Source organism: Aliagarivorans marinus DSM 23064 (genome assembly GCF_000429485.1).
Lineage (GTDB): Bacteria > Pseudomonadota > Gammaproteobacteria > Enterobacterales > Celerinatantimonadaceae > Aliagarivorans > Aliagarivorans marinus.
Genome location: NZ_AUBY01000010.1, coordinates 113,354 through 171,024, shown reverse-complemented (window position 1 = coordinate 171,024; position 57,671 = coordinate 113,354). Strand labels below are relative to the sequence as shown.

The 57,671-nt window shown below is 48.6% G+C and carries 45 protein-coding genes and 1 pseudogene (2 of these 46 running past the window's edge); 28 read left to right on the top strand and 18 right to left on the bottom strand.

Annotated elements, in window-relative coordinates:
* On the top strand, nucleotides 1–1,768 hold the 3' portion of the coding sequence (locus G461_RS0103950; protein WP_026970879.1) for an alkyl/aryl-sulfatase. 251 nt of this gene lie to the left of the window's left edge; 1,768 of the gene's 2,019 nt are visible here — the last part of the coding sequence; its start codon lies beyond the left edge, outside the window; its stop codon occupies nucleotides 1,766–1,768.
* Between the two features lie 105 nt (nucleotides 1,769–1,873).
* Here the strand turns inward: G461_RS0103950 and G461_RS23215 are convergent, their stop codons facing one another.
* From G461_RS23215 to tauA, 4 genes are all read right to left on the bottom strand, one after another.
* Nucleotides 1,874–4,345, bottom strand: coding sequence for a response regulator (locus G461_RS23215; RefSeq protein WP_169727226.1), 2,472 nt, complete (start codon nucleotides 4,343–4,345; stop codon nucleotides 1,874–1,876).
* A 153-nt stretch (nucleotides 4,346–4,498) separates the two neighbouring features.
* The gene (locus tag G461_RS0103940; RefSeq protein ID WP_026970878.1) at nucleotides 4,499–5,476 is read right to left on the bottom strand and encodes an ABC transporter permease subunit; all 978 of its coding nucleotides are present in this window, start codon (nucleotides 5,474–5,476) and stop codon (nucleotides 4,499–4,501) included.
* A gap of 8 nt (nucleotides 5,477–5,484) precedes the next feature.
* The gene (locus tag G461_RS0103935) at nucleotides 5,485–6,321 is read right to left on the bottom strand and encodes a taurine ABC transporter ATP-binding protein (RefSeq protein WP_026958864.1); all 837 of its coding nucleotides are present in this window, start codon (nucleotides 6,319–6,321) and stop codon (nucleotides 5,485–5,487) included.
* Between the two features lie 57 nt (nucleotides 6,322–6,378).
* Nucleotides 6,379–7,386: a taurine ABC transporter substrate-binding protein gene (tauA, locus tag G461_RS0103930; RefSeq protein WP_026970877.1), complete on the bottom strand. Its 1,008-nt coding sequence runs from the start codon at nucleotides 7,384–7,386 to the stop codon at nucleotides 6,379–6,381.
* 214 nt (nucleotides 7,387–7,600) lie between these two features.
* Between tauA and pdxR the strand changes: the two genes are divergently transcribed.
* Complete coding sequence (gene pdxR / locus G461_RS23210) at nucleotides 7,601–9,103, top strand: MocR-like pyridoxine biosynthesis transcription factor PdxR (protein WP_051333337.1); 1,503 nt, start codon at nucleotides 7,601–7,603, stop codon at nucleotides 9,101–9,103.
* Between the two features lie 20 nt (nucleotides 9,104–9,123).
* On the opposite strand, the gene G461_RS0103920 is transcribed toward pdxR, so the two are convergent.
* The gene (locus G461_RS0103920; RefSeq protein WP_026970876.1) at nucleotides 9,124–9,633 is read right to left on the bottom strand and encodes a GNAT family N-acetyltransferase; all 510 of its coding nucleotides are present in this window, start codon (nucleotides 9,631–9,633) and stop codon (nucleotides 9,124–9,126) included.
* Nucleotides 9,634–9,790: 157 nt separating this feature from the next.
* On the opposite strand from G461_RS0103920, the gene G461_RS0103915 reads away from it, so the two are divergent.
* From G461_RS0103915 to ald, 7 genes and pseudogenes are all read left to right on the top strand, one after another.
* Nucleotides 9,791–10,144, top strand: coding sequence for a DUF4345 family protein (locus G461_RS0103915; protein ID WP_026970875.1), 354 nt, complete (start codon nucleotides 9,791–9,793; stop codon nucleotides 10,142–10,144).
* Between the two features lie 301 nt (nucleotides 10,145–10,445).
* Complete coding sequence (locus tag G461_RS0103910) at nucleotides 10,446–12,197, top strand: ABC-F family ATP-binding cassette domain-containing protein (RefSeq protein WP_026970874.1); 1,752 nt, start codon at nucleotides 10,446–10,448, stop codon at nucleotides 12,195–12,197.
* Between the two features lie 316 nt (nucleotides 12,198–12,513).
* Nucleotides 12,514–13,275, top strand: a pseudogene (locus tag G461_RS26600) (PAS domain-containing protein); the annotation flags it as partial.
* A 105-nt stretch (nucleotides 13,276–13,380) separates the two neighbouring features.
* On the top strand, nucleotides 13,381–13,809 hold the full coding sequence (locus tag G461_RS26595) for a methyl-accepting chemotaxis protein (protein ID WP_425393789.1): 429 nt from the start codon (nucleotides 13,381–13,383) through the stop codon (nucleotides 13,807–13,809).
* Between the two features lie 157 nt (nucleotides 13,810–13,966).
* Nucleotides 13,967–14,470, top strand: coding sequence for a GNAT family N-acetyltransferase (locus G461_RS0103900; protein ID WP_211236240.1), 504 nt, complete (start codon nucleotides 13,967–13,969; stop codon nucleotides 14,468–14,470).
* 275 nt (nucleotides 14,471–14,745) lie between these two features.
* On the top strand, nucleotides 14,746–15,507 hold the full coding sequence (locus G461_RS0103895) for an SDR family NAD(P)-dependent oxidoreductase (protein ID WP_026970871.1): 762 nt from the start codon (nucleotides 14,746–14,748) through the stop codon (nucleotides 15,505–15,507).
* 56 nt (nucleotides 15,508–15,563) lie between these two features.
* Complete coding sequence (ald, locus tag G461_RS0103890; protein WP_026970870.1) at nucleotides 15,564–16,685, top strand: alanine dehydrogenase; 1,122 nt, start codon at nucleotides 15,564–15,566, stop codon at nucleotides 16,683–16,685.
* Between the two features lie 58 nt (nucleotides 16,686–16,743).
* Here the strand turns inward: ald and G461_RS0103885 are convergent, their stop codons facing one another.
* The 3 genes from G461_RS0103885 to G461_RS0103875 all read right to left on the bottom strand — a co-directional run bounded on the left by G461_RS0103885 (nucleotide 16,744) and on the right by G461_RS0103875 (nucleotide 19,856).
* Nucleotides 16,744–17,856, bottom strand: a complete 1,113-nt coding sequence (locus G461_RS0103885) for a hypothetical protein (protein ID WP_026970869.1) — start codon at nucleotides 17,854–17,856, stop codon at nucleotides 16,744–16,746.
* 437 nt (nucleotides 17,857–18,293) lie between these two features.
* Nucleotides 18,294–18,950, bottom strand: coding sequence for a hypothetical protein (locus tag G461_RS0103880; RefSeq protein WP_026970868.1), 657 nt, complete (start codon nucleotides 18,948–18,950; stop codon nucleotides 18,294–18,296).
* A gap of 150 nt (nucleotides 18,951–19,100) precedes the next feature.
* Nucleotides 19,101–19,856 carry a sulfite exporter TauE/SafE family protein gene (locus G461_RS0103875; RefSeq protein ID WP_026970867.1) on the bottom strand — a complete coding sequence of 252 codons (756 nt, stop codon included), beginning with the start codon at nucleotides 19,854–19,856 and terminating at the stop codon, nucleotides 19,101–19,103.
* 443 nt (nucleotides 19,857–20,299) lie between these two features.
* On the opposite strand from G461_RS0103875, the gene gcvT reads away from it, so the two are divergent.
* The 3 genes from gcvT (at nucleotide 20,300) to gcvP (ending at nucleotide 24,875) form a co-directional block, all read left to right on the top strand.
* Nucleotides 20,300–21,391 (top strand): glycine cleavage system aminomethyltransferase GcvT, encoded by a 1,092-nt coding sequence (gene gcvT, locus G461_RS0103870; protein WP_026970866.1) that lies wholly within the window; start codon nucleotides 20,300–20,302, stop codon nucleotides 21,389–21,391.
* Between the two features lie 47 nt (nucleotides 21,392–21,438).
* Nucleotides 21,439–21,831 (top strand): glycine cleavage system protein GcvH, encoded by a 393-nt coding sequence (gene gcvH, locus G461_RS0103865; RefSeq protein WP_026970865.1) that lies wholly within the window; start codon nucleotides 21,439–21,441, stop codon nucleotides 21,829–21,831.
* A 152-nt stretch (nucleotides 21,832–21,983) separates the two neighbouring features.
* Entirely contained in the window at nucleotides 21,984–24,875 is a 2,892-nt protein-coding gene (gene gcvP / locus G461_RS0103860; RefSeq protein WP_026970864.1) for an aminomethyl-transferring glycine dehydrogenase, read from the top strand.
* 510 nt (nucleotides 24,876–25,385) lie between these two features.
* On the opposite strand, the gene G461_RS25370 is transcribed toward gcvP, so the two are convergent.
* Nucleotides 25,386–25,625, bottom strand: coding sequence for a hypothetical protein (locus G461_RS25370; RefSeq protein WP_026970863.1), 240 nt, complete (start codon nucleotides 25,623–25,625; stop codon nucleotides 25,386–25,388).
* Between the two features lie 189 nt (nucleotides 25,626–25,814).
* On the opposite strand from G461_RS25370, the gene G461_RS0103850 reads away from it, so the two are divergent.
* Complete coding sequence (locus G461_RS0103850) at nucleotides 25,815–27,365, top strand: hypothetical protein (RefSeq protein ID WP_211236239.1); 1,551 nt, start codon at nucleotides 25,815–25,817, stop codon at nucleotides 27,363–27,365.
* A 15-nt stretch (nucleotides 27,366–27,380) separates the two neighbouring features.
* Here the strand turns inward: G461_RS0103850 and G461_RS0103845 are convergent, their stop codons facing one another.
* From G461_RS0103845 to G461_RS0103835, 3 genes are all read right to left on the bottom strand, one after another.
* Nucleotides 27,381–28,358, bottom strand: a complete 978-nt coding sequence (locus G461_RS0103845) for a DUF4917 family protein (protein WP_026970861.1) — start codon at nucleotides 28,356–28,358, stop codon at nucleotides 27,381–27,383.
* Between the two features lie 431 nt (nucleotides 28,359–28,789).
* A complete protein-coding gene (locus tag G461_RS0103840; protein ID WP_026970860.1) occupies nucleotides 28,790–30,628 on the bottom strand; it encodes a UvrD-helicase domain-containing protein in 1,839 nt (612 codons plus the stop codon).
* Nucleotides 30,628–32,487: an ATP-dependent nuclease gene (locus G461_RS0103835; RefSeq protein WP_026970859.1), complete on the bottom strand. Its 1,860-nt coding sequence runs from the start codon at nucleotides 32,485–32,487 to the stop codon at nucleotides 30,628–30,630. The genes G461_RS0103840 and G461_RS0103835 overlap by 1 nt, the downstream gene beginning before the upstream one ends.
* Nucleotides 32,488–32,905: 418 nt before the next feature.
* Here G461_RS0103835 and G461_RS0103830 point away from each other — a divergent pair, with 418 nt between their 5' ends.
* The 8 genes from G461_RS0103830 to G461_RS0103785 all read left to right on the top strand — a co-directional run bounded on the left by G461_RS0103830 (nucleotide 32,906) and on the right by G461_RS0103785 (nucleotide 42,517).
* On the top strand, nucleotides 32,906–33,730 hold the full coding sequence (locus tag G461_RS0103830; protein ID WP_026970858.1) for a TnsA endonuclease N-terminal domain-containing protein: 825 nt from the start codon (nucleotides 32,906–32,908) through the stop codon (nucleotides 33,728–33,730).
* Nucleotides 33,727–35,928, top strand: coding sequence for a Mu transposase C-terminal domain-containing protein (locus G461_RS0103825; RefSeq protein WP_026970857.1), 2,202 nt, complete (start codon nucleotides 33,727–33,729; stop codon nucleotides 35,926–35,928). The genes G461_RS0103830 and G461_RS0103825 overlap by 4 nt, the downstream gene beginning before the upstream one ends.
* A 12-nt stretch (nucleotides 35,929–35,940) precedes the next feature.
* Nucleotides 35,941–37,380 (top strand): ATP-binding protein, encoded by a 1,440-nt coding sequence (locus tag G461_RS0103820; protein WP_026970856.1) that lies wholly within the window; start codon nucleotides 35,941–35,943, stop codon nucleotides 37,378–37,380.
* On the top strand, nucleotides 37,364–38,329 hold the full coding sequence (locus G461_RS0103815; RefSeq protein ID WP_026970855.1) for a TniQ family protein: 966 nt from the start codon (nucleotides 37,364–37,366) through the stop codon (nucleotides 38,327–38,329). Before G461_RS0103820 ends, G461_RS0103815 begins: the two co-directional genes overlap by 17 nt.
* Before the next feature lie 23 nt (nucleotides 38,330–38,352).
* The gene (locus G461_RS0103810) at nucleotides 38,353–39,810 is read left to right on the top strand and encodes a TnsD family Tn7-like transposition protein (protein ID WP_026970854.1); all 1,458 of its coding nucleotides are present in this window, start codon (nucleotides 38,353–38,355) and stop codon (nucleotides 39,808–39,810) included.
* 31 nt (nucleotides 39,811–39,841) lie between these two features.
* Nucleotides 39,842–40,096, top strand: coding sequence for a hypothetical protein (locus G461_RS0103805; RefSeq protein WP_026970853.1), 255 nt, complete (start codon nucleotides 39,842–39,844; stop codon nucleotides 40,094–40,096).
* A gap of 505 nt (nucleotides 40,097–40,601) precedes the next feature.
* On the top strand, nucleotides 40,602–40,817 hold the full coding sequence (locus G461_RS0103795; RefSeq protein WP_026970851.1) for an MbcA/ParS/Xre antitoxin family protein: 216 nt from the start codon (nucleotides 40,602–40,604) through the stop codon (nucleotides 40,815–40,817).
* Nucleotides 40,818–41,080: 263 nt separating this feature from the next.
* Entirely contained in the window at nucleotides 41,081–42,517 is a 1,437-nt protein-coding gene (locus G461_RS0103785) for a hypothetical protein (protein ID WP_157360227.1), read from the top strand.
* Between the two features lie 266 nt (nucleotides 42,518–42,783).
* On the opposite strand, the gene G461_RS0103780 is transcribed toward G461_RS0103785, so the two are convergent.
* A complete protein-coding gene (locus G461_RS0103780; RefSeq protein WP_026970848.1) occupies nucleotides 42,784–43,152 on the bottom strand; it encodes a hypothetical protein in 369 nt (122 codons plus the stop codon).
* Nucleotides 43,153–43,894: 742 nt separating this feature from the next.
* On the opposite strand from G461_RS0103780, the gene G461_RS0103765 reads away from it, so the two are divergent.
* The 7 genes from G461_RS0103765 to G461_RS0103735 all read left to right on the top strand — a co-directional run bounded on the left by G461_RS0103765 (nucleotide 43,895) and on the right by G461_RS0103735 (nucleotide 52,904).
* The gene (locus G461_RS0103765; RefSeq protein WP_026970847.1) at nucleotides 43,895–44,794 is read left to right on the top strand and encodes a BrxR family helix-turn-helix transcriptional regulator; all 900 of its coding nucleotides are present in this window, start codon (nucleotides 43,895–43,897) and stop codon (nucleotides 44,792–44,794) included.
* A complete protein-coding gene (locus G461_RS0103760; protein ID WP_026970846.1) occupies nucleotides 44,791–45,600 on the top strand; it encodes a hypothetical protein in 810 nt (269 codons plus the stop codon). Before G461_RS0103765 ends, G461_RS0103760 begins: the two co-directional genes overlap by 4 nt.
* A complete protein-coding gene (locus tag G461_RS0103755; protein ID WP_026970845.1) occupies nucleotides 45,590–48,463 on the top strand; it encodes a hypothetical protein in 2,874 nt (957 codons plus the stop codon). Before G461_RS0103760 ends, G461_RS0103755 begins: the two co-directional genes overlap by 11 nt.
* Nucleotides 48,453–49,838 (top strand): hypothetical protein, encoded by a 1,386-nt coding sequence (locus tag G461_RS0103750; protein ID WP_026970844.1) that lies wholly within the window; start codon nucleotides 48,453–48,455, stop codon nucleotides 49,836–49,838. Before G461_RS0103755 ends, G461_RS0103750 begins: the two co-directional genes overlap by 11 nt.
* A complete protein-coding gene (locus G461_RS0103745) occupies nucleotides 49,820–50,365 on the top strand; it encodes a condensin complex protein MksE (protein WP_026970843.1) in 546 nt (181 codons plus the stop codon). The genes G461_RS0103750 and G461_RS0103745 overlap by 19 nt, the downstream gene beginning before the upstream one ends.
* A gap of 26 nt (nucleotides 50,366–50,391) precedes the next feature.
* Nucleotides 50,392–51,885: a DUF2971 domain-containing protein gene (locus G461_RS0103740; protein WP_084428987.1), complete on the top strand. Its 1,494-nt coding sequence runs from the start codon at nucleotides 50,392–50,394 to the stop codon at nucleotides 51,883–51,885.
* A gap of 617 nt (nucleotides 51,886–52,502) precedes the next feature.
* On the top strand, nucleotides 52,503–52,904 hold the full coding sequence (locus G461_RS0103735; protein WP_026970841.1) for a hypothetical protein: 402 nt from the start codon (nucleotides 52,503–52,505) through the stop codon (nucleotides 52,902–52,904).
* 169 nt (nucleotides 52,905–53,073) lie between these two features.
* Here the strand turns inward: G461_RS0103735 and G461_RS23195 are convergent, their stop codons facing one another.
* From G461_RS23195 to G461_RS0103710, 5 genes are all read right to left on the bottom strand, one after another.
* Nucleotides 53,074–54,072 (bottom strand): RES family NAD+ phosphorylase, encoded by a 999-nt coding sequence (locus tag G461_RS23195; protein ID WP_051333335.1) that lies wholly within the window; start codon nucleotides 54,070–54,072, stop codon nucleotides 53,074–53,076.
* Between the two features lie 53 nt (nucleotides 54,073–54,125).
* Nucleotides 54,126–55,037 carry a sce7725 family protein gene (locus G461_RS0103725; RefSeq protein WP_026970840.1) on the bottom strand — a complete coding sequence of 304 codons (912 nt, stop codon included), beginning with the start codon at nucleotides 55,035–55,037 and terminating at the stop codon, nucleotides 54,126–54,128.
* Nucleotides 54,995–55,882, bottom strand: a complete 888-nt coding sequence (locus G461_RS23190) for a sce7726 family protein (protein WP_035479219.1) — start codon at nucleotides 55,880–55,882, stop codon at nucleotides 54,995–54,997. The genes G461_RS0103725 and G461_RS23190 overlap by 43 nt, the downstream gene beginning before the upstream one ends.
* Nucleotides 55,883–56,084: 202 nt before the next feature.
* Complete coding sequence (locus G461_RS0103715) at nucleotides 56,085–56,945, bottom strand: T3SS effector HopA1 family protein (RefSeq protein ID WP_157360226.1); 861 nt, start codon at nucleotides 56,943–56,945, stop codon at nucleotides 56,085–56,087.
* Between the two features lie 309 nt (nucleotides 56,946–57,254).
* On the bottom strand, nucleotides 57,255–57,671 hold the final stretch of the coding sequence (locus G461_RS0103710; RefSeq protein WP_157360225.1) for a family 31 carbohydrate-binding protein. The gene runs 966 nt beyond the window's last position; only the last 417 of its 1,383 coding nucleotides appear in the window; the start codon falls outside the window, past its right edge; its stop codon occupies nucleotides 57,255–57,257.

The window sequence follows — 57,671 nt, the reverse complement described above, 5'->3', positions numbered from 1 at the left end:
GTCGGATATGGACCTACAAGATTTACCTGCCAGCGTGAATCCCTCTATCTGGCGACAGGGCATGCTTAACTACGCCGCTGGTGGCTTGTATCAGGTGACCGATGGGGTCTATCAAATCCGTGGCGCTGACTTGTCGAACATGACCATCTATCGCAGCGATAATGGCTATATCATCCACGACCCGCTGCTATCGAAAGAGGCCGCCAGCGCTTCCTGGGAGTTTGCCAAGCTGCATCTGCCCGCGATTAATGGCGAGCACAAGATCACCGGTATGATCTACTCGCACATGCATGGTGATCACTTCGGTGGCTCGCGCGGCATCGTTGAGTCGGGCGATTTCGCCGAAGGCGCTGAGATCTACGCGCCGAAAGACTTTATCAAAGAGCTGGCCGACGAGAACGTGATTGCCGGTACCGCCATGAGCCGCCGGGCCAACTACCAATATGGCACGACCTTGGGTAACGATCCGAAAGGGATCGTCGACAATGCGCTGGGATTGGGCACCTCGCGAGGCAAGGTAACCTTGGTGGCGCCAACCCATGAAGTGCAGCCGCGCGAGAAGCTGATTACCATCGACGGGCTGGAGTTCCTTGCCATCAATATGCCCGGCGCCGAAGCGCCTGCAGAGATGGTGTTGTATGTGTCTAAGTACCGCTCGCTCAATACTGCCGAGCTGACCTACGACGGAATGCACAATATCTACACCTTCCGCGGCGCCAAGGTGCGTGATGCGCTGGTATGGACCAAGTATCTCACCGAGCTCAAGCTGCGCTTCGTTGATAGCGGCTTGGTCGATAACATCCACGCTGCCCACTCTGCGCCAGTGTGGAACAACCCGGACAGTGAGGTAAATGAGATCAGCGATTACATGACGCTGCAACGGGACAACTATGGCTTTATCCATAACCAAGCGATGCGTCTGGCTAACCATGGGGTCACCATCAACGATGTTGGCCGTGAGATTGAAAAGCTGGTGCCACAATCGCAGCTCGATACCTGGCACACCAATGGCTACCACGGCTCATACAGCCATAATGCGCGGGCGGTGGTGAACCTGTACTTGGGTTATCACGATATGAACCCGGTCAACACCAATCCGCTGCAAACTCAAGATAAGTCTTGCGTATATGTGCAAGCCGCTGGCGCTGAGGTGCTCTACCAAGCGGGCATGCAGCACTTTAACCAAGGCGAGTATCAGCAAGCCTCGCAGCTATTTAACGACTTGGTGCAGTGTCAGCCAGACAACACCCAGTATCGCTTTGCCTTGGCAGATAGCTTCGAGCAGCAGGGCTACCAGTCTGAGACTATGGCTTGGCGTAACTCTTACCTGCAAGGGGCGGTGGAACTGCGCACCGGCGAGATCCAGCCTTCCATCAAGCTGGCATCGCCTGATGTTATCGCCAATACCCCAACCGGTATGTTCCTAGACTTTGTGGCGGTACAGCTTAACGCCGAGAAGGCCGAGCAAGCGGGGCTGAACTTCACCTTTGGCGTCGTTCACCCAGAGCTGGATGAGCAGTTCTACGGCGAGGTGTCCAATGCCAATATGGCCAACATCGAGGTGGATACCCTTCCGCGCACCGATGTGACACTGACCATCAGCAAAGGGGATCTGACCGAGTTGGTGCTGGGGAACAGCGATCTGGATAGCTTGTTAAGCTCGGGCGCCGCTCAGCTCGAGGGCGATGGCGAGTTGCTTGAGAGCCTGATGGCGAGCTTGGACAGCTTCGATGGCCTGTTCGAAATCTTGCCAATGCCGCAGCGTTAAGTTCGGTAGCGTAAAGAAAAGCCCTCCTATCTTGGAGGGCTTTTGGCTTGGGGGAGGGGGCTTGGAGGGCTTTTGGCTTGTGGGCCAGCGCATACTGCTTGCGCCCTAAGGCGATTGCTCAACGGATTGCTTGGCCAGCCACTTATTCAGTGACTCTTCCAAGGTTTTCTTGTTGATGGGCTTGGTTAGGTAGTCGTCCATCCCGGCGTCGAGGCATTTCTCCCGGTCGCCCTGCATGGCATTGGCGGTCATGGCGATGATTGGTACTTGCTGATTGATGTTGGGATCGTTTGAGTTACGGATCCGCTGGGTGGCTTCGTAGCCATCCATCTCCGGCATCAGGCAGTCCATGTACACCAAGTCGTAGTCCGCATCGCCGGCCAAGGCGGCTAAGGCCTCTTGGCCGCTGTCGGCTTTGTCGGCGCGGATGCCGTACTTGCTGAGCATCGATTGCAGCACCAGCTGGTTGGTGGTGACATCGTCGACGATCAACACATGGGCCTTGTACTGGGGCCGCTGGGTGGGGGTATCCGGGGTGACCATGATCTGTTTGGCGCGGGCATCTTCCATCCCCGAGACTTTTTTAAGAATGTTCAGCAGATCCGCCTGCTGCATCGGCTTGGTGAGGTAGCCACTAAAGCCGATATGTTTAAACAAGGAACTATCGCCCATCTGCGCCACCGAGGAGTGCATGATCAGCTTGGTGCTCTTGAGCCTCGGTTCGGCCAAGATCCGCTCGGCCAGTTCTACTCCGCTCATCTCTGGCATCTGGTAGTCGAGTATCGCAATGGTAAAGGGCTTGCCAAGGTCGTCGGCTAGTCGCAGTGCTTCCAGTGCCTGTTCCCCCGAGCTGGCGGCATGATGTTCGATTTGCCAAATCTTGAGTAAACGGTCGAGCAGGTTGCGGTTGGTGGCGACATCGTCCACCACCAAGATCCGTTGCTGTTGCAGGTTGCCGCAAGGCAGGTAGACCACAGCGTTGTCTGGTGCGTGCTGCAAGGGCAGGCTAAACCAGAAGGTCGAGCCTTCGCCGGGGCTACTGATAACCCCTATCTCGCCGCCCATCATCTCGGTGAGGGTTTTACAGATTGCCAAGCCTAAGCCGGTGCCGCCGTACTTGCGGGTGGTGGAGCTGTCGGCTTGGGAGAAACGGGTAAACAGCTTTTCTTGCTGCTCTGGCTTGATACCAATACCGCTGTCGACCACCTCGAAGCGCACCTGATTGGCCGACTCCAACTGCTGCTCAACCGTTACATTCACCGCAATCTCGCCATGCTCGGTAAACTTAATTGCATTGTTTACCAAGTTACTCAGCACCTGACGGATCCGGCCGGGATCGCCGCGATAGCACTGGTCGATAACCGGGGTGGCAGGGCAGATCAGCTGAATGCCTTTGCGCTCGGCAGAGATGTAGAGCATGCCGCCGACATCCTCCACCAACTCACCCAAGTCGAAATCCACCGACTCCAGCTCAATTTTGCCAGCCTCAATCTTTGAGAAATCGAGGATGTCGTTGATAATCGCCAGCAACGACTCGGCACTGTTCTTGGCGGTCTCGGTCATCCTTAGCTGCTGCTCGTCTAAGTCGGTATCCAGCAGTAGATTGGTCATGCCGATAACCCCGTTCATCGGGGTGCGGATCTCATGGCTCATGGTCGACAGAAACTCGCTCTTGGCGCGGGCGGCGGCCTCGGCGTTCTTGCGTTCTTCGCGCAGCTTTTGGTTGTAATCACGCATCTGCAGGTCGCTTTTCACCAAGCTTTGCGCCATCTCATTGAGGCCTACGGTCAGCTCGGCCAACTCGTCTTTCCCTTGTAGATGCTCGCTGGAAGCCAGCAACCGTTGCCCTTGTTTAAGTTTGCCCCGCGACACTTGCTTGGTGGCATCGCGCAATAGGCGAATGCGTTTCTTGACTCGATTAGCGGCCCAAACCGCCACCAATAGTGAGGCGGCGGCAGCGAGAAAGGTGCCGAGAAACAGCACCATGCTGGTTTGGTTGGCGGAGTGCTGCGATTTCTCGATGCGTACCGCAATCAGCTTGTTCTCATACTCAATAAAGCGTGCGATCTCGGTGCGGGTGGCATCAATAATGTTTTTGCCAACCTCTTGTTGCACCAGCTCCACAATGCTCTGCATCGAGGCTTGACCATCACTGACCAGCTCTCGCTGTAGGATCTCCTTGTACGCGGCCTCGAGCAGCCACTGGTCATGCAGCTCGCCAATCGTGGCTAGGCGTGCAACCTGAGCCGGATTATCGCTGACTTGATTGGATAGCGCGGCCAGCTTTTGCTCCCACACACTTAATGACGCGTGAAAGGGCTCGAGAAAGTCTTCGTTGCCGGTGAGCAGATAGCCGCGTTTACCGGTTTCCATATCCACCACCAGGCTCAGCAGCTCTTGGGCGCGGGCAATCGTCTTGTGGGTGTGGGCGACCCAGTGGTTGTCTTCCACCATCGATTGGGTGTTCTGGTAGGCTGAGACTGACACCAACAGCATCAGTAGCACTGGAATGGCAAAGCTACCTAGTAACTTCTTTTGTACAGAGAGGTTTTCAACGCGAAGGATCAGTGGAGGCATATCAAACCAGCGAGTAATGAATGGAATAGTTTTCAGTCTAGAACAAGTGTCTGATTTGTTAGTAATCAAGGTCTTGAAATTTGGCGAGTGCTGAATAAGCAAAAAGGCTGGAAGCATGCACTCCCAGCCTTTGAAATAACCAATAACAACGGGTTAGATCTGCCCTTTCCAAGGCACCAGCTTGGTTTCCATATAGCGCATCAACATATCGAACAGGTAGGCGATCACCCCGATAATCACGATCCCGGCAATCACCACGTCGGTCACCAAGAACTCCGAGGCGTTCAGTACCATAAAGCCGATACCGCGCTCAGCGGCGACCATCTCAGCGGCCACCAAGGTGGTCCAGCCAAAGCCGATGGCGATGCGCATACCGGTCAGAATATCCGGCAGGGCGCCGTGCAGAATCACCTGAGTCACCACTTGCCAGCGACTGGCGCCCATCGAGTAGGCCACCTGGATCTGCTCAATCTTCACCGAGCTGACACCGGCGCGGGCACTGAGCACCACTGGGGCCAACATGGCGAGGAAGATCAGCATAATCTTGCTGCTCTCATCGATACCCATCCAGATAATCACCAATGGCAGGTAAGCCAGCGGCGGCAGTGGACGGTAGAACTCAATCAGCGGATCGAAGATACCGCGCATCACCCGGCTGCAGCCAATCGCCACACCTAAAGGAATGCCAATCAGGCAGGCCAAGGCAAACGAGCCGAAGATCCGCCCCAGACTGGCCGCTAAGTGCTGGCCCAAGGTAGCGCCGGAGAAGCCATCGAGGGTGATATCGACCATCCGCGCCACTACATCCACCGGCGAGGGCAAGAACAGCGGGCGCACCATGCCTGTTTCAGTAACCAAGGCCCACAGGCCGATAAAGAACAGGGTGGAGAACAGCGCGATGATGCGGCTGTCGCCTGCGCCGGGCTGGCCGTAGTACTCGCCACTGGCCACCGGTGAGCCTTTTTGCAGCTTATTTAGCTGGCGGACAATCATTTGCGCGAAGGGGGTGAGCTCGCGGCCATTGCTGCTTGTGGTGACAGCGGGCGCGGGCTTTTTGATGCTGGGTTTGGTTGCCTCGGCGCTCTCAGGCATCTCACTGAGCGCATCCATGGGTAGGCTGTTGCTCGTCATAATCACTCCTAGGCTGCGATTTCGTCGCCGTGAATAATGGCGAGGATTTTCTCGCGCATCGCAATAAACTCAGGGCTGGATTTCACCTGACGGGCATTGCGGGTCTCGAGAAATTGTTGGTTAAAGTTGAGTTCAAACTCGTGGGTAATCCGGCCGGGGCGCGGCGACATCACGATCAGGCGAGTAGCCAGTAGCAGCGCTTCATCCACGTCGTGGGTGATGAAGAACATCATCTTGTGGGTCTCGCGCCACACATCCAGCAGCAGCTCTTGCAGTGATTCGCGGGTCAGCGCATCCAGCGCGCCGAGTGGCTCATCCAGTAGTAGCATCTGTGGGTCGTTGGTCAGGGCGCGGGCAATACCGACACGTTGCTGCATCCCGCCGGAGAGTTGGTAGATCTTGTGCTGGTGGAAGTCTTCTAGGCCCACCAGTTTGAGAAACTTAGCGGCACGTTCGCGGCGCTCTTGCTTGTCGACCCCTTGTAGCTTGAGGCCGAACTCGGTGTTTTCAATCACATTCAGCCAAGGTAGCAAGGCGTGCTTTTGAAACACCACCCCGCGGTCTGCGCCGGGGCCGGTGACTTCGTCGCCGATATCCAGCCCAACGGCAACCCGTGGGTAGCCTTCGATTCGACTATCGCCCAAGGTGAGGTAGCCATCGGTGGGGCGGATAAAGCCGGCAATCAGGTTGAGCAGGGTGGTCTTGCCGCAGCCAGAAGCACCCAACGCAACGACCAGATCGCCTTGCTCGATAGTCAGGTTGACTTCATTAAGGGCGGTGACTGGGTCACCGCCTTGAGCTGCAGGATAGACAACCGAGACGTCGTGGATCTTTAACTTATTCATGGTTGATTCCTGTGCTGATTCAGATAGTTGCTTATTACGTTTATGACCTGCGCGCTGTTACATCTCGGCAGCGGCTTCAGCAAAGCTGGTGTTCACAAATTGGCTGTAGTCAGGCAGCAGCTCGTTAATCTTCTTCTGCTCTTTCAAGAACTCAGAGGTGAACTGCAGCGACTTGGTGGCACCGCCATCTGCGCCACAGCCCAGCCAGGCACAGCTCAATTGGGTGTCGATATCTGGGAAGTCATACAGGGCCAGCACTTCAGGCACGGTTTCCAGTTCACCGCCGCTCACTTTGGCAATCGATTGGGCAATCGGGTGATCGGGCGTGAAGGCCTGTTTGTTGTCGCGATACTCTGCATCCAAGTCGGAGATGATCTTCACCAGCTTGTTCATAAACTCGGTGTTTTCAGCGGCGAACTCGGTGCCCACCACCAGGCCATCGAAGGTCGGCTTGCCCCAAGCGCTGAGGGTGGCTGAGGAGATCAGCACCTTACCGCTTTGCTTGATGGTGCCAAGGGCCGGATCCCAGATAAAGGCACCGTCGATATCGCCGCGCTGCCAAGCCGCCGCAATCGCGTTGGGCTGCATGTTAATCAGCTTCACGTCTTTCTCGGTCAGGCCGAACTGCTCTAGTGCGAACAGGGCGTGGAAGTGGGTGGTTGATACAAAGGGCACCGCAATGCGCTTGCCAACCAAGTCTTTCGGTTCATTGATGCCTGAGTCCTCATGTACCACCAGTGCTTCTGCATCGGCGATGTTCTCCAGAATCCAGAACAGTTGCATATCAACGCCGCGGCTTACCGCACTGGCAATCGGGCTGGAACCGGCCGAGGTGATATCCACCGCGCCTGCGGCCATGGCGGTCATCGCTTTCGCACCAGAGTCGAAGCGGCGCCACTTGATGGTGTAGCCGGTTTCTTTCTCAACCAGTTGTTGGTCGATGGCGTGCTTCCATGGGTTAAACATTCCCTGATACCCAATGGTGACTTCTTTGGCGCTGACGCTGGCAGCCATCACAGCTGCAGTAATGGCGACAAGGCCTCGTTTCAAAATTCGTGTGTTCATAACTCATCCTTTGTTACTTAAACGACCGATGGACCGTGATTGAGGTTCATCTTTAAGTTACTTGCGCGTATTCCCATGGCTTAGGGCCAATTTTTTAAATCGTTGGTCCAGCGTCTGCTGGCTGTATTTTGTTCGTGGCTGGCGGAGAAATTGCAGTGCCTACCTTCACTAATGGGGTGCAATGCAAGATTTCGTCCTGATTCAGGGAGGGTGTATGACCGAGCTATTAATTAATCTGGAACTCAAGCCGGGTAAGAGCTACCAGCAGCAGATCCGAGAGAAACTCGTTGAATTAATTAGCAAAGGCCAGTTTGGCGGGCGCCCGCTGCCGTCCAGCCGCAGGATGGCTAAGCTGCTGGGGGTATCGCGAAACACCGTGGTTCTGGTCTATGAAAGCCTGGTGGATGAGGGCTATTTATTGGCAAAAGAGCGCAGTGGTTTCTTTGTAAACCCGGAAGTTCAGGAGGCAAGCCTCCCCAAGGTAGTGCAAAACCCTACTGATAATAAGGATAATGCGCCAAAGTGGAGCGCACGTATCCAGCACCAGCCCAGTGCCTATAGTCGACTAAATAAAGACAAGGCTTGGCTCAGTTATCCCTATCCCTTTATCTATGGGCAGATCGAAGCCAAAGAGTTCCCCATCTATCAGTGGCGCGAATGCCTGCGCATCGCCCAAAGCCGCAACAGCCTGCACGAGTGGGTGGAAGATTACATCGACGATGATGACCCAGAGCTGGTGGCGCAGATCCGCCAGCAGATCCTCTCAAAGCGCGGCATCGTGGCCGAAGAGGGCGAAGTGCTGGTGACCATGGGCACCCAAAACTCGCTGTTTATGCTGGCCTCTCTACTGGCCGGGCCGCAGGTGAAGGTAGGCATGGAAGACCCCGGCTATGCCGATCTGCGCAACATCTTTAAGTATCAGCAGGCCCAGCTCAAGCCTTTGGACTTGGACGAGCAGGGCCTGGTGCTAGGCGAGCAACTGCGCGATTGCGACTATGTGTGCGTAACCCCGAGCCATCAATATCCCACCACCGTGACCATGCCACTGGAGCGGCGTCAGCGCTTGTTGGCGCAGGCGGAGCGGGACGATTTTCTGGTGATAGAAGATGACTACGAAAGCGAGGTTAACTTTATTGAAGCGCCGCTGCCGGCACTCAAAAGCCTCGATAGCAGCGGCCGGGTGATCTACGTGGGCAGCCTGTCTAAGTCGCTCTCGCCGGGATTGCGGTTGGGCTATATTGTCGCGGATCGCCGCCTCATCGATGAGCTGCGCGCACTGCGCCGGCTTAACTATCGCCATCCTCCCGCCAACAACCAGCGCACCTTGGCGCTGTTTATTGCTCAGGGCTATTACGATAGCCATGTGCGTCGAATGCGCCGCCTCTACGAGCAAAAATGGTGGCAGGTTAAGCAAGGGCTGGATCGCTATCTAAGCCATTGCCAACTGCACTCTACCCCCGGTAGCTTTTGCTTCTGGCTGGGGCTGCCTGATGGCCTTAGCAGCGAATACTTGGTGGCCGAAGCGGCCAAGCTGGGGATCTTGGTTGAGTCGGGCGATAGCCTATTCTTCAACGGCATGCCCGAGCAGCACTATATTCGCATCGGCTTCTCGGCCATTGAGAGTGACAAGATTGAAGCGGGCTTGAGCAAACTGGGTGAGCTGATTAGTCAGCTCACCGGTTTACCCAGACCGGTCAAGGCGAAGAGTGTAGCGTGAGGAGATTGGGCGGCTAAGCCTTAGTAGAATGCGGGGTGGTAGCTTACGTCGCCACTAGGCTTGCGGCTGCTCATCGCAAGCGCCATAAAGTAATCCTGAGGGATACCCGGGAAGACAATGGTGTCATCGTGCTTAAAGCCAAATCGTCCGTAGTAGCTTGGGTCTCCCATCACCACCAAGCCTTCCGCGCCTCGTTGCTGCATCATTTCCAGCGCTTGGCGGATGAGCAGCGATCCCACGCCTTTCCCTTGCTTAGCAGGTAGCACCGATACCGGGCCAAGACCAAACCAGCCTTGCTCGACTTCGGCCTCACCAATCTTCACTGGAGACAGGGCGATATGGCCGACTATCTTGCCATCAACTTCGGCCACTAGTGACAGGCTAAGCGCACCGGCCTCACGCAGTTTGTCTACGATCAGATGCTCGGTGGGCTCGGCGCCGGGTTCATGATGGGGATGGCCCTTAAACGCGGCATAGGTTAATGCGCGGATGGCATCGATGTCGGCTGGGGCTTCATGACGAATTTGCATGCGGAGTCTTCTCAATATTTTGCTAGATATCACCCATCCTAAACTATGGAGTTATAGACAGGTCAACACTCCTTAATCAATAAGCCACTTAGTGGTTGCGGCTCCACGCTGCACACCAGCGGCTATTCTTGAGGGGGTACTTTCATAGGAGTTCAATATGCTGGCCAAAATCATCGGTGTTTTATTAATTGTGGCGGGCGTTGTATTAGCGTGGAATCCCGAGCTTGTCAGCAACAAGCCCATTCCCAGCGATACCTTTCAAGCCACCGAGCGGCGGATTTGGTGGGGCCTACTCATCGGTGTTGGGACGCTGCTGATGTTCCACCATCAGCTGCAGCCTTGGGGCGCAACCATTGCCGCCACTGGCGCGTCGCTGTTGTTTGGCCTGTTGGTGGCAAGGCTGATTGGCATCATGCTCGATGGCCCGGTGGTTAAGCAATGGATTAACGTGGGAATCGAGTTAGTTATTCTGCTGCCGTTGGTATGGTGGTACTTTCGTGCCAGCGCCTAGTTCATATTCAGGGTAATCACCCAACGAACCTATGGTTATTTACTGGGCAACTGCTAAGATTGCCCACCTACATTCATCAAACTAAATAAAGGAGGTACCCCATGTCTTTGTGTGAATTCTATTTCTCACAATTTTTTGGTTACGCGCCTTGCTCAAGTTTTGCCGGTATCGTGCTGCGATAACCTCTGCTTGAGCGAAGAATCCATTAATACAGACTAGAGTCTCTTCCCTCTAGCTTACTAGGTTGTCGTCAGCATTTTTGACGAACGGTGCCCCTGCACCACAAAAACTTGAGTAAGCCATGAGCACTTTACTATCTGCACAATCTATTCACTATCACACCACTTCAACCCCGTTGTTCGAAGCCGTTTCTTTCACCCTTAAAAAAGGTGACCGCATCGGGCTGGTTGGCCACAACGGATGCGGAAAAAGCACCTTATTACACCTGCTATTCGGTTCGCTGGAACCGCAATCTGGAGAAGTCACCCTTGCCAGCCATTGCTTGATGGAGCGGGTGGAGCAGCACCTGCCAAACAGCTTAGAGCCCCTCACCATGCTGCAAGCGGTGCTGGACAAGCTCCCCGAAGATCAGCGCTTGACCGAGCAATGGCGAGCCGAGTGTGTGTTATCGGACATGGGATTCACCCTTGATGACTGGTCTCTCTCGGCGGGCAGTCTGAGCGGTGGACAACATACCCGTTTGCTGTTGGCGCGTGCGCTGATTAGCCAACCGGATCTGCTGTTACTCGATGAGCCCAGCAACCACCTGGACCTGCCTACTTTACTGTGGCTGGAGCGCTTCCTGTTAACCTGGAAGGGCAGCTTTGTGCTGGTCTCCCACGATAAACGGCTGCTCGACAAGGTGACCAACTGTACTTGGGTGGTGCGCAACCACACCCTATGTAGCTTTGGCATGCCTTGCTCTGAGGCACTGCAAGCGTTAGAGCAAATGAATGACGATGAGCTTAAGCGCCACTTGGTGGAGCAAAAAGAGATCGACCGGGTCGAGAAAAGCGCCAAGCGCCTCGCCACCTGGGGGCGGGTCTACGACAACGAAGATCTCTCGCGCAAAGCCAAGAATATGGAAAAACGACTGGAGCGCTTAAAGGATGCGCAAACCGAGTTAGTCGCTGCGACGCCGTGGAAGCTGCGCTTGCACGGTGAAGCGATGAAGGCGAACCGGCTGCTGCAGTTGTCGAGCCTTAGCGTTACCCCTGCGCCTGAAGCGCCCTCTCTGTTTCAGGTTATCGCGCAACAGATAAAAAGCGGTGAGCGGGTTGCCATCATCGGTAGCAACGGCTGCGGTAAGTCGTCCTTGCTGCGGATGCTATGGCATAGCGTCCGCCAGCCCTCAGCGCCGGGCTATGCGATTCAGTGTCACCCGCGCGCTCGCGTAGGCTTTTACGACCAATCGCTGAAACAGCTAAGCGACGATGAAACGCTGATCGACGCCTTAGCAGTGTTCAGTGACTTAAGCCAAGAGCAACGCAAGATGGCGCTTATCAGCGCAGGTTTTGCCTTTGTACGCCACTCCCAGCGGGTACGTGAGCTAAGTGGCGGCGAGCGCTCGCGCCTATTGATGGTCGGCCTGTCATTGGCCAACTATCATCTGTTGCTGCTCGACGAGCCAACCAACCACTTGGACTTGGATGGCAAGGCTGAGCTGGCCGAGGCGCTGAATCAGTTCGCCGGTGGGGTACTGCTGGTTACCCACGACCGCGAGCTTATCGAACAGAGCTGTAATCGTTTTTGGTTGGTCAACCATGGCGAGCTAAGCGAATGGCATGACATCGAACAGCTCTACGCTGAGTTAGACTTTGAGGCCAGCGGGTCAGAGCAAGCTGCACTGCACGCTTCAGGCGAACCGGCTCCAGTAACTGCAACACAGCCTGTACGCAACAGCCCAGAGGAGCTGCTACTACAACGCTTGGTGGAGCTGGAGGCAGCCTTAGAGGCTGAGCTACGTCGTAAACCGAAGCATCAAAAGCCCAAGCTACAGCAGCAATGGCGTACTGAGATTGAACAGCTCTACCTTAAGCTGGAGCTTGTCTAACTCGGCTAGTTAGTGAAGCCACTTCCTAGGGAGTGGCTTTTATTTATTGCGAGCTTGCGGTGGGTGGTGTCTGCATGTTGGAGGATGAGTTTGCTCGATTGCTGCCCACGAGGAACGTACCTGTCGCTGCAGTATTCTACCGTGCTAGTTAGAGCCAAAGCTCAAATTGCGCGCTTTGCCACATATTCCATCATCACTCCCGGAGTGAGGGCGACCTAGCTCCACTCCGTCACTAATCGCGGTGAAAACTCAGGGATTACTGTCTACGCTGACCAGATATTGTTCTTGTCAGAATGTGTGAGTGAGCGACAAAGCCATGTTCATGTTTGGAAAGAAGTCAGCGGAAAACCTGCCTAACACCCACGGCGACAATGTTCTGGTCGCCATGAACCACAGCCTCGCCATGATTGAGTTCAAGCCCGATGGCACCATCGTCGATGCCAGCGACTTGTTCTTGCAGTGCGTGGGCTACCGCAGAGACGAGATTAAGGGTCAGCATCATCGGATCTTCTGCGATAAGCGCTACGCAAACAGCGCTGAGTACAGCCTGTTTTGGCGGGATATTGCAGCAGGAAAACAGCAGGCGGGCACCTTCGAGCGTTTCGGTAAGCAAGGCAACAAGATCATGTTGGACGCGACCTACTTCCCCATCAGAAATGAACAGGGTGAAGTGACCGGTGCCATGAAGATTGCCAACGACGTCACCCAGATCTTCGAGCAAGAACGCACTCAGAAAGCCATTCTCGACGCCTTGGACAAATCCATGGCGGTGATTGAGTTTGATGTGAGCGGCAACATTATTCAGGCCAATCAAAACTTTCTGTCGACGCTGGGTTACTCGGCCAGCGAGGTGGTAGGCAAGCACCATCGCATCTTCTGTTTCGATGACTTCTACCAACAGAATCCAAACTTCTGGCAAGAGCTGGGTAACGGCGAGATCAAATCAGGCCAGTTCCTACGCAAAAGCGCCAGTGGCAGCAATGTCTGGATTGAGGCAACCTACAACCCGGTTTACGACGAGCACGGCAAGGTGCACAAGGTGATCAAGTTTGCCTCGGATATCACCGAGGAGGTCGAAAAGAACCGCGCCATTGCCGAGGCTTCGGAGATTGCCCACAGTACCTCGGTAGAAACTGCGCAAATCGCTAAGCAAGGGGCTAACTTGCTGGCGGACTCGGTTGAGGTGTCGCAAAACATCTCGCGGCAAGTACAAGAGACCGTCACCAAGGTGCAAACCTTAAATGAGCGCTCTAAAAGCATCGAACAGATCGTCTCGACCATTAAAGGCATTGCCGAGCAGACCAACCTGCTGGCCCTGAATGCGGCTATTGAAGCGGCGCGGGCAGGGGATCAGGGGCGCGGCTTTGCAGTGGTGGCCGATGAGGTTAGGCAATTGGCATCGCGCACCGCCGACTCCACCTCGGAGATAACCGATGTGGTGAACGAAAACCAAGCGCTGACGGTATCTGTGACTAACTTAATGGCCGAGGTAGCCGATATCTCTCAGCAAGGCAGCGATAAGATCTCGGAAGTCTCGGTGGTGATGGACGAGATCCACAAAGGTGCTGAAAACGTCTCGGAAACCGTGATGAATCTGACCGACAATCATTAAGTTACTGCCAGTCGCGCCTGACGTTGTCTATCGGGCGCGATTCGTTTGTGTTCCTTCGCTAAAGTAAACTCACCCTGTGGCTATTTTCTCTTGTATTTTAGATGCTTAGAGGGGAAGCTTGCGGGTATAACTATCCCATTATGCGATTGGTAATACTGTGATCATCGAGACCGAGAGGCTGGTGTTACGCCCGGTAGGTGAACACGACTTAGACATTTTCACCGCGTTACTCACCTGCCCAGTTACCACCCGATATCTACCCGGCGGGAAGCCGTTTGGCGCGGAGTACATCAATCGGTATCTCGCCAATCGGATAAAGCATTGGAGCAAGGGCTATGGCACGTTTATCGTTTCTCTTGCCAGTGATCCCAGTGTGAAGATTGGATATGCCGGGGTCGAGGAAATCACCGATACGGCTTTCAGCGATATTCGCTACGGCTTGCTGGAGCATTATCAAGGTGCTGGTTACGCCTTTGAGGCCGCGCAAGCAGTACTCAATTTCACTTTTTCCAGCGAGCTACTCAGCACAATTTACGGCGTGGCAGTCGCCGAGAATCAGGCCTCGCTGAGACTACTAAACAAGCTGGGCATGCACTCATGCGCTACCCGCCTATACGATGCTGAGGGGCTGCTCTCCTTCTCAATCCAAGGACGTTGCTAGCCGGATTCATGAGCGCTTGAATCCAACTGGAATGCAAAGCGTTTCCTACCATCTTCTCTTCGAAATCCCCTTCACACACAGACTGGCCTAACAGCTTCAGCCATCTGGCACTAAACCCAGACAAAGATCATTTCTATTCTAAACACACTAGTTAATAGCGCGATGGATTGGCGCTTAGCCCAAAGGATTATTCGGTAGCACTTCGCTATTGCAGACAAAGCTAAGGCAGTCCACCTCGTAACCATCCATACCCTGTGGGGCGGAGGAGAATAACGATGACTCAGTGTGTATTTATTACCGGTGCCACCTCCGGATTTGGTGAAGCCAGTGCTCGCCGCTTTGCCAAGGCTGGCGCCAAGCTCATTCTTACCGGACGCCGTTTTGAGCGCTTGGCTGCGTTAGCCGACGAGCTTAGCCCGCTGTGTGAGGTGCATATCGCAACCTTGGATGTGCGCGATGCCGATGCGGTGGCCAAGATGGTTGAGGAGCTACCAGAAGCCTTCAGCCAGCCCACCGTGCTGGTCAACAATGCCGGACTGGCCAAGGGTACCGACCCAAGCTATGCCGCCAAGTTAGAAGACTGGCAGGTGATGATCGACACCAACGTCACCGGCCTGGTTAACGTTACTCACGCACTACTGCCTCGTTTGATGCAAAGCCCCGGTGCCAGCGTGGTGAACTTGGCCTCGATTGCCTCCAATTGGCCCTATCCCGGTAGCCATGTCTATGGTGCCTCGAAAGCCTTTGTCGCCCAGTTCTCCCGCAACCTGCGCTGCGATTTGGCCGGAAAGGGCGTGCGCGTGACCAGCTTAGAGCCGGGCCTGTCGGAAAGTGAGTTCTCCTTGGTGCGCTTTGATGGCGACCAAGACAAGTACCAACAGCTCTATGGCGGTGCCAATGCCTTGCAGCCCGAAGACATCGCTGAGCTTATCTTCTGGCTGGCCAATCAGCCGCCGCATATCAATATCAACAGCCTGGAAGTGATGCCCACCTCGCAGGCCTGGAACAACTTCAACGTGGTCAAGCAAGACAGCTAAGCCACAAGCGAATCAAGCAACGATTTAAGCGAATATCTGTATTTAAGGAGTGAAACATGATTATTGGCGTACCTAGCGAGATTAAAGTCCACGAGTATCGGGTTGGTTTGGTACCAGCCTCTGTTCAAGAGTTGGTAAAACATGGCCACAGCGTGCTGATCCAAAGCGGTGCCGGTGTAGGCATTGGCATCAGCGACGACGACTACATCAAAGCCGGTGCCAGCATCGTTGGCTCAGCGGTGGATGTGTTCGCCCAAGCCGAGATGGTAGTGAAAGTGAAAGAGCCACTGGCTGAAGAGCGCGCCCTGCTGCGTGAAGACCAGTTGCTGTTCACTTACCTGCACCTTGCCCCCGATGTGCCGCAAACCGACGACCTATTGGGTAGCGGCGCGGTCTGTGTTGCCTACGAAACCGTAACAGCCGCTAACGGCTCGCTGCCGCTGTTGGCGCCGATGTCAGAGGTTGCAGGTCGTATGGCGATACAGGCTGGCGCCCATTGTTTGGAAAAAGCCAATGGCGGTCTGGGCATGCTGCTGGGCGGCGTAAGTGGCGTAGAGCCGGCCAAGATCACCATTATCGGTGGCGGCGTGGTCGGTAAGAACGCCGCACAAATGGCTGCGGGCCTGCGCGCCGACGTGACTATTTTGGATAACAACATCGACACCCTGCGCGCGCTGGATAGCGAGTTCGGCGGTCAGGTGAAGACGGTATTCTCCAACCAGTACAACCTGGAAGCTTCGGTACTTGAAGCCGACCTGGTGATTGGTGGGGTACTGATCCCCGGCGCTGCCGCGCCGAAGTTGGTTACTGCCGAGATGATCAAAGCGATGAAGGCTGGTTCTGCAGTAGTTGATGTGGCGATTGACCAAGGCGGCTGCTTCGCCACCTCGAAAGCCACCACCCACGCAGAACCGACTTACATCGTCGATGACGTGGTTCACTACTGCGTGGCCAACATGCCGGGCGCAGTTGCTCGCACCTCAACTTTCGCCCTGAACAACGCGACCCTGCCGTATGTATTGCAGCTAGCGAACTTGGGTTACAAGCAAGCGCTACTGGCTAATCCACATCTGTTGGCAGGCCTGAATGTGATGCATGGTCAGCTAACTAACCAAAGCGTGGGCGAGAGCCAAGCTAAGAACTTCTTGGATCCATTGGCGGCGTTGAAAGCGGCGTAATGGTTGCTTGATCACGCCTCAACTCTGAAATGAGTTGAGGCGCAGTGAGCTAACTGCTCTAGCCCGTCAAACCAAAGAAATCTAATAGTTTGGAGGTCTCTTGGCGAACGCTAAAACGGATTGAGTAATCATCACTTTCTCCAGGGCCGAATTCAGCGTGAAAACCTAGTAAGAAAGGACGTCCTTCCACTATTTGATAAAATCCTCTAAGAGATAATACATCCGCATCTTCTCTTGCGCCCCATTCCTCTGCTTTCAGGTACAGAACGCTCAATCGTCCCTTCGGAAGAGCATTTTTTGTTGGGCTATGTCTAGAGAGATCTCGGCCATAATAATTGTACTCAAAGCCAGCCCCCAAATAGTGGGTAAGCTCATTTCCATCGGTTGCTTCCTCTCTACTTCTAAAGCCAACTACCGTAGAAATACCCAAGCTAGAGTCTAGGTTGTCACTAGCCAACCACTTTGACCAGATTCCGCTTGGCACAAATACCGCCTTGAAGCCAAAATCTACTGTGTCGCTTACGTCATTAAAACCAGAAGGCATTTGATTACCTTCACTATCAGATCCCCCTTCCTCAGTTGCACCAGTGGTGGTAGATGCTGAGCCAAATGCAACGCCAACTTCGGTGTTGATACTTCTGAAGATTGTTGCTGGCGTCCAACGGCCATTAATTCGCAGATTAGCCGTCGGAGAGGACTCGGTTAAACCTGTCGATTTTCCGTCTTTATCGTATCCGACACCCAGCTGATAGCCTATTTCAAACGTACTTATCCATTTACTTGTATGTACGGTTTTCCCTTCCGCTAAAGATAGTAGCTCTCGGTATAGCTCTCCTTTTTCACTGGCGATTTCACTTTTTACTTCAGCAAGGTTCACACATTCAGCTAATCGGTGTGCTGCCCTTCGATTTGCAGTATCAATAACACTAATCAGGCTTTGGGCTTCAGATGTATCTAAACTCTGAGTTTGTGTTGTGTCTATCTTACAATCGATAGAAAGCGTGTTGTTTGCCAAACTGTCTAGGTTAGTGCATGCTTTTGTTGCTTCATCCTCGAGAGTTTTGCAATGGCTGGTTAGAATTCCTTTGGTTACTTCGCTGAGCTCAAGAGTGAGGCTAGAAGCTTCCGCTCCAAAGCTGATCATCCCGAACAGAATAATTAGTCTTTTCATTGTTTCAGTCCTTGATATCTACGTGCCAAATACATCCCTGTAGCATTACTGTTATATTTATTTATTGACTGATGGGAAAGTAAAGAAAACTGACGCATGAAATTTATAGTGTTGATTGATAAGGATTTTTAGCAATTTTGAATTGTCGGGAGGATGCAAGAGCTAGAGCGGGTTGAAGAGGGAAGTCGCACGTATAACGCCTAGTTGAGCTTGGCCTGTTGACCCTGTTTGGGGCAGTAAAACAGAAGCTTTAGTGACAAAGAACAATATTAAGGGGAGCTCTTATGAGTATTTCTTCTATCGGCTCTACCTTCCTTCAAGGTGAAATTTCTAAAGCAGGCCAGAATCTAAAAGATGCGCGCTCTCGGAAGGTGGCGTTTCAGACTGCATGAATCAGAAGGCCCGCTCAGCACTAACCGGCTGGGCGGGCTTTGTGCTTATTTATACACGGTGCGGCTGCACATTAGTTTGGTTATCTCGTAGGCGTTTTCACCCTCTGCGAGTTCAGGGTTCCAGCCGTCTAGCGTGATGTTGTTCCAATTTCCACGGTACACACTCAAGTAGGTTTTAGGCACTTGAGGGTCGTAAATCGGAGGGTGATACTTGAACAGGCTCTCTGAAACGAGATAATTTTCGTACCCATTCATTCGGCAGTAGAACAGGCCACTCACCCGAGATACGCCGTACCATTTTACTTGTGGATAGTAGAATGCTTTTTTCTCTACAACCGGTTGGGGTTCAACGGGGAGTCGACATGTTACCGAGGAGAGCCTTGCCATATCGGGTACAATCGCTGTGGGAATACTGGCCATTAACTCCCACAAGCCATCGCGATAGCGCAGCATCACATCCCCATAACCTCTGTTAGTAAAAGACCCGCTATCCAACTTGTAGTTGGGGTTCTTCTCTTTACAGAACTGTTCAGCAGAGGACTTATCGACAGGGTAGAGGTAAGTTAAGTTCGAATCGTACATTACATCGACGGGGCGAAGGGTTGGACTGTCGAAGGTATACAGCTCATCAGCTAGGGTGGATATTGAAACGGTGCTTAGTAGTGCGGCGGTTGCGAGTGTTGCAAGACGTGCGTGGCTCATTTTCAATTCCTTTTGGTTAACGTTACAAGGGGTGTTCGTTAACCAATTTAATTGATTTGTAAATCAATTGTGGTGAGCTCAGTCACGTTTGATGACTAATTATTCATGTTGTCAATAGTGGATTCGGAACCGTTCATAGGAAGTCGTCAGTTATCGACCAAACAAGCCATCCCATCCCAACTTCAAGGCCAACAGCGTTAGCAGCCACTTCAGCCAAAAATGAAAGCGCTGGTCGTTGCTGCGCCGCAGCAGTTGCCTACCACACACGGTTCCGCAGAAGCCGCTAGCCACCATTAGCACAATCAAACCCAGCCACTGCTGATAGGCAAAGCCCAGCAAGCCAAACACCAAGGCCTTAATCACATGCTGGGTGCTGAGCATAGCGGCCATATTGGCCACCAAGCGCATCCTCTCGTGGAGTAGGTGCTTGAGGCCCGACATCAGCACTGGCCCGGTCGCGCCCACCAACATGGTGAGAAAGGCAGTGGCCAAACCAAGCAGACCGACTAGCTTGGGGGAGAGGGCGGGGAGCTTGAGCGGCAGCCACGCACTCAGCAATATGAAGATGGCGAGCAGTAGCTGTATCCAGTAAGCAGGCAGACTCAGCGCTAGCTGCCCGCCAAGCAAGGAGCCGCCAATACAGCCCAGTGCGAACCACCCCAGCATCGACCAGTTCACATACTCGCGAAACAGCCAGGTGCGGCCGCTATTACTCCCCAATTGCACCAAGGCATGCACCGGCACAATGGCGCTGGCGGGGACCAGTTGCGCCATCACCGCAATCAATAGCGAGCCACCGCCAATCCCCATGGCGGCAGTTAGCCCGGAGGTAAAAAAGCTTAGGCCGATTAATAGCAGAGAATCGACAAGGTCGAGAGCGGGCGGGAGCAGGGTGATTGCTGACATTGCGTGTCCAAAGGCTGTGCTGTGCTCTGCCTTGTAGTAGTAGGCAGTACGCGACGCTCAACCCTAATGTTAGTATTTACTATAAATGTTAATATCTAAATCAATAGCTTAGCGTAGATGAAATATTTTTTTCAGTGAGTTTGGGCTAGGGTTAGATTTACTAATCAACGCACAAGTACAGTGATGGCTTAAGATCTCGTGGATGTTTATTGTGATGGTTTTATATGTCGATTATGGGTTCAGGGGTGGGGTTAAATGCTATCAAGTTGGTGTCGAGTAGATTAATCAGTCTTGTGAGCCACTTCGTAAATCTGACGACTGCACCAATTTGGATTAGCAAACTTAGGGCTAGGCTGATGTTACGCAGGTGTAAGCAAGGTTATACTCAAACTCCGTTTTGATGGATAAGCGCGTTGCTATGCAACCAATCGCAGGTAAGGACTATGGCTCAGAAGACTGTACTGCACCAAGCTCACCTAGACGCCGGCGCCAAGCTGGTGGACTTCCACGGCTGGGATATGCCGATCAACTATGGCTCTCAAATCGAAGAGCATCACGCAGTGCGCCAGCGCGCGGGCATGTTCGATGTGTCGCATATGACCATTGTCGATATTCAGGGGCCTCAGGCCAAAACCTTCCTGCGTTACCTACTGGCCAACGACGTGGCCAAGCTCACCGTTCCCGGCAAGGCCATGTACGGCGGCATGCTCAACCATCAAGGTGGCGTGATCGACGACCTGATTACCTACTACCTTACCGAAACCGACTACCGCTTGGTGGTCAACTCCGCCACCCGCGATAAAGATTTAGCGTGGATCCGTGAACAAGCCGCCGATTTTAAGGTCTCTATCACTGAGCGCCCTGAGTTGGCGATGATCGCCGTGCAAGGCCCCGAAGCCAAAGCCCTTACCGCCAAGCTGCTAAATAGCGAGCAGCAACAAGCGGTGGAAGGAATGAAGCCCTTCTTTGGCGTGCAAGCGGGCGATCTGTTTATTGCCACCACCGGCTATACCGGTGAAGCCGGCTACGAGATTGTGGTGCCAGAGTCACAAGCCGTTGCGCTGTGGCAAGGCTTGTTAGAGCAAGGCGTGCAGCCGTGTGGGCTTGGCGCTCGCGATACCCTGCGCCTCGAAGCGGGAATGAACCTCTACGGCCAAGATATGGACGAGAGCATCTCGCCACTGGCTGCCAATATGGGCTGGACCATTGCTTGGGAGCCGAGCGAACGCGACTTTATCGGCCGCGAAGCGCTAGAGAAACAACGCGAGCAAGGCAGCGATAAGCTGGTGGGCTTGCTGATGGAGAGCAAAGGCGTAATGCGCGCCGGGCTCACCGTTTGGGTAGAAGATGAAAATGGCCAGCAACACCAAGGCGTTGTGACCTCGGGCAGCTTTTCGCCCACCCTTGGGCAGAGTATTGCACTGGCCAGAATACCGGCGGTCAAAAGCGAGACCGCGTTGGTGGAAATGCGTAAAAAACAGGTTAAAGTCAATGTGGTGAAACCTGTTTTTGTCAGAAATGGCGCTAAAGCCTAAGTTTTTAAAAGTTAACTAGTTTTTAGTTTTTTGAAGGAAGCACAGCTATGAGTAACAACCCTGCCGACCTACGTTATACCAACAGCCACGAATGGGTACGTTCTGAAGGCGATGGCGTATATACCATCGGGATCACCGCCCACGCCCAAGAGCTACTGGGCGATATGGTATTCGTTGACCTGCCAGACGTTGGCGACGACCTGGATGCCGGTGATGATTGCGCGGTAGCAGAGTCGGTAAAAGCCGCCTCCGACATCTACGCGCCGATCAGCGGCTCTGTGGTTGAGATCAACGAAGAGTTGGAAGACTCTCCCGAGTTGGTAAACAGCGACGCCTTTGGCGACGGCTGGCTATTCAAGCTAAAAGCCTCTGACGAGGGTGAGCTGGACGACCTGCTCAACGCCGAAGACTACGCCGCGTCTATCGAAGAAGACGAGTAACACCAGCATTACCGCAGCCCGCAATGCGGGCTGTCGCCCTCGGTTGGCTTAATGGAGTAAGCCAACACGGCATCGATGCCGTAAGCCTATTGCCTGCCGCATCTCTCTGAAGGAATCAGGCACATCAGCCGACAGATTACAGGAACAACATCATGAGCGCGTTTTTGCCACTAGAAGCATTAGAGCAAAACCAAGATTTCACTCGCCGTCATATTGGACCCGATCAACGGGAAACCCAGCAGATGCTCGATGAGCTGGGGCTAGACACCGTTGAGCAGCTAATCCAACAAACCGTGCCCGAGAGCATTCTCCTTAAAGATGGCCTGTCCATCGGCGAAGGGCTAAGCGAGCAAGCGGCGCTCAAAGAACTCAAAGCCCTGGCGAATCGAAACCAGGTCTATCGCTCCTACATCGGGATGGGCTACCACGACACCCATGTGCCCCATGTTATCCAGCGCAATGTACTGGAAAACCCCGGCTGGTACACCGCCTACACCCCCTATCAACCCGAGATTGCCCAAGGCCGTTTGGAAGCGCTGCTTAACTTCCAGCAGATGACGCTCGATTTAACCGGCATGGAGCTGGCCAGCGCATCGCTGCTGGATGAAGCCACCGCCGCTGCCGAAGCTATGGCGCTGGCCAAGCGCGTGTCTAAGAACAAGAAAGCCAACAGCTTCTTCGTGGCCGACGATGTGCACCCACAAACCCTCGATGTGGTGCGCGAACGTGCCGAATACTTCGGCTTCGAAGTAATCACAGCCCCGGCCGATGAGGCCACCGAGCACAACGTATTTGGCGCACTGCTGCAATACCCCGGCACCACCGGTCAGGTGCGCGACCTAAGCCGCCTTATCGACAAACTGCACGAAGGCAAAGCCATTGTGGCGGTGGCGACCGATCTACTCTCCTTGGTGATGCTGAAATCTCCCGGTGAAATGGATGCCGACGTGGTACTGGGCAGTGCCCAACGCTTTGGCGTACCGCTCGGTTTTGGTGGCCCGCACGCCGCCTTCTTCGCCACCCGCGATGCCTACAAGCGCTCGCTGCCCGGGCGGATTATCGGTGTGTCCAAAGACCGCCGTGGCAAGCCGGCGCTGCGTATGGCGCTGCAAACCCGCGAGCAACATATCCGCCGCGAGAAGGCCAACTCCAACATCTGTACCGCGCAAGTGCTACTGGCCAACATGGCCTCGTTCTACGCGGTATTCCACGGCCCTGATGGCCTGCGCACTATCGCTGAGCGCGTACATCGCCTCACCCGTATTCTGGCCACCGGCCTGACCCAAAAAGGCGTGAAACTCACCCACGATTGCTACTTCGACACCCTGCAGATGGAGGTGGACTTTAAAGCTGCCATCTTGGATGCCGCCGACGACTTGGGCGTAAACTTCCGCAGCGATATCAAGCGTTGTGTGGGGATCAGCCTCAACGAAACCACGACCGCCGACGACATCAACCACCTGTTCACGGTGATCTTCGGTAAAGACCATGGCCTGGATGCCTATGAGCTGGACAAGCAGTTGGAAGGCAAGCAAGCCGTGCTGGGCGACGCGCTGCTGCGCAAAGACCCCATCCTGACCAACGAGGTGTTCAACAAGTACCGCTCCGAGACCGACATCCTGCGTTACATTCGCAAGCTGGAAGGCAAAGACCTGGCGCTGAACCACTCGATGATCTCTCTGGGCTCCTGCACCATGAAGCTCAACGCTACCGCCGAGATGATCCCGGTAAGTTGGCCTGAGTTCTCCAAGCTGCACCCGTTCTGCCCCAGCTACCAAAGCCAGGGCTACAAGATGATGGTGGAGCAGCTAGAAGCCTGGCTGGTGGATATCACCGGCTACGACGCGGTGTGTATGCAGCCTAACTCGGGAGCGCAGGGCGAATACGCCGGCCTACTCACCATCCAAAAATACCACGCCAGCCGCGGCGACTTGCACCGCAATATCTGCTTAATCCCAAGCTCGGCCCACGGCACCAACCCGGCTTCTGCACAAATGGCGGGCCTGAAGGTGGTAGTAGTCGGTTGCGACGAGCAAGGCAATGTGGACCTGAACGAGCTTAAGGCTAAGGCCGAAGAGCTCAGCGACCAACTTAGCTGCATTATGGTTACCTACCCATCGACCCACGGTGTGTACGAAGAGACCATCACCGAGATCTGCGATATCGTCCACGCCAACGGCGGTCAGGTTTACCTTGATGGCGCCAATATGAACGCGCAGGTGGGCATTACCTCACCGGGCTTCATCGGCGCCGATGTCAGCCACCTTAACCTGCACAAAACCTTCGCCATTCCACACGGCGGCGGTGGCCCGGGCATGGGACCGATTGGCGTAAAAGCCCACTTGGCACCGTTTGTTCCCGGCCATAGCGTGGTGAAAATCGGCAAAGAGAGCGATAACAACCCAGCGGTATCGGCCGCGCCTTACGGTAGCGCCTCGATTCTGCCGATTAGCTGGATGTATATCGCCATGCTAGGCAACGAAGGCCTGCGCAAGAGCACCGAAATCGCCATCCTCAACGCCAACTATCTGGCCAAGCGCTTAGGCAGTGCCTACCCAATCCTGTATGCGGGTCGTAACGGCCGCGTGGCCCACGAGTGCATTATCGATATGCGCCCACTCAAAGAAGCCACCGGCATCAGCGAGATGGACGTCGCCAAGCGCCTCAACGACTACGGCTTCCACGCCCCCACCATGAGCTTCCCGGTGGCCGGCACGCTAATGGTTGAGCCCACCGAGTCAGAGTCCTTGGCCGAGCTAGACCGCTTTATCGAAGCCATGCTCGCTATCCGCGCCGAGATCGCCAAGGTAGAAAGCGGCGAATGGAGCCTGCAAGACAACCCTCTGGTCAACGCCCCCCACACCATGGACGACCTATGCGACTCAGAGTGGACCCACAGCTACAGCCGTGAGCTCGCCGTGTTCCCATCCGATGCCGTGCGCGCCAACAAGTTCTGGCCAACGGTGAACCGCATCGATGATGTGTTTGGCGATAGAAACCTGTTCTGTGCTTGTGTGCCGATGGAGGCTTATCAGGAGGAGTAGGGTTTAGTGTCACATCACAATTAAGTTTGTGACTAGATTAATTAAGTCTGTGACTGAAATTAAGTCTGTGACAAAAAGTCTGATTTAAGAAAAAAGCGAACCGATTGGTTCGCTTTTTGACTATAGGGCTAAGCTACTTGGTATTAATCAACTCTGCTGGCAATGATCTCCTTTGGCACGCACCTGGACATTTCCGAGTTAGGTACTTAAGTTGAGGTTTACCATTCGGGTAACATTCTGCACTGAAAAAACTGGATGGCATGGTAGACATATCCATGTAGGACTAGATTAAAAATGCTCCGGAAATCCGGGGCACCGAGCTTTTACAACCTAGAAAATATTTTTAATTCCCGTCTTAATCGTTTCCGTGACCATGGTAGTTAACACTTTGCCCGGTAACTTCTTCAAGTCATCTTTAAAGTGTTTACCGACCTCACTTTTAATTAGGGTGCTTAGTCTTTCTCTCCCTTAAGCAGCCAGCAAAAACATCTTGCAGCAGAGTTCGATGTCTCAAGCATCACCGTAACTGTCAAACATTACGCCGGCTTCATCCATAGTCTTGTAAGGCGTCAGGTCGCAATCGACAATTAATCTTTCTTCAACGAGAAGCTGGACATTCGCATCTAATGATTTTTTTTTGCACAGATCTATTACTTGTTTTTTGATTCTTCTGTCAATGAATCGGCGGAATAATTTAGAAATTCTTTCTGTAGCGATCACTGAGAGTTTTTCGTCGCTGTAGTGCGACATAGCACAGGGGATCTCTCAGAGCTATCTAGTGGGGTGTGAAATAGGGATCTTATAGTGACTGTGACATATCCCACCAATTTGTCTGATCTCATAGCTCGCTAGCTCCCTATCTATAAGGTATTGTTAAGTTAGAGTCTTAAAAGACCCTTGCTCCATAAAATGGAAATATATATAGCGCAGTGTGACATCATGAGTTTGTTAGAAGATATCTTGAAGGAAATAGGTCCCTGTCTAAGTACGGACTTGGTACAAGAACTCGTTGATAGACACCATCTATCTCATGATGCAGCTCGCAAGCGGGTTTCGAGAGCAGGTAAAGATATATATCGTCTAGAAGGGTTACCTTTCCCTCGCAATGTGAAATTTGTTTATCTGAAAAAGGACTATCGCTCTCCTTTCTTCTGGGGAGCACTGTATTCCGCATTTAAAAACACGAATTCTGCTTACTGGTATGCAATTGCTGCCCTCAAAGAGCGTGATGGAGTGATGCCTTATGAGCACTTTTTGATTTCATGCGGTGCGCCTCTACGACAGCAAAAGCATATTCCACCTGAAAAAATCATCGAACGGCTTGAGATGCACGAAATTCTATCGGTTCGTGATTTAGATGGCTTTGGACGATGTGTTGTGCTCACTCAGTACGAGCAGGACTTGGATTTCATTCTTCCAGACATAAGAGCAAGATTGATAGCTGAAAAGCTCCTCATAAGTGCAGTATCCCAATGGGCGAAGAATCTAGGTTTAGTCAGTTACAACCTTTTCAAAGATCGTGATGAGGAAGAGTTACCCACCGTAAGCACAACAGTTTGGGATATGGCTGGACCATCTTATATATCACCTTTGGTTGATATCGGGCTGAACGACAAGATAAAGCCTGGTTTTTTCGCTTGCGACATTCTACTGAACAAGAAAGTCAGCGATGATGGTATTCAGCCATTTTTGAGGAAGTGTAAAACGTTAAGGGGGCTGCCTAACGTTGGTCGTTGTATGCAGATGTTTGTTGCCAACGAGTACAAATCTGATGCTTTCAAGCTAGCGAAAGAAGCCGGAGTTTTGCCTGCTACAGTGGAGAGTCTTTTTGGTCGTGATGTTGCTAAGGGATTGGTCAACTTACTGCGAACACTAGAGAGCGCAGCTCAGGCTGTCACTATTGAGCCACAGAGATTTAATCAACTGTTCGATCAGTTGGGCAAAATAGAAGGTGCTGTAGGAAATCTCAGAGGCGTATTGTTTGAGTATTTCTCTGCAAGCGTTGTTCAGAAGGCTTATAGAACCAGCCATGTCCGGTTAAATGAGGTTTGCAAAACACAGGATGGTAGCCGAGCAGAGTCAGATATCATTGCTGAACTGCATTCAGGGGAGATTCTGTTTATTGAGTGTAAAGGTCATCAACCTAATGGTACGGTTTCATTCGATGAGATAAAGAGGTGGCTTCAAGTGCGGGTGCCAACTCTCAGGAAATACGCCTTAGAGCACCCAGACTGGAAGAGAAAGAATTTATACTTTGCACTTTGGACATCCGGAGGGTTTTCCGAAGAGTCACTAGAGCTTTTATCACGGGCAAAAGAAACCACCAGCAAGTACAAGTTAGATTACTTTGACGCGGAAGATGTTCTAAAAATCGTCCATAGCTGTAACGACAAGGAAATGCTCAAGACTTACTTTAAGTGCTTCCTTGATTACCCGCTGAAGAAACTAGAGGGAGTTTGGTTAAACGCCCTCGATTGTGAGAGCGTTTGAGTATAGTTATCAGCATTACCAAATAGGTGCTGTTGCAGCATCGTAGAACTTAACTTCTAATCCCGGGCGCTCTATAAACGCTTTGGCGTTAGCTCTTGTACGAGTGTTGGCTGGCGAGTTCTTATTACCAAAGATACTTATGAAAACTTTAGACACGTTGCTTGCTTTGATTTGGTCGAAAATATGCTTGTCGTTTTCATCCATTGAATGGCCGTGGATAAATAGCACACCATCAAGCTGCTTTAGAGCTTTATAGCCAGCATTCAAATATGGATTGTGCTCGATTTTATGAAGTTTTTTCTCGTGACTAGGTTCTGAAACGAACAGGGGGAACTTGCCGTTATCGAGGTTGTTTCTTACTTGGTCAACGATACTAGTGTCAGTGGCGGTTCTGAACGTATGTTTCTTGATAGCAGAACCTGAATCGTAGAGGTGTAGTCCACCATGCAAGAAGTAAACATCCTGCTCATCGGTGTTTTCCCATTCGGGACCACGGAAACCATCGTCAGTAATGTACCCGAAGGGTTCGATATCGTTCTTGTTAACAATCCAATAGAGCAAGAGGTCGTAGTTCAAGGAAAAAATGCTGTCGAACTGGTTGATAAAGCTTTTTGCTGATTCAAATTGTGCAGTGGTTACTCGGCTAGAACGTGCTGGGTGAGTTCTAGAGATAACGTCAATTAGTGCATCTTTTAATTGTTCTTGGTCAACTCTTATTTCATCTAACTTTGCTCTATCTACACCGTAAGCATCACCTACAATCTCAGCCGCTTCGAGACTTCGCATTACTTGCTCAAAGTCATAGGTTTCAAAACGATTAAAGATATCTCTTAGCTGCGCATCTCGGACACCGAACTGTGCTTCGGTGAATAAGTTTTGATAGTTGAATATGTCTCTATCCCAAGCTTGTGAAAAGCCATTTGCTAGTAGGATGGACGGTTCTTGTCCTTCATCTAGCGAATCCAACCTTTCTTGAAAAGACTTTAGTGGCATAGCTTTGTTCTCTTTGTGTGTTTCTGAGTTCGACCCATAGAGGCATTCCGACTTTTTGGATTACTTCTGGTATTGTAACCATGCGGCCAGCCTAAAGGTGGTGACTATATTCTCGTATTTACTGCACAATAGTAAATCTAACCGATTCTAGTTGGTGCCTTTCTAGTGGTTTCTGCGTTTTCACAACCCAAATCAGAAGCTCTCTCTGGCTTGATGAGGCTACATAAGCAAGTCTAGCCGCCCCGCTATTAAGGTCTTTAAGTCAGTCGTGTCCCGCTTTAGCAGATGATATAGCGATAGTTACATCATGGTTTTCTCCTGAGTAGATTCCCCCCCCTTTTTACACTAGCGAATCACTAGACAGGGATGCCGGTGAACTATTATTTTCAGGAAAAAAGGCGAGCAAACGAAAACGAGCATTTTCGTTTGAATTAGTTGCTGGTTAAATCTTCAATCTTCCAACCAGCGCATTCTTCTTTGCGCACGTGTTCTACGGGAAACCTTGATTTATCGACTGCAACACAAAGTAAGTGTTTCGGTCTTGTGAAAGCTACGTAAAGCTGTTTCATGAAGGTGGACTTTCTTACGCCTGTTGGAGTAGTGGTATTTTCACCTAAAATGTACTCTATTATTTGTCCTACATCGAACTGATGGTTCTTGGTCTCAAGAATCAATGTTGCAGCATGAGTTTCTCCTTTTACAGAATGGATGGTTGCCACTTCATTTTTTATTAGTCTACCGTTTACCTCAGTGGTTATTACATTTGAGATGACAGGCCTTTCATTGGTTGGTGAGGTGTTATCATAGTTCATGAAATCGTCATCACACAGACCTAGAATCGTTCTTAAATCGTCTACGTTCTGCTTCCAGTGTTCTTGTCCAATATCAGTTTTCATTAGGTTTCTAATGATTATATTGAAGTCCACATGTTTGCCTGAATCCTTTAAGTATCTGCGAACATTAGATGAGTTGTAACGTTCTTCGCTACCATCTGAAAACTTTAGACTTGAGTTCGCTGTTTGGCCGAATTTAACTACCCCTTCCAGTATTAACCCATAAGCCTCATGTAAAGAGCTAAACTTTCTACTTTCATGAATATAATGAATGAACTTACTAGGTTTGAAAGAAGTAGTTGAGTGATTTTTATTGTAAGAGTCAACATAATGGCAAATAGTTAGCCCATCTTCTTTTCGTAAACCAACTGCTCCGACCGTTTTTATAGGATTTGTGCTGTCTGGAGGTACAGCTATCTCACATATCTCTGCAAATTTATCTAAAGCACAAACCCTAGAATCTTCATCTACAAGAAAAATTGTATGCAGTGTTTGTGGGGGAGAGGTTATATCGGAGCGCAAATTTATACGATTGAAGCTCAAGTTTCTGGCTAGAGAAGCGATCGATTTATCGAAGCGATGGCTATTTTCTATTTGATCTAATGCAGCTTTGTTATAAGTCTCGTTTGCCTCTCCCACCCCGCTGTATATGGCTTGGTCTGGATCCCCAAACCTCTGTAGTTTTACGCTGTCATCTAGAAATAATTCGTTAAGCAACTCATCTTGGAATTTTTGTGTATCTTGCATCTCATCAATAAGAACGATGGGGAAACGAGAGCGAACTGAGTTACCTATGTCCGGATTGCATAGAAGATAGTGTTTAGCGAAGGAGTACATTTCACCATAGTAAAAGAGCCCAGCGCTCATTAGTTTTTCCTTTACCGAAACTATATCTTGATAACTGGCAGAAGTAGACTTGCCCGAAAACCCTGGAACAGCCAGGATTAGTTCTCCGTCAATAAGTTGATACTCCATCCCATAAAGGGATGTTATGCGTTTACGTTCTAAGTAGGACTTGGTCCTATAGCTCAAAAGATTCCAACCCCTGACGCTGCATACGTCATCATCTATTGTACTTACTTTAAAACCTGCGGATCTAAGGTAAGGAATAGCTAAATACTTGTTAACGAATTCTTGGATGGTTCCAATGAAGTGCGGATATGAAAGAAGCCTTTCACCAAATGGAGATTTTTGTAGCCTCTCAACTATTTCGTTTTTTGCGACATTAGTATGTGTTAAGACACACACACCTTGATGAGTGTGCTTCCATTTCTTAGCGATGATAAGGAGCTTTGCTGCAACCATTGTCGTCTTGCCGCTTCCTGGGCAAGCCTGGACGTCATCAAAGTTTATTATCGTCTGTCGACGTGTTTCATCAAATTTAACGTCTAGTAGGGATTCAACCTGACTAATATCATCTTCGTTAATTTCAATCATTACTCAGGCTCGATATCTGCTGGAAGTGGTTCAGTCACATACTCAATAGCTTGAATTATGTAGGGGGGTAACTTAGATTTTAATTGCTGTGGATTTCCATCAAACTTTGACAGAATATTTACTAAGGAATAGCTAACCTCACTTTTTCCTTCACCTTTGTTTTCGATGGCACTATACAATTGAACAGATCGAATTTGGTTGTTCGGGTTAAGGTCTCCGTAACCGTCTGTATTTCCGTGTATAGCCTCGTAGAGTTCTTCTCCGAGCCCATGCTTAGCGAGGCAAAACTCGAAGGTCCAATCATCTGATATGAAGGTTTTAACAAATTCGCCATCATACTCTTGCTTTTTTTCTTTCTTTCTCTGTATGTCTGGGAGGGTCAATTCGTTTAGCCAATAACCTAGGTTCCCACCTTTGCCTTGTGCGTTTGGTTGTTTTTTCTCTTTAAAACCATAGTCATTATCGCCTGTGTCTTCTGCTTCATCCGGCCATAAATCTAGGTCAGTTAAACATGCTACTTTGAGAGGTAGGTGTTGAGGGTTCTCCGAATCCGGGTTTGAACGATAAACCTTAGCGTATCTCTTTCTTGATAATCCATTTACGTTAACAAGTGAAACGCCGTAGTCCTCAAAAGGCCTACCCAAAAGTGCTGCGATTTTTGGGAGTAATACGACCTCGGCAATACCTTCAACCAAAATGACGCCCCTAGCAAAGAACATGTTGGCTTTTGTTGAATCCAGAAATTTTTCTAGGAAAACATAGTCATCTTGTTCGAGCTTTGTGAAGCCTTTTCGAAGTGGGTAGGCATTGCCATTTTGCATTAAAATCAAGCTTTCTAGAGGAGCTTTTGACGCGAGGATTGGACTGTGCGTTGAGAGTATACATTGGAGTTGGCTGTTTTCTACACGGAGGTATTCCATGAACTTCAGCTGAAGCTGAGGATGGAGGTGGGCTTCAGGTTCTTCAACCAGCAAGAGCGGAAATTGCCCTTCTTCTTGGTTTATTAGCATTAGCTCAGCTGCCATGAAAAGCAGACTGCTATAACCCAACCCATGCTTTGCACCTGATGCATCTAACTCAAGTGTAAGTTTTTCCAAGATCGACTTCAGAGCCTGAGCCTTTTCGGGATCGCTCATTTCGGCATAACTGTTGCTCCCAAGCAAACTCATGACTGGCGTAAAGCAATCAGTTTTAAATGTGAGCTTATTCAGAAGTGCTGCAATGCTGTTTTGTGCAGTATTTATTGCACCATCAGATTGGATGTTTTGGGAAGCTTCAGTGAGTAGTTCGATGATTCGTTTTGTAGCATCTGCATCACCCGCTAAGCTAGCATTGCTACCCAATATTTGTGACAGCCTGGATGAGCGCCCTGCGGTTAATTCGGCTTCGGCATCTCTAAGTGGTTTTAGGTACGTAGTAGCAAGGTACTCACGAATGTCCCTGTCGATCGTTGGACCATCTCCATCATTGCCTGAGCGTATTTCGGTTTTTATGAATTGTGTTTTTCGAAATGGGTGTCTAGTTATTTTGGCTATTAGCGAAAGATTTAACACCGACTTAACAGTGCCTGGAGACACAACTTCACTAGTCAGGTGTTCAAGAAAAATCCCTGCCTCGTGATCCGTGAGGCCCTCAAATTTCAAGTGAATTTTGAGCTCACTTTCTCCAATAGAGAAATCTGTTTCCCGCAAGCTAACCCACTCAGCAGATGTTGTATCCAAAACAACTCTGATTGCATCTATGACAGAGCTCTTGCCTGCGCTGTTTTCTCCTACCAACAAATTCAAGCCGCTATTCAGAGTTAAGGAAAAATCTTTAAATTGTCTGAAGTTATTAGCTGAGATTTTTGATAGGTACATTTAGTTTTCTCGTTGTTAGGTATTGTGGATTCATTTCTCTTGCACAGGAGGTGCTTTTGATGGTTGCTTCACCTGGCTGGTGTTTTGCCAGTAGAAAGTCTGTCTTCCACCAAAATTTTTCACACGCAGGAATACTCGAGAATATGAGAAAGCTGCAATCGCCTCAATGACATTTTTAGCAATAACTTCAATAGTATGCGGCTAGATCAAAATCGAGAATGTTAGGGGGGTCAAAGGCTTAGAAAAACACGCCCGAAAAAGTGACATAAAGAGAGAGGATTTTCACCTCTAATGACACTAGTTACCTTCCGTATAATTAATTATTTCCTTAATTATAACATATAGTTACGTGTTTTTGCAGACTGCAATTTCCTGAGCTGACTTGGTATAAGGACGTTTTTTGAACAGGGAAGCGTCTATGGTTCGGCAACCGGTAATTACTAACGAAATCGTTAAGTCGATAAATGCATGGAAGAGGGAGATTCAGCTCAAGCAAATATACCTGCCTTTCATCACCGTTAGGAAGGTTAACAAAGTAGGCAGGCGTCATTGGATCTACTGTGTGAGACAAAATCGCGAGGTGCATCTGCTCTCTGACGGTGAAGAACGCAGCTACAAAATTCTGCTTTGGCAACCAAACACAATCAGCGTGGAAGAGCAGTATGTTCTGGATATTGATGAAACCTTGGATATCGCCATTGGCCTGAATGTTATCCATCCTCGTGATTGGAAGACCTTCGTAGCTCACCCCATGACTCTCGATTTCTTGGTCAAGGTACGGTTACCCAATGGTGGATTTAAGCTCATTGCTTATTCCTTCAAGTATTGGAATCAGATTTTCGAAATAACTCCCGAGGGTGAAGTAGTTGAAAAGAACTCACGCACTTGGCAGAAGTTCTGTATTGAGCGGGAGTATTGGGCTCGGCGAGGAGTTGAGTATCGAATAATCACAGAGCGGAATACAACCAAGCAGAGAGCATGGTGCGTCAACTACTTTGAACTGGCTCATGACCTAGTAGCTAGTCGAAATGAACTAGTAGAGTTTGGTGAAGCGTTTATTGAATCGTGGGTATCCGACCCACGAGCAGAGCTACAGGACCATTTAAACTCTGTTGGTTCGAACTTGCGCTTGTCTTTCCAACGATCTCAGTCGCTTTTCCAATACTGCGGGCTTCACCACCTCCTCCCCATTGTGACAACTCGCCATATCCGACTATTTCGTCCAGTAGAGTTGAAGCTGTGATCTATCAGAGTTTACAGATCTCCTCAGCTGACGGGGAGGTAGACCTGCTAGTCTGTCATGTACATTTTGGTCGCAAACTTGCGGCTGTGGTGGACCTTAAAGTTATTGAAGGCCGCAGTAACTTACCGAAACCAAAGATTTGGAAGTTTAATGAGTTAACCGAGCTGGTTAAGCAAAAAGGCTATACAACACAGCAATTCTCTTATCCAGCAGAGATGTCTTTCAGTGACCGAGAGCTTAAAGAACAAAAACGGCAGACGTGGATTGCAAAGCGGGATGAAAAGCATCGACGTCTGGCTCCGCTAACGAGTGACGCACTTATAGAACAGTACCTCTATGGAGACGGCATCGCTGATGAGGTGATGTCTCTTGTTGCTGAAAACATCCATTCTGATGATGAGGCTGCATGGAAGACTAAGGGGGCTTACTACAGCGCCCTCAATCGTTACATTACATTTGGCTGCACAATTAACGCTCTCCTACCTGTCAGGCTCAAAGCTTGTGGTTCGAATTATCTCCACATCGACAAGCCTGGCCCTAACAACGTGAAACGAGGGCGTGGTGGTAAAGACAACCGAAACAGCCGATCGAAGTCGATGGGCGTAACAGAGCTTCATAAAAAAGCGCTGCGACAAGTTGTCGCTTTTGTGAAGAAGACCTTTAGAAAATTTACTTACTCTAAAGCGATTGAAGTTTATCAGCTGAACTTTGAAAACCATGTTGTTGAGCGAGAAATTGAAGGGGAGCTTCATCGTACTTACATTCCTTTTGAAGAGCATGAGTGTTTGTCTGATGAGCAAGTCCGCTACCACCTAAAACAGATTTTTACTAAAGCTGAATATCTCAAGATCAAGTATGGAAACTTAGCCTATGAAAAGGATTATGCCGATCGTCAGGGCTCCTCTCACGACGGCGTTATAGGTGCAAGTTATCGCTATGAAATTGATGCAACCATCCTTGATGTTTACGTCAGATATCCTTATGACACGACTGGGCAGTTCACTATGGGAAGGCCTGTCTTGTACTTGGTTATTGATGTCGCAAGCACAATGTATGTGGGGTTTTATCTCGGCTTTGACGGCCCGAATTGGCAAGGTGCTTCGCAAGCGCTGGTTAACGCTTGTATGGATAAAAAAGAGTTCTGTGCGCGATTTGGCGTCCCTCCAGATGACGTAAACTGGCCCTCAGCACATATTCCGGTGCAAGTCACGATCGACAATGGTCCTGAATACAAAGACGGGCTAATTCAGTCGATATTAAGATCGGAGCTTGGGATACGGGCATTCAATTTCACAGCCGTTTTCAGGGGGGATGCCAAAGGCTGTGTAGAGAGGGCTTTTGGTGTACTCAATGGTGTAATTCACTTTATCGCCGGGGCTATTCCAAAGCTGGTTGGTAGGGACGAGCAGCATCCATCGAATCGAGCTGAGTATGACTTAGATGCTCTGCATCGGCTTATCTACGAGGAGATTGTATTTCGCAATAACAGCGCTGATCGCATTGGCAAAATGGATATCAATGCGATCCGAGCGAATACAGACATAACCCCCCAAGCACTGTTTTTACAATCTCTGAAGCAGGAAATGAATGGTGGTCGCCCCTCAAAAGATGTTGAACCAGGACGTATTCGCTGGGCGTTCCTGCCTGAGGAAACTGCCTCAGTGCGGGGTGACGGTATTTACTTTGAAGGTCTAGTGTATCACTCCGATTTTGCTAAACAGGCTGGGTGGTATACCAAAGCGAAACATCATGGTGCATTCAAAATTGCGGTGAAACGCACCAAAGATTGGACCTCGCAGATCTGGCACAAGACTCCCGATGGCGAATACGTGTACTTCCATCTAAAGAATGTAAATGACGAATCCCCCTTCTTAGATATGCACTGGGAGCCTTTGTTGCACTTGCTTGAGCAATTCAAAGACAAGAAGCACCAAAACCGGCTTAACCGAAAAAAACTAATGGCATTTAAGCAGGGGGTTATCGACCGCATCGAAGCTATTAATCAGGAACAGCTGGCAGGTGCGCCTGAGAACACCCGTAAGTCAATCCAACCAGGAATCAAATCTCGACAACAGGTTCAGAAAACTCTTGAACAGCTGTTACATGCGGTGGAGTTGCACTCAGCTTTGATGGATGAAGCTACTCCAGAAACCCCCATACAGAATTCACCAGATGACCTCGATAAAAAGCTTTTTTGACCAGGAGTAAATATGATTGTAATCGATGCAGAGTATGCAACTCACCCCGACGCTAACCTGAATGGGAATCCTTTGTCAGAGGCTATTGAGGTCAGTTTGGATCGCGATGTTCTGCTCAATAACATTGTGTCTAAACCCAACATCCAAACTAACTTTTGGTCTCTACCTCCGTTTTACCAGATGACCCAACTACGTCAGCTTACGGATGCCCACCAGCCGCTTCCACAAACCTGGCTTATGTACAACAAAATCATGAGCATGATTTTGTATTCCTATGTTCGGCGCGATCCCTTTTCTCCCGAGATGGTTCGGCTCAAATCCAGATTGGCTGAACAGATGCGTCAAGAGAAGGTCAAGTTCATTCACCCCGTAGGTTTAACTACCGCTCCATCTGCATTGGTGACGGGGGATTCAGGAACTGGCAAAACGACGATGATTAGGACTCTACAATCTGGGATCCCTCAAGTGGTCAATCATCGTTCTTACAAAGGAAAGCACTTTGCCAATAAGCAGCTTGTTTGGGTTAGTTTTGATCTGCCTCCGACCGGCTCGGCGAAAGCTATGGCGGTGAACTTCTTTCGTGCTGTTGATGCTGCACTGGGAACCGAATATGCAGATGAATGGAGTGCTAGAGATCGGGAGTCGGTAGATAAGCATCTCACCGCTATGCAGATCTGTGCTCTTGAGCACAACCTAGGTATGGCGCACGTCGATGAGCTTCAGTTCATGTTGGGTTACTCGAAGTCCCTAAATTCCCCCAACCTTCAAATTCTCGAAGCATTATTTAACAAAATCGGAGTGCCTATTCTGCAAAGCTGTACAGCAGAGGGGGTCGATGTCTTTAAGGCTTTACCTAGTGGGGACTATCGTATCGGCACAGACACCACGACGGTGCGTCGAATGCTAAACGATCGTGAGTATCGCTTGAGCAATCATGATTTGAGTTCAACCTACTTTTCAGAGCTATTTGACTCGCTCTTCCCCAAAGCGTTGGAGCACCCACTCACTCCGAAAGACGCACGTGAAGGCTTCAAATCCAAGTTTCACAAGCTCAGCTGCGGGTTGCCTGCAATTATGATTCGTTTGGCTTTATTGCATCATGAAACGTTGGTCAATTTACTAGAAAACTCTAACTCCAATGATGGCTATCACACCTATCACGAGGGTTTGCTTGAGATGGTTTATCGAAATCAGTTCAGCTTGATTGACCCTGCACTGGCTCAGTATCGTCGTGGGGATAAGAGTGGATATGAGAAGTCGATCCGAACCGATAGCAGTAAAACAGCGTACTCGAATGCAGAGGTTGTCGAAGAGCGCAAGAAAGTCCCGAAAAAGAAAGTAGAAATAGTCAAAACAGAGATACCTGAAAATCAGAATCTCATGCTCGGCGTGGACTCCCTGTCATCTGAGGGAGAGTTCTTACAAGGACTAGAAGATGATGATAATGTGTAATCGATACCTTCCCGCGCCGCTTCCACATGAGCACTTGATCAGTGTCCTTGCGCGTTGGTTTGACTACAAAGGTAGTCGCGACTTTCTGAACACAACGCGAAACCTGTCAGACAATGTCACTACACTTAGTCCTGCGACGGTATGGCGGCCGGTGTACTGGGATTTGTCGCAGCAGTTTATAGACACGTTGGGGTGGAAAAAGATTATTCGTGAGCACACGTTAGCTCCGTACTACTCACCATTTCTGAAGCCGCAATACAAGAGCATGTTGCTGTCAGGCGGCGAGCCTCTTTCCCAAACACGTATTCAGCCCGTACAGCAGAATCTGATTAGGCTGGCCAAACCTTGGCGTTGGTGCTCTTGCTGTGCTTCAGAAGACTATGAGCTATTTGGCACCACTTATTGGCACTCCTTCCATCAGCTTCCGTCTGTATTGACCTGCTACAAACACAATACCGTTTTGCGCTCACACTGCCCCTACTGCCTGTTTGAGTACCAACACCTTCGGCGTCACTGGTTGCCTCCCATTGATGGGCATTGTCGTGAATGTGGCGAGCAGGAAGAGGTTGTTTCAGGAGATTTCCCCCAACTGTTTCAATGGCTAGAGAGTACCAGTTTTGAGCTCCTGCGACGTGGCCTAGAGATTAGCAACGAATCACTTATCGGGGCTATGCGGCAAAAGCTCGGGCCTGAAGAGCTCCCCAATCGACTTTTTGGCTCACAGAGAAAAGAAGTTGCTCAGTGGCAATGTGAGTTTGAAGAGTGGTTGCCGGATTCGGTCATTGAAACCTTCTACACCAAAGGGCGGGAGGGCCTTTTTAACAACATCGGCCAAGTTCTTCGGTTATCGAGCATCATATATCGAGACCGCATGGCACCTCCCTTAAGTGTCCTGTTGATGCTCAAGTATCTTGGTCTTGATTCTCTAGTAACGGATTCGCTCGACTAGTTGGCGTAGACAAGGAGGCCTAAATGTTGGCGTTTGCTCCCGAAATATTCGAAGGCGAATCTCTGTATAGCTGGCTCACTCGGTGGGCGATGAGAGCAGGGATGCCTTCATCTCGCGTCGCTCTTGAACACCTCGTTGGCAGAAATCATCGTCAGTTGATGTCACTGTTGCCTAGCGTTGTTGAACCTTTAGCCAGGTTTTCTCATCTTCCTGCTCTAGACCTAGTTGAGCACCACTCAGCACTTCCATATTGGCGGTTGTTCACCAATGAGACTGTGTTCAATTCAGTCCAGAAAGACATGGTTAGTGGCGACACCCAGTCCGCATACTCTCGACTATCTATTGTTGCTAGCCGTGTTACAGAGCCATCCGTAATTCGGTACTGCCCAAGGTGTGCTGCAAGCGATTTACATCAATATGGGGTGGCATTTTGGCATACCGAGCATCAGTTACCAGGTGTAATTGCATGCGCCACTCACCGAGTGATGCTGGTATCTGTACCAAGATCTCGAAGTCGTTTAGTACTGCCTCCACAGTTAGAGCGAGCGGTTCAGCTTAGCCTGGCACCGATGGTAGCTGTACAGCTGGCTCAGTTGAGTCGGGAGCTCTTAGATGCGAGTTGGTCACCACTTGGTAATGAGCGGTTAATCTATGCCTATAGCGTGAGGTTGGCTGAGATGGGCTTTGCTTCTGCAAATCTCAATGTACGACAACAGGCTTGGCGCTCCGAATTAGAAGCCTACTGGAATCCGCTGTTATCAGAACCTTCACTGGACTCAGTTTTTTCTCTTGGCAAGCGTCAGCAGTTTCCTGCTTGCATGGTAAGAGGAGTCGCGGCTAATCATCACCCGCTAAAACATCTTTTGATGGTTGGAGCGCTGTTTGAGTCAGTCAGCGACTTCATGCGTTTCACTGAAACAGCTGAAGCTACACACCAAAAAGTGTTAGAGCGGCATGCTCGGAGAATCGACCGAGATAAGCTTCGGCGTAAGCTAGAAGTCGAGCAGCAGACATTATCCAAGTTAAAAGCTGGGCAAAGCCTTCGGCGAGTAGCGAAGACACTTGGCGGCAGTGTTTCCACATTTAAGCGAATAGCTTTAAGGGGGGGGATCGAGATCAAGCGCCGTACGCAAAAGCTATTTGAAGAAGAACGGCGGGTCATATGGCGAAAGCTGGTGATTGGGAAAAGTACCCAAGATATTGCTGCTCATATTGGTTGTTCAGTCGGCGCTGTCGAACAAGAACTTGGGCGATATTCTGAGTTGCCGGAATTACGTTCTCGAATTCGCTTTTACCACAAGCGAGGAGAACACCGTGCAAACCTAGTCGCTACACAAAATAGCCTCAAAACACCCTCTCGAAAACAAATACAAGATGCTGCCCGCGCCAGTTATACCTGGTTGTTCAAACACGACAAAGACTGGTTGTACAAGCAACTGCCTGAAGCTATCCCAAGAGCTGATCGGCGCAGGTCAAAATAGTGATTATTAACCCCATGAATCAGGAGTAAATATGGAGACCTACAAGCAAAATATCAAAACACATAGCCCCGAAGGTTGGACTGTTCTTCGCTTTGAAGCGCCTGAGGATAGGCCTTTTTACAAGGTGTTTGCAACTTGGAGGGAGAATGACCGGTGGAAGGTCTCAAGCGGCGCTTTTGACGCGTCTGAGGCTTTTCTAGATGGCGAGTATATCATTTGGCCGCAGGCGAGTGGCTCAACCTACAGGCTACATCTAGACGGGGAAAGCGGCTATACCTTTTACTAAGGGCGAGTAATGGAGAGCATTTCTAAAAAGAGTTCGGCTCATGGCGTTAGCATGATGGAAGTCGCGCTGCGTGATGTTCCGAGTCTGTCTAATGAAGTTAAAGCAAAGGTATAACGCCTGTTGAAAACGATGCTTTGGGAGCCGTAAGCAGAACGGAGGCGATTGTGGCGCTAATTGGTGATGATGTCGTTTCATCGGCGGTAATAAAGCAAATAGACAATCTCTACCCTCGGCTTGTTGTACTTGATGTTTATCGAGCGCAGAGCCGCTATGCATTCGTGATGGCTCGTATGCTTAGGGCGCTCGTTTGGGCTCTTGAGAACGATGGTGTTCTAGAGATCTACAAAATCGATTACCAAACAGGATCAGGGCTACCAACGTTGTACTTGGTCAGTTCTCCAAGTGTTGACGACGAGTTCCTAGAAGAACTGTTCGATGAGTTTACGCCACAACTGAGACGAATAGCGCACGGCCAACGTTTAGACCAACGGAAGGAAGATAGTAGATGACACCTGATAACACTCTTCGAGACCTATTAGCCGACCAGCCCAATATTCACAAGCTTCTCCTGGAGCTGTTCAGCTCACCAGAAGCCGCCATCAGGTGGCTAGAACGCCCAAAGCGCCCTTTTTCAGGTAAATCACCAATAGAGTGTTTCGAGTCGCAACCCGAACAAGTTGAAGACTTGTTACTGCAAATAAAAATGGGCGATTTCTCTTAGAGGAGGGTACTGAAATGGGGCTGGATTTTTACTCTATACACGAGCTAATCGGTGAGTCGGAATTGGCAGACAAGGCTCTACAGCTTATCGAAGACGAGGGTAATCAAGAGGTAACCGATTGGTTCAACAATGCTGTCTTATCAAGTTACGGAGGGAGGTCACCAAAAGCCGTACTTGAACAATTCGGGCTAGAAGAGTTCAGGTGTCTCCTGTTGTTTAAGGCAGAAGGTGGATTTGAATAGCAAAGAACTATGGGGCGAGTTGTGAAAATGAAAGACAGTGGCAAGCTGAGCGACGCGGAAAAATGGGCTCTTGTAAAAGAGCGGTTCGCGAGTGTTGATGAAGACGACCTAGTTGATGGAGATAGGTTTTTCAATGAGGAGCTGAACTCAGAAAGTAACTTCAATACTCTCCTTAACGGAGCGAGAAAAATGGGCCCGAAAATCTCACAACTCACCAGGTTCGAACTATATACAGCTGTTTGGGAAACACCACGAAACGCATTGGCTAAGCTTTGGGGGGTACCAGCTAACGCCATTACTGAAGCATGCAAAAGCAATGAGGTTCCATTGCCTCGATCGGGGTATTGGACGCTTGTGGCTCTCGACAAGCCTAGAGAAGTACCTGTACTACACGGCGACCACGGTGTACAGATCGAAATTTGTTCACCGGGACCGTCATCAAAAGAGACATCCTCTCGTACAGTGGTTTTGGAAGTCGATTCTCAGCAGCGCTCCGAGCAATCCTCCCCGCGTGATTTTCAAGAAGGTGAAATGACCATAGCGGAGCAAGAGATACCGTTAACTCAGTCGATTGATCAAGCTCTTCCGCCTATTCGGAAGGCATTCAAAAGTTACAACAGTCCCAAAGCTGCTAGAGATTATCGCTATCAATACGTTCTACCGGGAGGGAGCAGTATTTTGCGAATTGCTGTCATGCCAGAGATGGTCGAACGGGCTCTTCTTATCGTCGATAGCATTGTGCGTGAGTGCAAACGTAGGAAGTGGCAGGTTCAACTACCGGCCAGTGATAACGCAAAAATGAATGCCGTTGTCGTTGATGATGTGACTATTGAATTCACAGTGACCGAGCAAAGACGACAGGAAAAAGTAAAGTCTGAAAGTACTTGGCGGGATTGGGAGTACATATATCACTCGACTGGCGTTCTGCGGTGGCAGTTTGGTGCCAGGTACTCTAAACGTGAGATAAAGGATGCAAAGCGGGGAACACTAGAGCAAAAGCTGCCAGATATTGTCCAGGGCTTTATCGATGAAGTTGAGCGGGTGCATCGTATGGAGCGAGAGCAGCGTGCTCGGGAGCATCACCGTGAATTAGTGCAGCGCGTTGAGTCCATGGTTAGAGAGGCTGTGGCCTACAACAAACGTTGCGAGGACACGCTGTCTCAACGCATTTCCGAGTATCAAACTGCTAAAAGACTGCGCGAATTTGCTGCGTATATGTCATCGAAGCCCGAACAGTCTGAAGAGTACTCAGACTGGCTTGGCTGGATAGAAGCCAAAGTTTTATCTATCGATTCTATGACTTCAACAGAGGCAGATAGTTGGATAGTACCGGTTGATGTTTTGTTTTACGTCTCAGAGCTCGTGGAGAACGGAGAAGACGAAGAGTTGAAGAGGCTCGATATCGCCGAGATCGTAAAACACTTCTTGCATTGGAGCCATTTCACTAAGCCATATTGATGCCGAAATTGAGAAGTGCAATTGAACCGCCCGTTGGCACTGAAGGCCGATTCGGATTGATGGGAAGGTCTATTCTGGTGTTCACTAGGGTACGGGCTGAGCTAGTACACGTAAGCCCCTAAATTCAGCTGGGCATATCCGTTTTCACAAAGACAAAAATTCCTTCATTAAGGCATTTGAAAACATATAACCATCGGGAACTTGATCTGCTTTGCTCGCGGTAGGCTGCGAGTTAAGCAATAGGCATCCAGGATGTTAGCGGCGACTTACTTTTTAGTTTGCAGCTCTCGCCAGTTTGTTATGTGTGAGTAATCGAGAACTACTGCATGATAGTTGTTTTTACCTGCACCGCTATCTTCTTGTAGTTTGACAGCAATTTCTTCGAAAAAAGGATGCGGTTTGTTCTCAATGATAGCAATTTCACCATGATCAACTTCTCTTAAGCCATCGATTGAGTCTATTGGGTAGTCAAACTCATATAGAAAAGAGTTGCAGCTGTACCTCATTCTATCCTCTGCAATGCTGCGTTTGTGCCATGCGTGAAGCCCTAAGTATTCAGGCGGATAGGTACGCTTGAATTCAAAGTTTCCGTTTATCCAGATAATTGCCGCTGGTGAGGTGTGAAAAAGTCTCATTGTATTCTTCTCAAAATGGTTGTAGGGAATGGGGAGGTACGCCTCCCCATGAATATGATTAATGCTTCTTAATCGGGATTTTGAACATGCCTCCATTTTTCCGGGTGATCCTTTTGCCCTTTACAGTGATGTAGGGGCGGAAAATGTACTCGACGTTGTCGTCGGTAGCAGTTCGTTGTGTACTCATCTTTTGAGCTCTCAATTGAGGCCCCGAAGCATTGACCTGAGAGGTAAACAAGAGTAATTTCTCTAGCCTGTTCGGGGCAAAGTTATCAATTAACATGGGATGGCAGTCCCATGCTGCGAACATATGACACCAGGCCTAAGGGGTTCCCTTGGGCCTTTTCATTTCTCTCTGCGTACCCCCTTAAACGGCAAGCCGTCCTGTTTTACATCCATGATTTTACCGGTTGAGGTGTTTCTCTTCGCCCAGAGGCCCGAAGGCGTCTGGAATTGAGTTCTGCCCTTAACTGCACCAATACGTCTCTTGTCCCCGAAGGGTCTGTTTGTTGCCATAAATCGGCTCCTTTGCTGATCTCTACACTACATCTAGTGCCTCTTTTGGCTGATGTGGCCCTAGATGTAGTATTGATTATACGCTTAAAAAATACTCGATCAACATCATGATCGCTAAAAATAACAAAAAAATACAGAAACACGGATCGTTATGATCTGTGATGTTGACGTGATTGGTGTTTTTGGGCTATATTTTGAGCCAAGGGAATGAGGTGGGAGATTAGTTATGAAGGGTGTATACAGCTACGCTCAGTTGCAGAATGAAGTTGGTGCAAACGCTGAAAGATTGGCTTACATAGATTTTAAGTTGCGTTTTTCGGGTGTTGTGAAGCGACGTGATCTGTTTGATGAGTTTGGGCTTGCCGAAGCTGCTGCTTCTCGAATGATGACGCTTTACAACTCCTTTCGTAAAGACAATCACTTTTATGATCGTAAAGCCAAAGTAAACAGCATTAGCTTAGATACATACACACCACTTTTGCCTATAGATTCTGAAACCGCACTAGGAATGCTTGCTCATGGGTTCAACAAAAACAAATTGCAGGGCCGTCCGTTGGTTTCGTATCGAAAAATTGGTCGCATACCCAATCAGCTAGATGAAAAGATTGTATCTCTGATTACTAGAGCCCTATATAACCAGCAGGCTATCAGATGCTGCTACATATCCGGGAATAGCACAAACCATAAGCGCCGTGAACTTATTCCTCTGGCCTTAATGAACGATGGTAGAAACTGGATTTTTCGTGCCTATGAAAGAAGCGCAGGTGATTCGGTAACAAAGTTCAAGAACTTCAATTTTTCTCGAGTGGCCACTGCGGAAATCATAGAGGAAGATGAACCCAAGGGGCTAGTGCACGAATCACTAGCGAATGACACTCTTTGGAACTTGCAAGTTCCAATCTCGCTTGAATTGCACCCAAAGCTAACCGAGGAGCAGAAGAAGCCTATTCGTAAGGATTTTGGTTTGGCTCCAGAAGCTGACGAGCTATTGATGACAGAGAGTGCAGCGTTGGTTTGGATATTGACAAAACAATGGAATGTCGATGTTGGAAAAGAAAGCGACCAGGATTTGTTTTTCAAATTCAAACTAAAAAACGCAGAGATGTTGAAAGAGTTTCTGCAATGAACTTGCATCAGCTAAAGAAGTACTTGGATGCCATAGATGCGCAGGAGCCAATTGATCTGCCAAGGTTTAAGAGGTTCTTAGATAGCCTGTCTTTATCTGTTCGGATTGAACCGGATGGCATCGTCGGAAAGAGGTATCCGACAGGTAAGTATCTAGTTACCTCAATGGATATTCACTTAGCGAATGAGTTGAGGAAGCTTGTGGCCCAACCGCTGGATCACAGGATAGCTGCTGCTAGACAAAACCAAAGTCACAAGCACAAAGTCGAAGGGTCATTGCTGCTGATCAGAGACAATAATACTCATCCTCAAGTCGTTGTATTCGACAAGCATGGATCTTATGACTTTCATTGTCGTATCCACCGAAAAGCATTGGTTTTAGAGAACCGACAGAACTTTCTTTCGATTGAGCAAACAAAAGATTTTATACGCAGGTTTGTTAGTCAGTTTCCTGATGATTTTGGTGCGCTCACAGTTGTGTTTGCTGAAGGAAACGAAATAAGCAATGCGCTGCATAAAAGCTTCTTGAGCCAGTTTGAGCATATCTATTTGCTTCTGGATTTGGATCTCGGCGGTCTCACAATTGCTAAGAATTTGCACAACCTTTTAGCACCCACCCCTTTCACATTCTTGCTTCCTGACGACATCGAACATCGCTTGAGTCAAGTTGTGGAAGTCACATCACCAGAGCACATCGCAGAGGTGATAGCTATCGGCCTGAAGCTTCCTTTCCTTACTTCTGCCGCGAGGTTGATTAAGAGTTTTCGTAGAACACTTGAACAAGAGAGTTATTTGTATGTTGAGTAGCATTGACGAGGGATTGTTAAGCGAAGAGTACACACTCAAGCGAATGGTTTATGTGAATTCAGCAAATCATGGCTATTCTGAAATTCTCCTAGACCACCACCTAGCCATGTTTGGTGACAACAACGCAGGAAAAACAGCAAGCTTAGCGGGAACTAAACTGCTGCTTTTCCCCGAAGTCGATTTTCGAAATTGCGGCAATAAATTCCGATTCGAAGGAAAGAGCGGCAAGTACTCGATGGAAGAGTCATATGAGTTCTATTTTCCCGATCCTAAGTCTTTTATAGCGCTGGAAGTGGTAAACCCTGAAGGGGTGTTCTGCATGGTGCTCTATAAAATGGGGAATTATCGTTATGGACGCTTTTTTGTGCCTCTCGCTTATGACGAAATTCGCCATGTTTTCTGGGACGAAGAGCAAAACGACTTTGCGACCGAGTTAAGCATTAAATCTGTCCAGGCATTTGTTAAGGAAAGTGATGGGATTCAGGAGACAAGTGCGAAGAATATCACCTATTTATTGTACGACAGTATTCGAGGAAACCGCAGGGATAAGCGCTTCTGCGTATTACCTTTGAAGGATGCGCGACCCGACTCAATTGAAGCATTCCGTAATATCTACCAATTGGCATTCGATACCAGTGAGTCAGAGTCGAAGTCGCTCCCTAAAGCGATTGCCACTCTTTTGGAGATGGGACGAGGGCGAGATGAAGAGCGGTTGGATGCCAACTTAAGCAAGCTTGCCGAAGAACACAGTCAACTCGTTCAGAAAGAAGAATGGCTTCAGTCTATAGCCAATGAACATTCTACTTTCCTGCGGGTAATGGAAAGCTTTGGCGAAGTGAAGAGTAGAATTCAGACGTATTCTGAGCTTTACCTATCTGCCCAGAGCGGTACGGCAATAGCAAAGCAAACTTACGTCACGGAGAAAGATAGGCTCGACAAGGTAGCCGATCCGTTGAGACGCAAAGCCGAAGAGTTGCGGCTGAAAGTGGAACCCTTGCAGGAGTCAGTCAATAAGCAGGGTAATCAACTTGAGTTTCGAGAAACGGATCTAGAACGTCGTAAAACTAGACTAGCCAAAACGAAACAGAAGATCGGTCGATATGGCTCAATGAGTGTTGAGGAAATTACTTCAAGCTTAGCTGATTACCTTAGCGAAATAGATACCAAGCTAGAACAATATAGAAGTGAGAACGGTGTTCGAGACCATTTACAACAACTGATTTCAGAAAAGAATGAACTAAGCAAAAAACAGAAACGTCGTAGAACATTTGTTGAAAAAACAGAAAACTCTATTCTTCACCAGCTACAAGATGACTCGGGTGCTAGCCTGCTCAGTTCTTTGAACCCAGGTTTAAGTGAAATTTTAGCGCCTGTAAATGAGGATCAGAGACTTAAAATCCTTAAGTTTTCAGAGTTGCTTGGAAAAACTGATGCAGGAAAACTCACCTTCCTTGGTGAGGAGATTCCGGATACCAACTACTCAACTTATGACCTAAATGATGCCGTTCAAGCAGTGAAAATGCGCATTGAAGATGGCCTAGTTGAACTTGAGAAGCTGGAAAAAGAGATTACTCAGTGCAGTACAGCTATTCGAAGCGGTGATATAGAAAAAATCATTGAGGAAGCTGAGAAAGAGCGAAAAAAGACAGCTCAGGACATAGAAAATATATCAGGTATGGCGTCGCTAGAGTCTGAGATACGTATTGAGAGTGAGGGGGTTCAACAAGCCAGGGAAAAGCTACAAAGCGATAGAATCACACTTGAGGGATTCAAAAACAATCAATCAGAGGTTTCATCAGAACTTGGAGTTGCAGAGCATCAGCTGCAATTATTGATAGACCAGCAACGGACAATTAAAAGCCTTGATGATTCTCTGCAAGCGGCTTATTCACTGTGCAAGCCAGTAAAAACAGAAGACGCGGAAGTTCAAGAAATTGATTTAACAGAACTGCTACCGATGCAGCTAGTTAATGCTGCTACTGAAGTGAATAAATTGGAGGCGAGCTTTTCTCAGGTAATGCAAAGACTGCTAACCAAAGTTCCTCTGTCGAGTGTGGACCCACACAAAGATTACTTTGGTTTCAGCGAGCTATCTGAAGTTGTCAAAGCCTATGAGCATCAGTATGCCACTCTCGACTACGATCTGAGTCAGCACAGAAACGAAATACGGTCTCATAATCAACTTGTAAGTAATCAACTCAACGAGCTAAAGGAAGCGAAGCGGTTCTTATCGAATTTCATTAGCGAAATAAATGACGAGCTGAATGACAAGCATGTCTCTAACTTGTCTGAGATCAAGCTCAATCTCTCAATTGATAATCGTTTTGCATCACTTCTAGCAACACTGGAAAAACACGATATTGAAGATGACACGCTGCTGGAAGAAGATTTCTACTTGTCGTTAGCAAAATTCGTTGAGTCGTACTTCAACAAGAAGACCCGGCGCTTGAAGATGCATGACATCATTTCGTCCATCAACTACCAGTATACGCTTAAGGAGACTGGCGAAACCGTCACCAAGAGTCAGTCTGGAGGTACTACAAGTACAATTACAGCCTTTGTCCTTTCGGTACTGCTTAAGCGCTTAACTCCTCCTTATGTAACCCTAAAAATGCCCATTATTGTTGATGAAATCAGTACATTAGATTTCAAGAATACAGACTCAACGATACAGCAAATTAGCAGCCATGGGTTCTCTATATTCTGTGCGACACCCAGTTACTCGGGTTACATAAGTCGGAAGGTTGGGCGCTGGGTTATGATAGATAGGAAGCGTGTTGCCAAACCAATGGTAAGCAAGTGCCACATGAATATCCTGCCTCACCACATTGAAGGGTTTGGGGAACGTAGATATGAGGCTTAATCGAGATGTTCTGATAAGTGGGATCGTTAAACACCAGAGCAGCTTTTTCAAGCTACTTGACTACATCGATTCGAATGATGGAGCTCTGGAATTTCCCGAACACCTGTATATCAAAATCTATAACAACGAGATTTGTGAAGGGGATGACGCCAATACACAGATGCATCTTTCTATGCAGTCGCTAATCGAAAATGGAGTCTTCATTCATAACGACAAGCATACAGGGATGATCGCGATAGAGCGCGTGATTGTTGATTTGCTGCGTTTTCTTGATGTTAAGCGGGCGAAGGAACTCACACATTTCGATTTTGAGCAGCTAAGGAAAAGAACGCTCGAAACCGGGCGAGAAATACAGTCTTCCGACAGTCAAACTCAGGATTACCATGATGCAAGACGTTCTTTTAACGAGCTGCTCAGCGAAATTCACTCGAAAATTAAAGAGAGTGTGGCCGGGTTAACTGCACAAGTAGACTCGGTTGCAAAAGACTACAGAGCTTATGACTCTGGCTGCTCAGAGGTATCACTGTTTGAGCTTTATGACAGAGTCACTACGCTCTACAAACGTTACGTGATGCCATGCTACGAGTTTATAAACCCAAACATGGAAATGGTTCAGACAAAATCTTTTTCCAAGGCGGTTGAAGAGTTAATCGAGTTTCATGGCGAAGATGGAAACCGGCGCTTTGATATTGCAAATGCCTTGCAGTACAGAAGAACGGCAATTACTAGCTACTACAAAGATATTGCATACTTGGTGAAGAAACTTGAACAGTTTTCAAACCATTTGGAGCGAGACAGAAACCAGTTTTTATCGATTGAAGCCGCCTATAGCGAGTTGATGGAAAGTGTCGCTTTACTACGTCACGGCAAACAAAAGAACAAGTACCTTACTAGAAATGCAAGTGTTTTTGAGAAGTTTGCCTGCTTAGACGGCCTAAGTGACCGCCGATCAAGATACTCATCTAGGTTGGGTTGGGACGCTGAACTGACTAAGCTTCGTTTCAAGGAGTATATCTCTACTATAAACAGCGAAACTGATACCCCCTCCAAGTGCGATAGGTTGGCTCCGCTTCCTGCTGAAGTGAAGTTGGATCAGGAGCGCCAAATATTGATTTCGAAAACTCTCTACCAGGCTGAGTGGCCCAGTCATTTGGCGGATGTGCACAAGCATGTAAACGAGGTTCTCTCAGCATCACTAGAAGACTTCGCTTTGACCGACCTTTTATACGGCTTAGAAGAGGTCTTCCCTATGTTTGATGAAAGTACATTGCGGCCAACATATGAGAAGCAACGTCTGACAGATAATCAATACTATTTTGACTACATTGCGATGGAGCTGTGCACGGAGGAAAGCTTATGTACGACGCAAATTTGAGTGCTTTGATTTTCAATGAGTTGATGAACGGCAAAGTGATTAACAGAACGATGCTGAACAACAGCGGGGAATTTTCAGAGAACCCTCTTTTTACTGAGGTCATGGAGAATCTAAAGGACTATAGAACGCAGTACGAGATGAACGGATGCGAGTTTGTCGATGAATCAGAGTTTATATTTATCCGCGACCGCACTAGTAATCGAGACGATCTAAAAACAGAAATAACTATGAAGGCTTGCTTGCTGCTTCTCATCCTCGGTAAGTACATAAACGAGAACAACTATAGGTTGTCCAAGCTAACTGAGCCCTCAGGCGGGATAACAAGAGCTGACATCGAGGAAATGCAAGAAGAAGAGGATACGGTTGAGCTGATTGAGAAGGCTAAGCTAAAAAACGATCTGCATTCAGAAATCAAGAATGTCTTGGTCAATCGCAATATTATGCTTGAGAAGCCAAGTGAAGAAAGTTACATCCTGTCAGATGCAGGGCGTGCATTCTTCAACGAAGTTATTGCTAATTATGTTTAATCAAAATAGGTACCTGCAACGTCAACATGGCTAGTAAAAAAGTTCTTACTGAAAAGGAAATTAACAAAATTCTCAGACGTTCATCCATGGACGAGCGTTCAGAGCTTTGCTACGAAGTTATTATACTCTTCTTATTAACATCCGGGCTCGATTATCCAAATATAGCTGAATTAAAAGTCTCCGATGTAATGGAACAAGATGGCCGATGGAAGACGCATTGCGTGGTACAAAGGAAAAAGGGGGGGGATCTGGCGAATAGAGTGTTTTTCTTAACAAACGCTAAATTGCGTTTGGCATTGGATAAATATGTAAGCTCTAGGTTGAGTATGAGACACCTGTGCACTCTAAACTGGAATGAGTACCGAGGCTTACAGCCTGATTCTCCGCTTTTTTTGACATGGCTGGGCAAGCCCTTTTCAAGGGTTATGGTCAACGGCAGTGAGAAATACACTTTCTTACAAACAAGGATTGGAAAAATATTCAATGAATCGGGCGTGGAGAGGAATGGCTCAAAGGTATATAAGAAGATTTTTCAAGATACCTTTGAAGAAGGGTTGATCTGTCAGGGCGTGAGTAGAGAAGTTGCTGAAGTGCTCAGAAGTTCGTCTCAGACAAAGATAGATAGGGTTTTGCCTCCAACAGACTATGAGCTAGTGTCCAATGCGATAGAAGTCTTGTATGGAAGCGTCGTTACAACGTCTGAACTTGAGTCTGCGAGCACGATTTTTCACTACTGTACTATGGATGGCTTTATTGGAATCATCAGTTCAAATGCTCTCTGGCTTTCTGACTTGCTGAAAATGAACGACCCAAATGAGCTGGTATCCAACCTTGAACTGTCTAAAAAAGCCTATATGGAATCTGGGCTACCAATGGGAGAGTATAGTGAGTTAGTCGATGAGTCGAGAGCTGGTAGCCTAAGGATTTTGTCTAGTTCATTCTCGAAGAAAAGGGATGACCTGAATCAATGGAGAAGTTATGCCGATGATGGTAAAGGAATTTCTATCGGACTGGATAGGCAAGCTTTATCGGAATGCTTAGCGTCTCATATGAGTTCTATAGGAGGTGAAGAGGAAAAGGAAGTAGGGCTGCTTGCTATTGAAAATGTTAACTATGACAAGCCGAACACACGAAAAAGCATTGAAAATAAATTCTCTCTTCTCTGGAATGACTACTCGAAATCAACGCTCCTCAAGAACGAAGAAATAAAAAACCAAGTTAGGACGTTTATCTGGAAGGCGTCAGCACTTAACAAAAGCTCATTCTATCATGAAGAGGAGGAAGTTAGGGCTTTCCTAAAAGTGAATTTGACAGATCTGGAGCTCAATAAAATAGCCTTTAGAAATGGTGTGTTTGGTCTTACAGCATATATAGCCCTTAACCTGGGGGACTCAATAAGAGAGATAGTAATTGGCCCCAAGAATGACTCAACTATTGACGATGTTTACTACTTTATGATGTCAAATGGGATTAGAGTTCGTCGGAGCTCTATAAGAAGGTCGTCAGGGGAGTACAGGTAGTGGGGCAGGGCAACCGCATGAATGCTTTTTGAGCAGAATTTGTCCTTTTCGCAAACAGGATTCGCATATTGCTTGAGGCTAAAATGGACTGTTTATCAATTCAGCGCACAGAGAGCAGTAATCCCATCTTAGATAATATCAAGAGCTGCCAAGTCACATTTTTTATTTCGGTACTTTTGAGGTGCCAAAGGCAAGATGTGCTCCTTAGTCACAATTTTTATTTTGGTTCTCGCTGGGGTTTTCTGTTCTAAATCAGCTGCTGTAGTCACAGACTTAATTGATAAAAATCATTTAGGTTCTACTCATTAGTGATTGGAAGCGAGTGCTGCGGAAGTGGTGCTCGCTTTTTGTTGCTTGTTTTTGCCCCAAACCGAGTTGGAGAAGATCACTACCCTCCGTTATAGACACTCTGCTTTTGCCGTTTCCATGTATCCGCATAACTTTTCCATCTTTGGCGCAGACAGTTGAAGTGCTGGATCTGTTAACTGTTTGATTGAACGACACTGTTTGTAGTGTTAACTTAAGTGTTACTAGTGGTATATGGAATTTCTCCATATTTGAACATGGATATATTCATTGAATTGGCTGTTCGGTGAATGGCAAGACGCGGAGAAATTATGGAAAGTAGAATTCCATTACCTACAGACAATATTTATAAGTTCTATGCTCTATTTGGTTTATTGCTGGTAGTATTTGCATCTGGAGCATTGCTTTATGTTAATCAGTCATCAAATAATTTGGTTTATGAGCTTACTGTTGAGTACCAGAAACTAATCAATGTACCTGAAGAAGTACGAACTTTGGAAGAAGCTGCAAGGATTCAGATTATCGAAAGTAAACTTAGTGTTTCAAAGAGCAACAAAAGTTTCTTCATCATTTGTATTGGTGTCATTGTCGGGATTGGTAGTTTGATGGTAGGTTATGGCTTTCTTACTTGGCATAAGGTTATTCAACCCATGCAAGATGAATTAACACGGCTAAATATTAAGAAGTTGAAGCAAGAGGTAGGTGAAGAGTAACTGGCTAATGATGTGATTGTTAACTATCGAGGCGCCCATGACTATTTCGAGAACTAAGTGGATGCTTCGCGAGCTTGAGAGTTAAATAACTAGCTATATTTTATCACTGGATAGCTAGCTTTAGATGCAGTATTTCTGGGGGGTTGAGATTTCAAGCGCGACTGAGCTTCTACTCTGGTTCGGCTAATACTTCAACTGATCTAACAACATATGGTGTTGGTTGCATTATCGTTACCTTACTTTCAGAGAATAAAACTACATTTCTTCCTTCCCCATACGAGCTGTTGAAAATCAAACCATCATAGCTCTGAATTGTTCTTAAAAATTCACACACAAACTGCGTGGGAATGTACTCCAAGTGCGACTTCTCAGGAAGTACTGGCTCAGATAGTTCATCTGAAAACTTCTCTAATAGGTTTAGACACTTTAGTGTTAACTCTATCTCGTCTTCATCAAACTTAAGTAAAGGTAGTTTCTGTTTTGGATTTGTAAGATCTACAAGTTTAAGATCTTCACCTGCAACTACTTCAGATAAGTACACGGTAGCCCCATTACTTGGCCTAACCTCTCTAAAACAGGTGTCTTTATCTTCTGCAAGATACAAATATGGTATACCTACGGGGTTGGCTCTACCAGCAGAAGCGACTGATTTAGGTGGAGCTCCCATTGATTCTCGCGTTAGAGGCTGATCTGATATTCTAGCTCTATAAAAAATAGAGCTAATAGGCCTTTGTTTTACTAAAGAGTCAACTGTGTTGAGAAAGGTACTTCCTTCTATACTACTACTTTCTTCCGCTAAGGTTGGCGCGGTAAATATCTTCCCATATAGTGAATTTTTTGGAAAAAATCTATTCTCTTGAATTAGGTGTGTTTTGAAGGTTCCCCACTGATCTTTGAACTCTAAAATACTCTCTGTAAGACAGTATGATCTATCTATAGATATTTCACCTAGAATTACATTGATAAGGCTAGCTGGATCATTGACCCTGGACGATACAACTTTTAAGTCTTTGACATATATTGATGAAAGATGGCTTCCATGTTCATGTTCTTTCACGCAAGCTAGAACTAACTCAAACAGCCCTGTCAGCTTGCATGGCTCTATGGTAAGAACTTCATCAGATCCACAGAAGTGGCAATAATCCATGCCGCCCTCTCGTTGAATCATTTCCTTTACGGCAGTATCCGTAAAACAGTTGATACAACATAGTTGAGGCATAGCTACTGGCCTTCCTCCAAGAAGTTACACACCGTTTCAATATGATGCTTCATGGACAACTTTTTAACCTGTCCAAGTCCGGGGAAGTGACCTTTACTATGTAGCGCTCTAAACTCATCAAGGGAAGTTGAAGCGAAATAAATATTCTCATTGTCAACATCAAAAATCAGGTTCTCAAGAGCTTCGGCAAACTTCCCTGCGGGGTCAGTTGGAGTTCCATCATCAGTTGATGAGTAATGTCGTACAAACATCTCATCAAACATATCCTTGTTTATATATGAGAGGTGAATGGTAACGACATAAGCGGGGCCCCCTGACTCAGAATAATCACTACCTACAATCGTGTAATCACTAAACCCAATTGAATTATTGATGTTTTGAAATGAGGTATGTAGGTGTGAGAATGATGACTCTTTAGAGTAGTCAGCATTTCTTTTCTGTTTCTTAAAGAAGTCTCCAAAAAGTACCGTATTAGCTAACCTAGAAATAGCAGCTGGTGGTAAGTCACTATCTACAACCGTCAGTTCTGCATCAGTTGCTAGTTGAATCGAGTCGTTATCGATACCCCCTGTGATCTGCAACGCAAACCCGTCTGACAAGGATCTTATTACGGCCCTTGCTTCGGCTACGTTGCCACCTCGAACCACTGCACATGGTAGATAATCTATACCAGCCTCGCCGAGAAGCTCAAACAGGTGGGAGTGACTGCCCTTAAAATCTCCGACTGAGGGATTTAAAACTACTAAGGGCTTGAACTTATTGTCGTTGAGGTATTTTATTGTACGTAGTAAGGGGGAGAGGTTTGCTCGGACGGGCTCGATGATTGGTCGAAACGTAGCGGGGGAGAGGCTTTGTGATAACTCTCTGGCAGCTAACAACTCAAATTGCTTTCCTCTAAGGTAGGGTAAGTACATCGACTCTCCTCGCTGGTACAAAAAATCCGTTTTAGAGAATCAGCCTGGCTTCTTGAAAACTGATAACTGATGGCTGCATTCACTAGTATCTTGGGTAATGCATTGATTAAGCTAGAGTCATTAAAACGCTTTTCTTTCAAAACATCAATAAAGCAATTTGCGATTATCGAAGGTTCTAAATCTCTCAAAACTTGCCTGCAGCTAGTCATCAGGCGGCTATTAGGTACGCTAGGGATTTGCCCGGTAGCTCTTTCGACGAGCAAGGTATATTCATCTTTCCTCAGAGACTTTATCATTAAGTCAACATCAATGGGCTTTACCCTATGTGAAGCTTTTCTTTTTACACTCAGGTTATTTCTTTGGGTTAACTCTATAACACCTACACTTGGATCTGTTGCATCTAGCACTGTATGAAGGTGTTTTTGTGAACACACAACATAAACTTCATCGAACAGCCCTAAGTAGTCATTTAGCTGTTCTTCGAGACGGGAAAGGTTGTCGTAATCACTCTTAATCTCGTAGCACGTGCTTTTTCCGTTGATGACCACACAGTCAGCTTTGCTCTTGCCAACTCGAAACTCTGATAACATCACCGCGGTGTTCAATGAGTGTCGGCCCAAAAGAACTTTGTTAGCGATGGTATTTTTGAAGTAGTACTCGGCTCTGTAGTCTTTGCTTAACTGCTTGTAAGCTGACTCGTAAACTTCAGATACGTTGAGGCTTCCAGAGCTAACACCAAGATAGTCTTTAGCGACTTTTCTTACAAAAGACAGGTCACCATCAGCTAGAGCCGATAACTTACCGCTATTGAAAAGCTTTGATGCAGTTCTTGCATTTAGTGACATTTGGCTACGTGTTCAAAAATTCGGGTTGTAAATATACATACATAACACAATAGCTCAATCACTTTTTGATCACATAGGCTTCCTGCCTTTAAGTGTGGTGCAACTCATACAACAAGCCTGCTGATATTCGAGATGAGTCTTTCTTCGGCTCGCTTACCGCCGGAGCACCCGTGACAATCACAAGACACCCAGAGCAATGGCACTAACGGCGTCGTAAGCGTTGCTGGCGCACATTCGCCGACACAAAGGCAGGATTCTGCGCATCATAGCCATGCCCGGTAATGGAGTCTGATAGATGTGCGTTGAGCGATTTACTCTTGTCGACCATATGGGTTTGCACTGCTTGAGCGATAATGTGTGCGCGGTTTCGTCCAAAACTGGAGCTCTCTTTTTGGCCGTTCCAGCCCGGTGCAGTGTACACGTCATGGGTTCCGTCTGACTTAGCGACTTTTTGGGTGCGTACAAACTCGGCATATGCCACCCCCGGCGCTTCTTGGTCCATGCCCAGTGGTGTGTAACTACTTGGTGAGCCGAGACCCCTAGACACTTGTGAAGCTAGCTCGTGGCGGCGTGTCGCATCACTCAAGATGTTGCTGTAGAGCACCGCATGATCAGCACGGCCTTTGGAGAGCGCACCGGGTTGCATCACCTTGGAGCCCGACGCTTCCGGGGTTTGCAGCCAGTTTGCGGTGATGTTGGCCAGGCGACCATATTCAGCAGAGGTGCCGCCGGTTTCATTGACGCTCTTTCTAATAAACTTATCTGACACCACGCTAAAGCGGGACGATAGACCTTGTGAGACCTCACGTTGTCTGGCTTCGTCCATATGTCTGCGCCCGGAGGTTCCAGAGCGATAACCCGCGCGATGGGCGAGTGAGCCTTGCTGCTTCCATTTGAACCCGCTGCCCATACTATCGGCAATAAACTGGCGGGTTTGGGCGGCGTTACTATCGAATGGGGCACGCAAGCCACCCTTAACCCTGCGCGTTAACTCATCATTGATTGCATGCCGTTTGTAGATGTCATAAGCGATATCTTCGGTCTGTCCCCGAGTGAAGCGCACTCCCTGCTTAATTTGGCGCGATCGAGTCACAACATCAGTGGTGTGAGCCCACTGCTTCATTCCTCTGAGTGAATGGCTATCTCTTGGCATAAGCGTACCTGCAATGGCTAATGATTTATTTGTCATTATTGTGCAGGGGCCAGTTGAACGCAAAGTCCACATATAAAAAGTGGTTAATTGAGTGCTGCGCGCCTTTGTTACTTCGGCCTTATAGCTGCTCCACATCCCAATACGGCGGCAACCTGAGTTGGCCGCCGCTGTAGGCACTATATGGGTTGTCACTGCATACATTCAGAACGTATGCGCTATCTAATTGGCCGTGCACTCGCTGCTTGGCAGGCCTTGGCCGGGTGAGATGTTGCTTGCGGTTGCGATGCATTGTCCGCTGGCGTTGTCCTGCACCTTAAACTCGATGCTGTAGCTGCCGCTGGTTTTGCCGGTTGCTCGTTGCCAGCGGCCATTGATTAACTCGGCGCTGCGACAGTCACTATCGAGGCATAGGTATACCCAACTAGCGCTGTGCTCGGTTTGAACGTGGTAAAGCGTTCCGTCGCTCTCTAGGCCAAATGCTTTGCCATCATCAGGTGGATCGATTGGGCCTTGGCAGTCTGGGTGACTTGGGTTGGTATCACAATCTGGCTCCTGTGGTGGGGTGGTGCCGCCCTGTCCGTCGTCATCGTAGTTGAGAAAACGCGGGTTGTTGGCGAAGTTATCCAGCCAATAGCG

Excerpts from the sequence above, each read along its gene's own strand:
- G461_RS23215 (WP_169727226.1), bottom strand. The coding sequence starts at position 4,345 with ATGCCTCCACTGATCCTTCGCGTTGAAAACCTCTCTGTACAAAAGAAG.
- G461_RS0103940 (WP_026970878.1), bottom strand. The coding sequence starts at position 5,476 with ATGACGAGCAACAGCCTACCCATGGATGCGCTCAGTGAGATGCCTGAG.
- G461_RS0103935 (WP_026958864.1), bottom strand. The coding sequence starts at position 6,321 with ATGAATAAGTTAAAGATCCACGACGTCTCGGTTGTCTATCCTGCAGCT.
- tauA (WP_026970877.1), bottom strand. The coding sequence starts at position 7,386 with ATGAACACACGAATTTTGAAACGAGGCCTTGTCGCCATTACTGCAGCT.
- pdxR (WP_051333337.1), top strand. The coding sequence starts at position 7,601 with ATGACCGAGCTATTAATTAATCTGGAACTCAAGCCGGGTAAGAGCTAC.
- G461_RS0103920 (WP_026970876.1), bottom strand. The coding sequence starts at position 9,633 with ATGCAAATTCGTCATGAAGCCCCAGCCGACATCGATGCCATCCGCGCA.
- G461_RS0103915 (WP_026970875.1), top strand. The coding sequence starts at position 9,791 with ATGCTGGCCAAAATCATCGGTGTTTTATTAATTGTGGCGGGCGTTGTA.
- G461_RS0103910 (WP_026970874.1), top strand. The coding sequence starts at position 10,446 with ATGAGCACTTTACTATCTGCACAATCTATTCACTATCACACCACTTCA.
- G461_RS0103895 (WP_026970871.1), top strand. The coding sequence starts at position 14,746 with ATGACTCAGTGTGTATTTATTACCGGTGCCACCTCCGGATTTGGTGAA.
- ald (WP_026970870.1), top strand. The coding sequence starts at position 15,564 with ATGATTATTGGCGTACCTAGCGAGATTAAAGTCCACGAGTATCGGGTT.
- G461_RS0103885 (WP_026970869.1), bottom strand. The coding sequence starts at position 17,856 with ATGAAAAGACTAATTATTCTGTTCGGGATGATCAGCTTTGGAGCGGAA.
- G461_RS0103880 (WP_026970868.1), bottom strand. The coding sequence starts at position 18,950 with ATGAGCCACGCACGTCTTGCAACACTCGCAACCGCCGCACTACTAAGC.
- G461_RS0103875 (WP_026970867.1), bottom strand. The coding sequence starts at position 19,856 with ATGTCAGCAATCACCCTGCTCCCGCCCGCTCTCGACCTTGTCGATTCT.
- gcvT (WP_026970866.1), top strand. The coding sequence starts at position 20,300 with ATGGCTCAGAAGACTGTACTGCACCAAGCTCACCTAGACGCCGGCGCC.
- gcvH (WP_026970865.1), top strand. The coding sequence starts at position 21,439 with ATGAGTAACAACCCTGCCGACCTACGTTATACCAACAGCCACGAATGG.
- gcvP (WP_026970864.1), top strand. The coding sequence starts at position 21,984 with ATGAGCGCGTTTTTGCCACTAGAAGCATTAGAGCAAAACCAAGATTTC.
- G461_RS25370 (WP_026970863.1), bottom strand. The coding sequence starts at position 25,625 with ATGTCGCACTACAGCGACGAAAAACTCTCAGTGATCGCTACAGAAAGA.
- G461_RS0103850 (WP_211236239.1), top strand. The coding sequence starts at position 25,815 with ATGAGTTTGTTAGAAGATATCTTGAAGGAAATAGGTCCCTGTCTAAGT.
- G461_RS0103845 (WP_026970861.1), bottom strand. The coding sequence starts at position 28,358 with ATGCCACTAAAGTCTTTTCAAGAAAGGTTGGATTCGCTAGATGAAGGA.
- G461_RS0103840 (WP_026970860.1), bottom strand. The coding sequence starts at position 30,628 with ATGATTGAAATTAACGAAGATGATATTAGTCAGGTTGAATCCCTACTA.
- G461_RS0103835 (WP_026970859.1), bottom strand. The coding sequence starts at position 32,487 with ATGTACCTATCAAAAATCTCAGCTAATAACTTCAGACAATTTAAAGAT.
- G461_RS0103830 (WP_026970858.1), top strand. The coding sequence starts at position 32,906 with ATGGTTCGGCAACCGGTAATTACTAACGAAATCGTTAAGTCGATAAAT.
- G461_RS0103820 (WP_026970856.1), top strand. The coding sequence starts at position 35,941 with ATGATTGTAATCGATGCAGAGTATGCAACTCACCCCGACGCTAACCTG.
- G461_RS0103815 (WP_026970855.1), top strand. The coding sequence starts at position 37,364 with ATGATGATAATGTGTAATCGATACCTTCCCGCGCCGCTTCCACATGAG.
- G461_RS0103810 (WP_026970854.1), top strand. The coding sequence starts at position 38,353 with ATGTTGGCGTTTGCTCCCGAAATATTCGAAGGCGAATCTCTGTATAGC.
- G461_RS0103805 (WP_026970853.1), top strand. The coding sequence starts at position 39,842 with ATGGAGACCTACAAGCAAAATATCAAAACACATAGCCCCGAAGGTTGG.
- G461_RS0103795 (WP_026970851.1), top strand. The coding sequence starts at position 40,602 with ATGACACCTGATAACACTCTTCGAGACCTATTAGCCGACCAGCCCAAT.
- G461_RS0103780 (WP_026970848.1), bottom strand. The coding sequence starts at position 43,152 with ATGAGACTTTTTCACACCTCACCAGCGGCAATTATCTGGATAAACGGA.
- G461_RS0103765 (WP_026970847.1), top strand. The coding sequence starts at position 43,895 with ATGAAGGGTGTATACAGCTACGCTCAGTTGCAGAATGAAGTTGGTGCA.
- G461_RS0103760 (WP_026970846.1), top strand. The coding sequence starts at position 44,791 with ATGAACTTGCATCAGCTAAAGAAGTACTTGGATGCCATAGATGCGCAG.
- G461_RS0103755 (WP_026970845.1), top strand. The coding sequence starts at position 45,590 with ATGTTGAGTAGCATTGACGAGGGATTGTTAAGCGAAGAGTACACACTC.
- G461_RS0103750 (WP_026970844.1), top strand. The coding sequence starts at position 48,453 with ATGAGGCTTAATCGAGATGTTCTGATAAGTGGGATCGTTAAACACCAG.
- G461_RS0103745 (WP_026970843.1), top strand. The coding sequence starts at position 49,820 with ATGTACGACGCAAATTTGAGTGCTTTGATTTTCAATGAGTTGATGAAC.
- G461_RS0103740 (WP_084428987.1), top strand. The coding sequence starts at position 50,392 with ATGGCTAGTAAAAAAGTTCTTACTGAAAAGGAAATTAACAAAATTCTC.
- G461_RS0103735 (WP_026970841.1), top strand. The coding sequence starts at position 52,503 with ATGGAAAGTAGAATTCCATTACCTACAGACAATATTTATAAGTTCTAT.
- G461_RS23195 (WP_051333335.1), bottom strand. The coding sequence starts at position 54,072 with ATGATTCAACGAGAGGGCGGCATGGATTATTGCCACTTCTGTGGATCT.
- G461_RS0103725 (WP_026970840.1), bottom strand. The coding sequence starts at position 55,037 with ATGTACTTACCCTACCTTAGAGGAAAGCAATTTGAGTTGTTAGCTGCC.
- G461_RS23190 (WP_035479219.1), bottom strand. The coding sequence starts at position 55,882 with ATGTCACTAAATGCAAGAACTGCATCAAAGCTTTTCAATAGCGGTAAG.